The following is a 56528-nucleotide window of genomic DNA, read 5'->3' as shown; positions in this document are numbered from 1 at the left end:
CGACCAGGATGTCACCGGGGACGACCTCGGCGCCGATCCGGATGATGCCGCGCTCGTCGAGGTCAGCGAGCATTTCCTCGCTGACGTTCGGGATGTCGCGGGTGATCTCCTCCGGACCGAGCTTGGTGTCCCGGGCGTCGACCTCGTGCTCCTCGATGTGGATCGAGGTGAGCACGTCCTGCTGCACGAGGCGCTGCGACAGGATGATCGCGTCCTCGTAGTTGTGACCCTCCCAGCACATGAACGCCACCAGCAGGTTGCGTCCGAGTGCCATCTCGCCCTCGTCGGTGCACGGACCGTCGGCGATGACCTGACCGGCCTCGACGCGGTCGCCCTCGAAGACGACCGGCTTCTGGTTGACGCAGGAGCCGGCGTTGGAGCGGCGGAACTTGTGCAGCAGGTACGTCCGGCGGTGGCCGTCATCCTGGTGGATGGTGACGTAGTCGGCGCAGAGATCCTCGATCACACCGCCGACCTCGGCGACCACCACGTCGCCAGCGTCGACCGCGGCCCGGTACTCCATGCCCGTACCCACGAGCGGCGCCTCGGCCTTGACCAGCGGCACCGCCTGGCGCTGCATGTTCGCGCCCATCAGTGCCCGGTTGGCGTCGTCGTGCTCGAGGAACGGGATCATGGCGGTCGCGACCGAGGTCATCTGCCGGGGCGAGACGTCCATGTAGTCGACGGCACCGGGGACGACGTCCTCGGTCTCGCCGCCCTTACGACGGCAGAGCACCCGGTCCTCGGCGAACGTGCCGTCAGCCTTCAGGCGCGCGTTGGCCTGGGCCTTGACGAACCGGTCCTCCTCGTCCGCGGTCAGGTAGTCGATCTGGTCGGTGACCCGACCCTCGACGACCTTCCGGTACGGCGTCTCGATGAAGCCGAACGGATTGACCCGGGCGAAGGTGGACAGCGCGCCGATCAGGCCGATGTTCGGGCCTTCCGGCGTCTCGATCGGGCACATCCGGCCGTAGTGGGACGGGTGCACGTCACGGACCTCGAAGCCGGCCCGCTCCCGGGACAGACCACCCGGGCCGAGCGCGCTCAGCCGACGCCGGTGGGTCAGGCCCGCCAGCGGGTTGGTCTGGTCCATGAACTGGGACAGCTGGGACGTCCCGAAGAACTCCTTGATCGCCGCCACCACCGGGCGGATGTTGATCAGGGTCTGCGGGGTGATCGCCTCGACGTCCTGCGTGGTCATCCGCTCGCGGACGACCCGCTCCATCCGGGACAGGCCGACCCGAACCTGGTTCTGGATCAGCTCGCCCACGGTACGGAGACGCCGGTTGCCGAAGTGGTCGATGTCGTCGGCCTCGTAGCCGTCCTCACCGGCGTGCAGCCGGCACAGGTACTCCACGGTGGCGACGATGTCGTCCTCGGTCAGCGTGCCGGTGGTGATCGGCACGCCGACTTCGAGCTTCTTGTTGAACTTGTAGCGCCCGACCTTGGCGACGTCGTACCTCTTCGGGTTGAAGAAGAGGTTGTCGAGCAGGGTCTGGGCGTTCTCGCGCGTCGGCGGCTCGCCAGGGCGCAGCTTGCGGTAGATGTCGAGCAGAGCCTCGTCGGCGCCGGCGATGTGGTCCTTCTCGAGCGTGGTCATCATCAGCTCGGACCAGCCGAACTTCTCACGGATCCGCTCGGCCGACCATCCGATGGCCTTGAGCAGGACGGTGACGGCCTGCCGACGCTTACGGTCGATGCGTACGCCGACCGTGTCGCGCTTATCGATGTCGAACTCCAGCCAGGCACCCCGACTCGGGATGACCTTGACGCTGGAGAGGTCGCGGTCGGAGGTCTTGTCCGGCTGCTTGTCGAAATACACGCCCGGAGACCGGACGAGCTGGCTGACCACGACACGCTCGGTGCCGTTGATGACGAAGGTGCCCTTGGGCGTCATCATCGGGAAGTCACCCATGAACACCGTCTGGCTCTTGATCTCGCCAGTGGTGTTGTTGGTGAACTCCGCGGTCACGAAGAGCGGAGCGCAGTAGGTCAGGTCCTTCTCCTTGCACTCCTCGATCGAGGCCTTGACCTCGTCGAAGCGCGGCGCTGAGAAGGAGAGCGACATGGTGCCGGAGAAGTCCTCAATGGGACTGATCTCTTCAAGGATCTCCGCGAGACCCGAGCGTGCGTGCGGGTCGTCCGCCGACCGGCCCTGCCAAGCCTCGTTGCCGACGAGCCAGTCGAAGGACTCGTTCTGAATGGCAAGGAGGTTGGGGACCTCGAGGTGTTCGGTGATCCTGCCGAATGAAACTCGGCGGGGAGCGAATGCGCTCGACGTACGACTGGTCTTCGCAGGGCGGGAAGCTGCCAAGATGCGTCCTTCCGAGGACCGGTGCTGCAGAACGGCTGGTACGCGTGCACTCCAATGACCCCACCAGAAATATCCGTAAACGGACATTTCCGAGCAGGGGTCAAGTCGGAAGGCAGCGCAAACTAGCAGTGTAGCCGAGAGGCTAACCGCTGTCCAGCCCACCCCGCAGGTTGTTTGCGGAGCGCGCCTCGGCCCCCGTCAACCGGGGTCTGCCGGGCCGCTCAGAACGCAACTCCCCACTGGGCCGTTCGGGTTACCGCGGCCGATGGTGCCGCCGCTGTCATACCCACGTCGTGGCCGTCGCAAGCGCGGTGTCTTGCTGGTGTCAGCGTGCCTGGCAGCCCCGGGCCGCGTCAAGGGCCGGTGTTCCCCTTGCTGCGTGTTTCCCCCTGGAGAGCGACCCGGCCGCCCTCGAACCGGTCGACGGAGCCGCTGGTCGGAGCCCAGCTCAGGGCCGATCGGGGGCGACACCACCAATACGGCGGGCGGTGATCCGTGTCGGATCACCGCCCGCCGCGACGCGATGGTGTCCCGGCTCACGAGCCGGGTACGCGTAGGTGGAACGTCAGGTCACTTGAGGGTGACCTTGGCGCCTTCACCCTCGAGCTTGGCCTTCGCCTTGTCGGCGGTCTCCTTGTTGACCTTCTCCAGGATGGCCTTCGGCGCGGACTCGACCGCGTCCTTGGCCTCCTTGAGGCCCAGGCCGGTCAGCTCACGCACGACCTTGATGACCTGGATCTTCTTGCCGCCGTCGGCCTCGAGGATGACGTCGAACTCGTCCTTCTCCTCCTCGACCGGAGCAGCGGTGCCGCCGCCGCCACCCGGGCCCGCGATCGCGACCGGAGCCGCGGCGGTGACCTCGAAGGTCTCCTCGAACTGCTTCACGAACTCAGAGAGCTCGATCAGCGTCATCTCCTTGAACGCGTCGAGCAGCTCGTCGGTGCTGAGCTTCGCCATATCTGGCGTCCTTTCCTGATTCTGTTAAGTAAGAACTGGTGCGCCGTGGGGGGCCTCAGGCCGCCTCGGCGCCCTCCTTCTCGCGCTTGTCCTGCAGTGCAGCCGCCAGACGGGCGGTCTTCGACAGCGGGGCCTGGAACAGGGCCGCGGCCTTGCTCAGGTTGCCCTTCATCGCGCCGGCCAGCTTGGCCAGCAGCACCTCGCGGGACTCCAGGTCGGCGAGCTTCGTGACCTCGGCCGCGGAAATGGCCTTGCCCTCGAAGACACCGCCCTTGATGACGAGCTTCGGGTTGGCCTTCGCGAAGTCGCGAAGCCCCTTCGCCGCCTCGACGACGTCGCCCGAAACGAAAGTCAGCGCGGTAGGACCGGTGAACAGCTCGTCGAGGCCGGTGATGCCCGCGTCCGTCGCAGCACGCTTAGCCAGCGTGTTCTTCGCGACCGTGTAGCTGGTCTCGGCGCCGAGCGAGCGCCGAAGCTGGGTGAGCTGGGAAACCGTCAGACCGCGGTACTCGGTCAGCACGGTGGCGCCCGAGCTGCGGAAGCTCTCGGTCAGCTCAGCGACGGCCGTGGCCTTGTCGGCCCGGATCGGCTTGTCCGCCATGTCCCTCCTCTCTCGTTACTCGAGGCTGGTCCCCGTCACGGCCGAAGCCGGAACGGGGGCGGAGGCAGCACGACAACGAAAAAGCCCCGGCGCAGGGCGCACGGGGCGAGGGCCGGCGGATCATCGTGGTCGGCGGACCACGTTCACTGCCGAGTTACGCTTGCCGCCCTACGCGGGTCGCCCGTTGTCGCGGGACCTTCGACCGTGCCGGAGCACGGTGACCAGCGGTCTCTGGGTGGTTCCTCATCCATGAGAACACGGATGACGGTTGAAGAGTACGCGCCCGGGTCACCAGCACCAAATCGCACCCGGTGAGGCTCGTCACCCGTACCGGTGCCGGTCAGCCCTGGGCCCGCCGTCGCCACAGGTAGCCGCCGACGACCGCTGCGCTCCAGGCCAGCGCCCACCCGCTCAGCCCCAGCAGGGTCAGCGCGGCGGCCTCGCCGGCGGTGGTGCGGGCGGCGGCCATGATCGGCGGTGCCAGCCAGGGGGCCACCGAGCCGGTCAGGCCGAACACCACCGCGCCGACCCCGCCGAGGGCCAACACCGCGACGCCGTACCCGGCGCCGCCCACCGAAGCCCGGCTGGCCAACGCCCCAAGAGCAACCGCAGCGGGTACGACCAACAGATGCGCCCACGCTCCCAGCGCGAGCCCGACCGGAATCGACCGGTCCCCCGGGTCGACCGGCCCGGACACCCCGCCGACCAGCCACGGAAAGAGCAGTGCGACGGCCACCGTCACCAGCGCCGCCACCCCGGCGGCGAGCAACCCGGCCAACCGCTCCCGCGCCACCCCGACCGTCACCTGCGCCAGCCGACGCTGCACGTCCGGCTCGACGTCCAACAGGATCTTGGTCTGCCAGGCGAGCACCGGGAAGAGCACCACGGCGGAGACGCCGTACGCCTCAGCCGGCTGGGCGCGGCCACCGCCGTAGAGCGTGCCGAGCGTGATGAGGCCGGCGAGCAACGGTGCCACCGCCCGGCCGGTGCGCAGGAAACCAGCCAGCCGCATCCGGACCAGGGCGCTCACCGGGCCTCCCCCGCTGCCGGCTCGACCGCGGCGCCGGTGGCCTCCGGCTGCTCCGCTGCCAGCTCCCCGCTCGGCCCGAGCAGCGGCCCGGCGGGTCGGGCGGCACCGGCCGAACGGGACGGCTCGGCGGGTCGGGCCTGGGGTGCGGCGGTGGAGGCGTCGGAGCGTACCCGCAGCACCTGGTGGCCCTCGGCGCGCAACCGGGCGACGGTGCTGGCGACCCGCGCGGCCGGCACCGCGACCTCGACCACCGCGATCGTCTCGTCCGTCGACGACGTCTCTTCGTTGAGCGAGCCGTCGGCCACCAACCAGCGGCGCGCGGCCGGCAGCCGGACCGTTTCGCCGCGGTGGTCGCTGACCAGGACGGACCCGTCGGCGGCGAGCACCTCGGCGATCAGCTCGGGCACCAGCTCGCGGGTGGCGGCGTCCAGCCCCTCCCACGGCTCGTCGAGGACCAGCAGGCCCGGCGGGCGCAGCATCGCCTGGGCCAGGCCGACCTTCTGCGCGGTGCCCTTGGACAACTCCGGCAGCCGGACCGAGCGGAAGGCGGACAGCCCGAGCCGGTCGGTCCAGGAGGCCACCGCCTCGTCGGCCGCGGCCCTGCCCAGCCCCGCCACCCGGGCCATCCCGGTCAGATAGCGGGTCACCGTGAACGGTTGGTCGGCGGGGAAACGCTCCGGCACCCAGCCCACCCGCGCCGGCCGGTCGGTGACCCGGCCCCGGCTCGGCCGGAGAACCCCCGCGGCCACCTGGAGCAGCGTCGACTTGCCCACCCCGTTGCGGCCCAGCACGATCGCGGCCTCGCCGGGACCGATCCGCACATCAATGCCCCGCAGCACCCACGGCCCCCGCCGGTGATACCGCAACCAGACGTCCTCCAGCCGCATGACGTCGAGCCTGCCACACCCGGAACGCGCTGGGGCGCCGCCACGGTCGTGGCGGCGCCCCAGCGGAGCGAACTGTCGACTCAGGCGTCGGCCTGGTCCTCCCGAAGGTTCTTCACCAGGTTCGGGTCGACCGGGACGCCCGGGCCCATCGTGGTGGTCAGGATGACCTTGCGGAGGTACTTGCCCTTGGCCGCCGACGGCTTGGCACGCAGCACCTCATCGAGCACCGCGGCGTAGTTGTCCACCAGCTGGGTCTCCGTGAAGGATGCCTTGCCGATGATCAGGTGCAGGTTGGAGTGCTTGTCCACCCGGAAGGTGATCTTGCCGCCCTTGATGTCCTGCACCGCCTTGGTGACGTCCATGGTCACCGTGCCGGTCTTCGGGTTCGGCATGAGACCGCGCGGGCCCAGGATCCGCGCGATCCGGCCGATCTTGGCCATCTGGTCCGGCGTGGCGATCGCCGCGTCGAAGTCGAGCCAACCACCCTGAATGCGGGCGACCAGCTCGTCGGTGCCCACCTCGTCCGCACCCGCGGCGGCGGCCTCTTCGGCCTTCGCGCCGCTGGCGAACACGATCACGCGGGCGGTCTTACCGGTGCCGTGCGGCAGGTTGACCGTGCCGCGGACCATCTGGTCCGCCTTGCGGGGGTCGACGCCGAGGCGCATGGCGACCTCGACCGTGGCGTCGAACTTGACGTTGGTGGTCTCCTTGGCCAGCTTCACGGCCTCGGTGGGGGTGTAGAGCTTCGACCGGTCGATGACATCGGCGGCCTTGCGGTAGCTCTTGCTGCGCTGCATTGCTGATTACTCCTGTGGTCTCTGGCGGGCCGCTCGGCGCGAGCCCTCCCACGGTCGGATCGAAGGCCGGGGCCGACGTCAGTCGTTGACGGTGATGCCCATCGACCGGGCGGTGCCGGCGATGATCTTCTCGGCCTGGGCGATGTCGTTGGCGTTGAGGTCGGCCATCTTCTTCTCGGCGATCTCACGCAGCTGGGCGCGGCTGACCGAGCCGACCTTCTCGGACTGCGGAACACCCGAACCCTTCTGCACACCAGCGGCCTTGATCAGCAGCCGGGCAGCGGGCGGGGTCTTCAGCACGAACGTGAAGGACCGGTCCTCGTACACGCTGATCTCGGCGGGGACGATGTCGCCCCGCTGAGACTCGGTCTGCGCGTTGTAGGACTTGCAGAACTCCATGATGTTCACGCCGTGCTGGCCGAGCGCGGGACCGACCGGCGGCGCCGGCGTGGCCTGGCCCGCCGGCAGCTGAAGCGTGAACGTCTTGACGAGCTTCTTCTTCGGAGGCATGTCACTTCCTGGGGCTTGGAGCTGGGAAAATGCGGCTGTCGCCGCCCTCGGGCGCGCACGGTCAGCGCGGTGCGACAGCGGCGACATTCAAGAGTAGCGCAGGCCGCAGCCCACTCGTCCGCCGAGGTCGAGCGAGAGCGCGTACGCCGACGTCGGCGGCGGGCCCGGCCCGCCGCCGACGACCAATCAGATCTTGGCGACCTGGTTGAAGTTGAGCTCCACCGGAGTCTCACGACCGAAGATCGACACCAGCACCTTGAGCTTCTGCTGGTCGGCGTTGATCTCGCTGATCGTGGCCGGCAGCGACGCGAACGCGCCGTCGGTGACGGTGACGGAGTCGCCCACCTCGAAGTCGAGGACCTTGATCTCCGGCTTCGCCTTCTTCTGCTCGGTCTCGACAGCCGGCGCCAGCCACTTCAGCACCTCGTCGAGCGAGAGCGGAGCGGGCCGGTCGGCCCGGTCGGTCGCGCCGACGAAGCCGGTCACGCCCGGGGTGTTCCGGACACAGGAGTAGGACTCGGCGGTCAACTCCATCCGGACCAGGATGTAGCCCGGGAAGACCTTCGCCTGGATCTGCGAACGCTTACCGTTCTTGACCTCGACCTCTTCCCGGGTCGGCACCTCGACCTGGTAGATGAAGTCCTCCATGTCGAGGCTCGTGATCCGGGTCTCGAGGTTGGTCTTGACCTTGTTCTCGTAGCCGGCGTACGAGTGCACCACGTACCAGTCACCCGGCGCGTAGCGCAGCTTCTGCCTCAGCTCCGCGACGGGGTCGTAGTCCTCGTCCGGTGCGGGCTCGGTCGTTGGGAACTCCGGCTCGCTGGCGGCCTCAACCGACTCGTCACCAGCCGCCGTCGCGACCGTGGACTGCTCGTCCACCGGTCCGGCGGTCTCGTCGTACTCAGGCACGCTCGCTCACTTCCGTCACTATGGCTGGAGGCAGCCGGTCAGTCCGAGTTGCCAAAGACAAACAACACGACCTTGGCGAAGCCGAAGTCCAGCACACCCACGATCGTCAGCATCACCGCGACGAACGCCACCACCACGGCGGTGTAGGTCAGCAACTCCTTGCGGGTCGGCCAGATGACCTTACGCAGTTCGGCTACGACCTCGCGGAAGAACCGGGCGATGCGGCCGAAGACGCCCACCCGACCCGTTTCCGACCGGGTGGTCGGCCGGCTGTCCGCCGACTCCGCCCGGGCACGGGACCGCGTGGCGGTGCCTCCCCGGGAAACCGGCTCGTCCGCGCCGGAGGCGTCGTCGTCGGCCACGTCGTCGACGATCTCGTCGTCCAGACGATCGTCGCCGTCGTCGTCGCGCCGCTTGTTGTCGGCCACTTCGCCCTCCGTCGCGGAATCTGGGGTCGCACGCCGAGCGGCGTACGCGGCGCTGGTCACGCCGGCCGGACCCAACCGTCCCGCGACGGGCCGCGGCCGGTGGATCACCCGGAGGGCCCGATTGCCTCGGACCACCCCGCCGATGCCACCACCACGGGCCGGACGCCGCCAAGCTGGCGGCGCGACCCACGGGAACGGTCAGGCCTGAGGCGCAGGGGTGACAGGACTTGAACCTGCAGCCTGCGGTTTTGGAGACCGCTGCTCTGCCAATTGAGCTACACCCCTATGCGGCAACACTCGCCCCACGCGGCCACAGACGACCGAGCAGGGGTCACTTGCCCCACGGCGGACCAGTGTACGGGTAGCCGCCCGACTTTCCCAACCGGTCTCTCCACCACGCGTGGCGGGCACGTTTCAGCGTGTCGTCCGGATGGTTGCCCGCGCCTGCGACAGCACCTTCTCACCCAGGCAAGTGGCGGTCACCTCGAGTCGGGTGAGACCGTCCTCGGTCACCTCGCGGACCCGCGCGGTGACCTCGATCTCGGTCCCCTGGTCGTCGTCCGGGACCACCACCGGCCGGGTGAAACGCACGCCGTACTCGACCACCGCGTCCGGCGACCCGGCCCACTCGGTGACCGCCCGGCCGACCAGGGCCATGGTGAACATGCCGTGCGCGATCACCCCGGGCAGACCCACCTTGGTGGCGACCCGGTCGCTCCAGTGGATCGGGTTGAAGTCGCCCGAGGCGCCGGCGTAGCGGACCAGGTCCGCGCGGGTCACCCGAAACGTCTGTGCTGGCAACTCCATCTCACGCCTCCCCGCGTACGACATACCTGGCCCAGACGGCGACCACGGGTTCCCCGCCGACGGTGCTCACGTCGGTGCGCGTGGTCAGGAAGCCGTGCCCACCCCGGGTGCTGACGTCCTCGATGGTGTTGGTGCAGACCAGCTCGTCGCCGGCGAACACCGGCCGGGTGTACGCGAACCGCTGGTCGCCGTGCACCAGGCGGCTGTAGTCGACACCCAGGGCCGGATCCTCGATGATCTGGCTGCTCGCGGCCATCGTCACGATTACCGGAAAGGTCGGCGGAGCCACCACGTCGGGATGGCCCAGCGCCCGCGCGGCCTCCGGGTCATGGTGAGCCGGGTCGGTGGCGCCGATGGCGCTGGCGAACTCGCGGATCTTTTCTCGGCCCACCTGATAGGGGGCGGTCGGCGGATAGGTCCGGCCGACAAAGGAAGGGTCCAGAGGCATGCCGCGAACCTACACGGAAAGCCCAATCGCCGACCTGATCGGTAGGCGGCGGCGGAGCCGCGCCAAACCGGTCAGATCGGCGATCGGAAAGCTTCGACAACGGCCGGCACTGAGGCCGGCCAGCGGTCAGCGGGTCTCGCGGTGGACCGTGTGCCGACCGTCGCGCGGGCAGAACTTCTTCAGCTCGATGCGGTCGGGGTCGTTACGGCGGTTCTTGCGCGTGATGTAGTTGCGCTCCTTGCACTCCACACACGCCAAAGTGATCTTCGGCCGGACATCGGTAGCCTTCGCCACGGCGGAGTGCCTTCCTCGCTAACGGAAACAACTACGACGCGCCAGCCTAGACGCTGACAGCGCGGACATGCAAAGTGGGCGCCAGAAGCGCCCATTCTTACGACCACCGGCAACTAGCCCGGAAGACGAGAGTAGCGGTGGCCGGACTTGAACCGGCGACACAGCGATTATGAGCCGCTTGCTCTACCATCTGAGCTACACCGCTGCGATGGGTCCAGCTGAACCCTCGAGCCCCCTTACGGAATCGAACCGTAGACCTTCTCCTTACCATGGAGACGCTCTGCCGACTGAGCTAAGGGGGCCTGCGCGATCTCCCCGTGGGGCGCGCAGGAGTAAGAGTACACGGCCCGGCTCGACAGGTGAAATCGGATCCCCAGTGATCGTCCGCGCCCTGTTCAGGGCACGACACGCAGGCGCGGCAGCTCCCCGTTGGCGACCGTCTCCGGCTCGACCTGGGCACCGAACCAGGCAGCCAACCGCTCGTACGGCAGCGGCCGGCTGAACAGGAAGCCCTGCCCGATCTCGCAGCCGATGTCCTGGAGAAGCTCCAGGGTCAGCTCGCTCTCCACCCCCTCGGCCACCACCGCCAGGCCGAACTGCTGGGAGAGGGTGACCACCGCGTTGACGATCGCCAGGTCCCCCGGATCGGTCGCCATGCCCTGCACGAACGAGCGGTCCACCTTCACCTCGTGCACCGGCAGCCGCCGCAGGTGCGCCAGGGACGAGTCACCGGTGCCGAAGTCGTCCACCGACAGCCGTACGCCGAGATCCCGCAGCCGTTGCAGCGTGGGGATGGGCCGGTCCGTGCCGTCCAGCACCCCCGACTCGGTGATCTCCAGGGTGAGGCGCTGCGCCGGCACCTTGTACTCGGTCAGCAGCTCCTGGACCCGGTCCGGGAAGTGCTGGTCGATGAGCGTACGAGCCGACAGGTTGACCGCGATGGGCAGCGGCTGGTCGGCCAGCGCCCAGTCCCGACTGCGGCGAAGACCCTCACGGAGCACCACCTCGGTGAGCCGGCTCAACTGGCCGGTGTGCTCGGCCACCGCCACGAAGTCCTCCGGTGCGACAGTGCCGTGCGTCGGATGCTCCCAGCGGGCCAGACACTCGACACCGACCAGGCGGCGATCGCGCAACGTCACCTTGGGCTGGAAGTAGACCTCCAACTCGTCCTTGTCCAGTGCCTGGCGCAGGTCGCCGGCGAGACCCAGCCGGCGCAGCGACCGGGATTCCAGGCCGGGATTGAACAGCTGCACGCTGCCCGGCACCGACTTGGCGGCCGTGGTGGCCAGGTCGACCCGCAGCAGCAGGGTCGCCGCGTCGCTGCCGTGATCCGGGTGTACGGCGACCCCGACAGCGGTGTCCACGTCCAGGGTGAGCGCGTCGAAGACCATCTCGTCGCGGATCTGGTCACGCAGCTGACTGGCCAGTTCCAACGCCGCGTCAGCGCTCTCCGCGCGCAACGTCACCAGGAACTCGTCGCCGCTCGCCCGGCCCACGAGAGCCGACGACGGCGCGCTGGCCCGCAACCGGTTGGCGACCTCGGCGAGGACCTTGTCCCCCGCCGCGTGCCCGAGCGACTCGTTGACCTGCCGCAACCCGTCCACGTCGAAGAGCAGCAGCGCCACCACCTCGCCGGGCGCACGGATCTTGACCGACTCGTTCAGCGCGTCGGTGATCCGCCGCCGGTTGGGCAGCTTGGTCAGGGCGTCGTGGTAGGCGTCGTGCCGCAGTTGGTCGACCAGCCGATTGTTCTCCAGAGCCACCGCGGCGTGCGCGGCCACCGTCTCGAAGACGGCGATGTCCGCGGGCGTGAAGTGGTTGCCGTCGCCGAGTCGGTTGGCCACCTCAAGGGTCCCGATGACGACCTGGCCGGACCGCAGCGGCACCACCACGGCGTCCTTGATCCGCCGCTCGGCCAGCTCGGCGCGGAACTCCCCGTCGGTGGTCACCCGTCGACCCACGGCGACAGTTCGGCGGGTGTCGCGCACCCGCTCCCGGATCGTCGACGGAGTGTGCGCCAGGTCGAGCAGACCGGGATCGTCCACCCGAGCGGTCAACAATGTCTCCGGGTGCCGGCCCTGAGCCGGAAGCCAGAGCGTCGCGTACTCCGCCTGCATCAATGCCCGAACCCGGCCGAGCAGGGCATCCGCCAGCGTGCCGTTCTGACCACTCTCGACCACCGCGCCGGTCAGGTCGTACAGATCCTTCAGGGTGCGGTGCTGGCGGAAGAACTGGGCGTACGACCGGTAGACCAGCACGAGGCCGGCGCCGAGCGCGGCGAGCAGGAGCAGGGACCACCACGTGTTTCGCACCAGGATCAACACGATCAGGCCGACCGCCACGTTGATAGCCGCAGTGAGCATCGCCGGCTTCGTGGTCCGCAACGCTCCCCGCCCGGTCTGCCAACCGTGCAGCAGCGTGTGCACCGCCGCCACGCTCGTGATGCTGACCAGGAGCACGATGGCGACGGCAGCGAAGATGCTGATCCAGGTGAGCGGGCCCACCCCCTTGATCGGCGGCAGAGCCTGGAGGACCAACGCGGCCAGCGACGTCCCTGCGGCGGCCCGCGCGACGTTGAACCAGACCTTCGGCGCCGACAGCCGCTGCCGGGTATGGGTGATCAGCGACGTCAGCGTGTAGATGACCGCCACCGTCAGCGGCGGCAGGAAGTAGAGCGCGAGGACCAGCGGTAGCTCGGTGAGCGTGACGCCGATCGTCTGCCGCCGGACGACCAGGCTGAGCAGGGGCAGCCCAGCCACGATCATGAGAACGAGGAAGAGCGCCGCCTCGGGCCAGCGACCGAACGGCTTCTCCGCAACCAAGCCGGTGACGGTGGCGCACGCGACCGCAAGCAGGGCGAGAGGCGCGGTGATGATCCACGCATCCTCGGAGGATCTGCGCCGGGGTTGACCGTTACCGATCATGGCGCTCCTTCGACTCGACACCTCGCCGCCGACGCACCGTCGCGCGACGGCCCGCCATGTGCGCGCAGCAACCCCGGGCATGTTCGGCAACAGCCCGGAGCGCCGAGTTTACTGCCAGATGACGTCCACGGTCTGCGCGTCGCCCTGCGGATTGTTGCTGAGGTCGACACCGCCGAGGCCGCCCCAGAGTGCGGCTAGAACGAGAAGTGAGCCAAACAGCCGGCCCAACCTACGACCAGACATGATTGCTCCTGTCGGAAAGTGTCGTGGGGGTAGTGGAGATTCCACGATCGTGCCACAGTGCGGGCAGCCAGAGAAGTGGGGACAGCCTGACTGACCCCACCGTCTGTGACTTCCCGCCGTTCGGCCCACTGCCCCCATCAGACCGGGCCAGATCACAAGCCTGCGGGGCAGATCACCGCTTCAGACAGCGTCGATTACGACCTTCAACACAATTCGGCTCAGCCGCGATGCAGCCAGCAAATCTGACATGTCGGTCACTCTGAGTGATGCCCCGGGGCGGTGCGTCCACGCTTACACCTGCGCCCAGCCATCGACCACCATACCGGGTCTTGGCCAACACGCCAGCCCTTCGACGGGTTCAAATAGACGGAGGGCGCTCAGTGCGGTCGCGGGCGTGTGAGCAGCGCCAGCGCAACTCGCATCGCGCGCCGAGCCTGCCTCAGGACCCCCGCAGCGGTCGGAACGCGGCCCGCACCTCGGCAGCGAAGAGCTCAGGCTCCTCCCAGGCCGCGAAGTGGCCGCCGCGGTCAGCCTCGTTGAAGTACGAGAGGCCGGGGTAGACCGCCTCGGCCCAGCTGCGCGGAGCGGCCCAGATCTCGCCGGGGAACGTGGTGAAGCCAACCGGAACCGAGACCGGCGGCGGGGTCTGGCCCGCCGCCTGGGCTGCGGCCAGGAACCGCCCGAACTCCCAGTACCACCGGGCCGAAGAGGCGCCGGTGCCGGTCAGCCAGTACAACGTCACGTTGTCGGCAATGGACTCGCGCGTGAGACCACCCGTCGGCGTGCCGTCGACGAACGCCCGGGCGATCTTGTAGTAGCTGTCGGTGTCGTGGTCGAACATCCAGGCAGCCAGCCCGACCGGCGAATCGAGCAGGGAGTACCCGATCGTCTGCGGGCGAGTGGACTGCTCCAGGAAGTAGCCGAAGCCGTCCGTCGTGAACATGTTCAGCGCGTCGTGCGCCGCGCGCTCCTGCGCGGACTTCGCCGGCAGTTGGTCCTTGATGCCGATCGCCCCGGCGAGCAGGTTGACATGGATGCCAACTAGTCCCTCGGGCCCTTGACGGCCCATCGCGTCCGTGACGGCGGCGCCCACGTCGCCCCCCTGGGCGACGTAGCGCGGGTAGCCGAGGCGCTGCATCAGCACCGCCCAGGCACTCGCCATGCGGTTGGAGTCCCAGCCGGGCTCGGTCGGCTCGCCGGAGAAGCCGTAGCCAGGTAGGGACGGCAGCACCAGGTGGAACGCGTCCTCGGCAGAACCACCGTGCGCGGTCGGGTCGGTCAGCGGGCCGACCACCCCGAGCAGCTCGACGACCGAACCCGGCCAGCCGTGCGTCATGATCAGCGGGAGGGCGTCCTCGTGCTGCGACCGCACGTGGATGAAGTGGATGTCCACCCCGTCGATGTTGGTCGTGTACTGCGGCAACGCGTTCAGCTTCGTCTCGAACGCCCGCCAGTCGTAATCAGTCGTCCAGTAGCGGGCCAACTCCTGGATCGTCGCCAACTGCACCCCCTGGGAGCGGTCGGCGACCAACTCGCGAGCGGGCCAACGCGTGGCCGCAACCCGGCGACGCAGGTCGGCAATCGCGTCTTCCGGTGTGTCGAGCCGGAAGGGACGAATTTCGTTGTCGTTCGACATCTTCCCCACCCACCGGGTCCAGTCGCCAACGCCTGAGCACCGACGGTGCTGGCGCTCACCCAGTCTCACAGCGGGCCGGCCCCTCCCGGGCCGAAACGCGAATCGCCGATCACCGCCTATGCCGGCGATCCTGTCCACCGGCGGCGCCACCGGGTGCCGGCCACTGACCAGCACCGGGTGTTGGTCCCGGCGACCGGCTCTCCGGCCGGCGGGGAGACCGCGCAGTCGGGAAGACGAGCAGGACGACACGCACCGAGCTTGCGAACGCCCTCAGCGGCAAGATCGACCTGCCCACCATCTCTCCACAACCAGTCGTCGACGGCTGGACCTTGCCGGACTTGGCCAGACAAACGACAACGGCCCCTGATCAGCATCTCTGCTGGTCAGGGGCCGTGTCCGCACCTGGTGGCGGGTAGAGGATTCGAACCTCTGAAGCTTTCGCGACGGATTTACAGTCGGCCACGGACAGCACCCCTGAGCAGGCCAAATGGCAGGCTAGCTGTCCACTCACGACACGGATGTGACACAGGCGGCTCCCGCCGCTGTAGGTAATTCGAGGTGATCGCCGTGCATGCGTGAGATGCTGTCGGACCCAGAGACGACACCCCGAACAGGCAGGACCATGACTTCCTTTATCGGGCCGCCCCAGAGCGACGAGCCGAGAGCGAACTGCCCCCGATGCGGCACTGTCGCGGCAGCCTTCAAGAGGTCCCAGAAGATCATCGTGGATGACGGCACGTGGGTGCTGGTCGCGACCTGCGAGGTATGCCACGAGGGGACGGTAGTCATCGAGCGTGGCCAACGAAAGCCGATCACCGGCGGGGTGCGCTACACGCTTGAGCAACCGATCTTCTGGTGGCCCACACCTAACGCGGCAGAACGTATCGATCCTGACGCCGGTCTTCCCGAGAAGGCACGCGACGCGTACGCGGAAGGGCTTCGCTGTCTGGCCGTCCAAGCGCCGAACGCAGCGGCCGGCCGCTTTCGGTCTGCCCTAGCTGTCATCGCCGATGACAAGGGCGGCCAAGAAATCAAGTCGGAACGGACCCTCACAGGCAAGCTCAAGCGACTGTACGAGGGCAATCCACTCCTAATCGCGCTCGGCGAGCACACGGATACGATCAAGATAATCGGCGACGCTGGTACCCACCAGGAGGAATGGCCTTCACTGACACTGGAGCAAGCTGAGCTTGCGGGACAGCTTGTCCGGCATTTGATCGAAGCCCTCTACGAGTTTCCTGCCCGCATGGTCCGGTCCCGCCCCGTCCGTCCATCTCGCCTGCCAAGGCAGTAGCGCTGCCGCCCGCTAGCTTCCCGTCCGGCGCGCCACGGCGATGCTGATCGACACGGCAGCGCAGCGAAACAAACTGCCACCTACTCTGCCGACGTAGGCCCTTCGAGGTCTTCCCACCATGCGGGTTGCTCAGCGTTATCTGAGGCGGAAGCGGGAACCATCGGTTCCGTAACAGAGCCGTGCGTGGTTTGGATGTGAGCACCGTACAACCAGTTCAGATTGCCTTCGCGCTCGAGGTCACCGATAACCTCAATCATGAGATCTTCCTCGTGGGCACGGACCGCCAAGTGATAGTCGGCCGCATCAACAAGGTGCGCTCGGACTTTACGCGGTTTCGCAGGCCCCGCCGAGACGACCCCAATCACGCCAGGTTGGCCCGCCTCTTTCTTGGTAAGCAGGTGAACCCTGCCGACCACAGTCGTTCTAGGCTGCGGCTCAGTGAACACGAGTCGAGTAGCCGCCTTCTGAAAGGCTTCCGAATCCTCGCGTGTGTAGTCGAATCGCTCCGACACAGCACGTTCCTGTTCGCCCGACGGGTGCCACTCGATGAAAACCTCAGCTTCGTCTGCATCTTCCGTTAAAGCAGCTAGAGCGCTTGTCAGCTCATAAGAAATGCCGTGTTCTACGCCGGCGTCGAAGCCGGAAAGAGACTGACTGCTACGGAAGTATGCAAGTGCCTCAGAAGCGGCACCCAGCGCGTTCGTAACCGATCTCGCAATCTCGCGGCTTTCGACAAAGTCCACACCGGGTATACCAAGGGTGTCGGCGAAAGTTTGATGCAGCGTGATCGGTTCTTCAGATATAGCGTATGCGGTGACTACGTAACTTCCCGGTGCCGTCTGCCCCATAAGGATGTTGTCAAGGTAGCGGTTAGCAAATTGCCCGTGACGGTTGCCGAAGTGCCGAGCCTTACTGACAGCTGCCTTCGCTCCAGCGGTAAGGGTGGCACGCGCGGCTTGGATCAACCCCTCCCCATCGCGCCATTTTATGAGACCAGAAGGCAAGGACGTTTCCTTGCGGAACCTATACTCGTCAGTCTCGCGCGCGATGAGCCGAGGCAGTAGCCTCACGTTCCATTCTTGCCCGTCGCGGGCGTGAATTTTTCGAATCGCCGCCGACATCAGCTCGGCGAACTCTGGCGCTTCCCTGTCGATTGGAATAACCAGCGAGAAGTCTCGACCGGACGGATCGGTGGGTGGAGCGAGCCGATTGTATGCATTGCGGCGGCCCCCGATAAGGCGCCACCCAGTCTCTTCCAATAAAACCGTCAGCTTCGCCGGGTCAACCGTCCGCAGATCCGCCTCTAGCTCTCGCATAAGCTCTCACCTCGATCGATTTTATCGAGGATGGTCGACAGGGCGGACGCATCGAAGATGTTTGAGGTTGGAATCTGAATGTAGGGCCTGTCGACCGAAGGGACATCCCGGCCCTCTAGGCAAATCCAATAGCAACAGTGACGGAGGCGCAGGAAGTCGTGCGACGAGTCAGTCCAAAGCATCTGCGAACGATTGACGGACATGACTATTAGAATGTACTTATCGAAGCGCCTCTTGACCGCTAGACGCTCCATGTATTCGCGCTTCGTAAATTGGTAACTAAAATGCTCTCGACCAGGATTAGGGCTGATCTGGGTGGTGCTTTTCAGTTGAGCCTTGACCGAGATTTCCTCCCGAGGCGCAGGAAATGATCGGACAATCTCAAGATCTACGCCATATGTATCCCGCTCAACGTTCGTCACACCGCAGCCGGCAGTGGAGGCGACGCTCATCACATACGCCTGCTGCAATTGCTCCATACAGCTCGTGAGCGTTCGCCCATCTACTGCCTCGATACGCGATAGGGAATCTCCGGTTTTAGTCGCAGATGCCATTCGCCCCCCACCTCTGACGCTCAGTCTTCAGATGGTAACGGAAATGGCACCCACATTGCTAGATCGACATCCAGCAACGTGATCTATACGGCACACAGCGCTGCGGTGAAAGAGTTTGTCACAAATCCGACAATGCTGGTGAGCAAACAACGCGATATCCGAAGAATCCCTCAGTCTTCCGGCTGACGTGTTCTCACCGATGGGCAAGGCTGTACACCTTAACCGCCGTGGGAAATGAACAGGTTCGGCCGTGCACTAGCTGATGGTCCATGTGCAGCTCAGCATGAAGTAGCCGGTCTAACCTGCCCTAGCTGATCGGAACGCCCCGCTGGTTGGTCGGTTGGCATAATCGATCACCACCCGGCGGCCATTGCTCCCCGAATCTCGGATGGGGAGTCGGTGATAAGGACGCAGCCAGCCCAGCTCTTCACCCGTGCTCGGTAGACAAACCACCACCGGGCCACGCCTCCCAGGCATCCGCAAGGATCTCGCTCAGCTTGGACCTTGCTGGGGTCCAATCCAGAACAGTCTGGGCGCGGCCGACGTCGGCGATCAGCTCCGGCGGTTCAGGCTTGGTCGGTTGACGATGGACGGTTACTGGACGGCCAGTCACCTGTTCGGCAGTGGCTACCACGGTGGCCATGCTCGTCCCGACGCCTGAGCCAAGGTTGATGGTCTGGCTGGCACCTGGCGCGCAGATGGTCAGGGCAAGCCGGACTGCGATGGCGACGTCGGCCACGTGCACGAAGTCCCGCACCGCCGCCCCGTCGCCATTGAGGGGGACGTGGTCAAGTTCTCCGGTGATCGCGCGGAAGACGTTCGGAATGATCCGCGCGCGGTCGGTGTCGGTAACGCCGTCGACGGCCCCGGCGATGTTGAAGGGCCGGAGGATGACCGCGCCGATTGCTCCGGTCGCCGCATACGCCGCGACCATGTGCTCAGCCGCGACCTTGGACGCCGCGTATGGGCTCTCGGGGTGCGGGGCGAGGTCTTCGGACAGTGCGCCGTGGTGCTGCGACCCGTAGACGATGTTGGTGGAAGCGAAGACCAGAGAAGCCGGCGCGGTGTTCGTCCGTGCGGCGTCTAGGGCCATGAGCAGGTTCAGGGTGCCGGTCGTGTTGACATCGAAGTAGCCCAGCGGGTCAGCGAACGAGTCCCGCCCGCTGGTCAACGCCGCAAGGTGTACGACTCCGTCGTACCCGCCCTCCTGGACGATCTCGGAGACCCGAGCACGGTCACGGATGTCCCCCGTCACCAGCTCGACGCCGGACGGTGCGGTTCGGTCACCGCGACGACCCCGGGTCATGACGGTGACCCGGTGCCCGGCGGCAAGCAGGTCGCGGGCTACGGCGCGGCCGAGAAATCCCAGGCCACCAGTTACCAGTACGTGCACGTCAGCTTCTCCCCAGGATCGTGCGGCGGTGTTCCCACGCGAGTTCAAGGCATCCGGCCGCCGCCGGTGCCAGCCGCCCGCTGGCGGTCAGTTCGTCGATGGTGTGCCGGGTGAACGGCAACGCCGAGGTCGGCCGTACCCGCCCGGTCTTGACCACGGTTCCCTCATCGTTGGAGTCGACCATGTTGGCGAACAGGTGGTCATAGGTGGGGCCGTCGTACACGGCGACGGCCAGAATCTCGCCCCACAGGGTGAGTGCGTCGAGCGCGACTCCGAGGCAGAAGACCCGCACCCCACCGGACGCATATGCCCGGCCGAAGGCCGCCAGCGGTTCCGCGCTGTAGTCCGCCGGTTCGCCGTCGCCGCCGTGCTCGGCGCTGCCGAGGAATTCCTCGCTGTACTCCCGCATCATGTTGCGCCACAGGTCGAAGTCGGCCACTTGAGCGGCAGGCAGGACGCTCGATGGCTGGAACACCCCCGCCGGCATGATGTGCAGCATTCCCCCGGCTACGGCCACGTTGCCGGCTGCGCGGTTGTGCAGCACGAAGGACGCTCCGTCGTCGTCTACCCGCAGGGTGAGCGTGTCGGTTGACGGCGCTGTCGGTCGGCGGCTGGGCGTGAACGGGTCGCCCACGAGCCGCCGGAAGGCCAGGTTTCGCCAGGACGCCGGCAGGATCCCGCTCCCGTCGCCCGCGACGTGGTACATGGCCATTTCGTGCGCGAGCGCCTCCGAGACATCGACACCACCGAAGTACGTACCGGTGGTGAACGTGAGTGCATGGGCGGGCTGGCTCCAGTCGACCCCCGCAAGGTGCCACGCGAGCCGGTTCTCAAAGAGCCGGGGCTGTTCAACATCACGCAAGGCGAGGCTGTAGCGCTGGTGCCGCCGCCCGTCCGACGCCAACGGCCGTACGCCGGCCGCAGCGTCCTCGGCCCCGGTGACGAGGGGCGCGGTTCCCTCCGGGGCGAGCCCGATTCCGAACTGCGCCAACTCGATCGGAGTCGGTGGCAACCATTGCGGCGCTGCAATCAGGCCGCTGTCACCTACGCGGTGCTCCACGTCGTAGAGGCGTGCCGCCTCACGGGCGAGCTGCACCCGATGAATGTTCAGCTTCCGCCGGACCGCGCGCCATTCCTCCTGGCTGTCCTCGGCCTGCGGATGAGACACCGGATCTTGGTAGATCGCGAAACCTCCGTTCTCGGGACTGTCACGCTGCTGGGGCGTCACACGCTGCCTGGTGAGTCCGAGATCCTGCACAGAGACGCCGAAGTGCTCGGCAAGGAGTTGCCGGTAGAGCGCGGACGGATACGTGATCCCCCGCTCCCACCTGCTGACCTGATTGGCGGTTACGGCCAGTCTCTTTCCGCGCGCCACCCCAAGGCGGTTCAAGCCATCCGCCACGTCCTGCTGAGTCTCGCCCGCCGCGTCGCGGAGGTTGTACAGCGCGAGATTCGGGGTGGCATCCCTGGCGTAAGCAGGCACAACGGCCCTCCTTCGCTGGCGTAGGCACCCGCCGATGCGCAACCGCGCCTAGTCGATGCCTAGTGGACGGCGGTTACCCGGCTGGTGAACGGCGTTCGGATGCGCGCTCGGAACTGGTGTCCTTATCGCCATGACCGACATCGACCGCCATCCGCTCTACGGCATCCGCGAGCCGCCGCACCTCGGCGTGCAGCTGGTCCAGCCGCGCGAGTACCAGCGACGAACTGTCCGCCCGCCCCACTCCCCCGCCACTGTCCGGCGGTGTGGCCCCGGTCAGCACGGCACGAAGGTAGTCGTCCGGCCAGCCGAGAGCCTGCGAGATCGCGGCGAGCGTACGCGCCGACCGCTTGCGGGTCGCGGCTGCCTTTTGCAGCTCACGCAGGGTGGCAACCGACACCTTGGACCGCTCGGCCAACTCCTGCTGTGACAGCGGCAAATCGGCCATCCGGCCGTTGATTGCGCTGGCCACAGCCTGCCAATCCTCCACCCGACGCCTCCCTGTCTGACTGCTTGATCCGCTGATCCTAGTCTTCCCACCTCGTTGACATCGCACAACTTCAGCGCTAATTTTAGCGCTGAAATTAGCTACACCGGCCGGATGGCCCCAGGGAAGGCGGCAACCACTGCGCACGCCCATGGACCGCCGGAGCGGGTGTCGATCTTTCTCAAGTGCATAGCGACCTTTGGAAACAAGCGCGGACAGCTGTCCTCGGTAGACCCCTGCCTTGAGTCATCTCCGGATGGCCGACCCCCAGTGCAGAGCTGGGGCGAGCGGGGTGTCGGGAAAGGGCAGCGTTCGCGTGTATCACCGGCTCGGCTGCTGCCGCGTCGTGCATTACCTGGGGGCGCGGCCGCTGTGGCCGCGCCCCCGGCTGTTCGTCCGACTTCATTCGAGCTGGGAAGAGGTGAGCCCTTCATGTCCGTGAGCATCGCCGCCGCCGTGCGGATTACGACCAAGAGCAACGCCGTCTGGCGCAATTGCCGCGTATGCGGCTCCCTCGCCCCGCTGGCCCCTGACCAGGACTGTTGCCGCTCGTGCGGTCAGTCCGCCACCGCCCGCCGCCGTCCGGTGGCGGGTAAGCGTCGTTCCGGAAGGAACTCGAAGTGAGCTACGACCTTCACCCGGACCTGGAGGGTCCGAGCCTCGCCGACTTGGCCGCGATCGAGTCGGAGTGGCCGCTGATCGCGGCCGAGCTGGACGTCTTGGACGCCGAGATCACGATGCTCTACGCCGAGGACCACGGCGGCCCTTCGCCGCTGGACTGGCGGCGGTTGCGCCGGGCCGAGGCCCGCGTTACCCGCGCCGCCACCGACGCCGCTACCCGTACCGACCCGCGCCGCGCGGCCTGATGTCGCGCATCCGCGCCGCCTACTTCGATCCGGACGGGGCGCGGTACGGAATCCCCACCTTCTGGTGGCGGGGTGCCCCAACCGGCTACGCCACCCGCCGCCAACTGACCGCCGCCGGCCTGCGCCCCGGTGGTCAACCCGTCGCCGCTCAGGTGCTCTGGCGCGGCGTGGGCGGCACCCGAACCGCGTACCTCTACCGGGTGGACCTGGCCGCGCCGAAGCGCACCGCGACCCCCGCCCAGCTCCGGGCGGTCCGCGCCGCTTTGTTGGCCCGCCGAACCTGCCCGACCTGCGGCGCGGTCCGGCCCTACTACATCCCGCGCTCACTCGGTGAGTGCTTGACCTGCGCCTATCCCATGGAGGCCGCCGCATGACGTGCACCTACACCGCCCCGTCCGTCCTGGCCGGCATCGCCGCCGGGGCGAGCTGGGCCGACCCGGAGATGGACCCGACCCGCATCGACTGGGCAGCCCGCCGGGCCGCCGCCGCGATCCCGTTCCCCCTCGTGGACGGCCGACCGGTCAACCCGTACGCGCCGACCGGCATCCGCTACGGGCGCAACGAACTCGGCCACTGGGGCGAGGCCCTGGCCGCCGACGCGGTGGTCATGGCCACCATCAACGGCCGACGCCGAATTCTGATGGTGGAGCGCGACGACGACCACGGTTGGGCGCTGCCCGGCGGACACGTCGACCCCGGCGAGGACCCCACCGCCGCCGCGTTCCGGGAGCTGGCCGAGGAAACCGGCCTGATCGCCGACCCCACCGACCCGTGGGTGAAGACACTGCCGGCCCGGTACGTGCCCGACCCGCGCGCCTCGGATGAGGCGTGGATGGTCACCGTCCCCGTCCTGATCGACCTCGGCCCGGTGCCGATCCTGCCCGAGGTTGTCGGCGCGGACGACGCCCGACTGGCCGCCTGGCTGCACGCCGAGTCCTACCAACACCTCATCGAGTACCTGCGCCACTACCTCGACGGCGACGTGTTCCCCGCGCACCGCGACCTGCTCGCCGACATCCTCGACCACTGACCGGGAGGTCACCCGATGTTTCGTCGTACGCCGGAAGACCCAGCGATCCTGGCCGCCCGCGCGGCGGCCCAACGCGAGTCCGCCGCCGCCGAGGTGGAGCGCGCCCGCTTAATGGCGCAGCTCGACCGGGAGCAGCAAGAGGCCGCCGCCGCGCACGCCCGCCGGCAGGCCGCCGCCGATGAGCAGGAGCGCCGCCGCCGCGACGCCGCCCGCCGCGTCGAGCGCACCGAGGCGCGGGAGCGCCGCCGCAAGTCGCGGGCCGAGTTCGCCGCGAAGCTGCGCCCGGTGCTGCCGCTGCTGCTGATCAACGGCGGCGCGGCCTACGCGCAGGCCGCCTACGCCTACTCCGAGATCGCCCCGGCCGCGTGGAACGGCCCGTCCCGGGTGGCGTTCGCGGTGGCGTTCTCCGCCGCACTGGAGTCGATCGCCGTCTACGTCCAGTGGCACGCCCACGACGCACTGATGCTCAAGGCCCACGCCACCGCCGCATCCCTGCGCCGGGCCGCGTGGGGCATCGCCGCCGTGGTCGCCGCCATCAACTACGCCCATTTCGCCAACGGCATCACGCCCACGGCGGCGGCCATCGCGTTCGCGCTGCTGTCGCTGCTCTCCCCGTGGCTGTGGGGACTGCACACCCGCCGCGCCCAGCACGTCCAACTGTTGGCCGAGAACGCGAGCCTCATCGACGACGCCGGGGTCGAGTTCTCCCCGAAGCGCCGCCGCATGTTCCCGATCCGCTCCCTGATGGCCACCCGGTGGTCGATCGAGCACAACGAACGCGACCCCCGCAAAGCATGGGACGGCTACAACGCCGAACGCGCCGCCCGCACCGCCGCCCGCCAGGCCGACAAGACCACCCGCGCGAAGAAGGTCACCGCGCCGCCGCAGACGCCCAACGGTCCGGCTGACCCTGCCGAGCCGGTCACCCCGGCCCCGGCGCTCCCGGTCACGCCGGTTCGTGAGCCGGTTCGCCCGGCGCGGGTCACGCCCCGGTCCCTGACCGCCAGTGAGCGGGTCATCGCCGCACACATCGCTGACCCGACCGCGCCCCACGGTCAGATCGCGCGGGCCGCGAACGTCAGCGTGAGCACCGTCAAGCGCCACCGCCCCCACCCCGAAATCGGGTCACCATTCCGCCCGGACGCTGCGGCAACGCCGGTCAACGGCACCCCCGTGGAGGTGGCCGCATGACCGCCGAGAAGTTCCAGGCGTTCCGCAGGTCGGGTCAGACCGGCAAGACCCGTTCAGTGAGCCAGCCCGGCAGCGCGGAGCAGGCCCGACGCGCGGCCGACGCGAAGCGGCAAAAGCTGCCGCGCGGTTCATCGGACACGTTCGAGGTCCGCAAGCCCCGCAAGAAGTAGCGCCGCCCGGCGGCACGGCCACCGGCTCGCAACCTGAGCCGTGCCGCCGGTCCACCCCCTTGAGCCTCATCGACCCTCGGGAGATACCCCTCATGTTCGCAGATCCGACCGGCGCGCACGCGGCAACGTTCGCCGCCGTGTTCATCGCCCTCTACGTCGCTCACCAGGTGGGCGACCACTGGATCCAGACCCAGCATCAAGCCGACTGCAAGGGTCAGCCCGGGTGGCCCGGCCGCATCGCCTGCGCCGCCCACGTCGCCACCTACACGCTCACGGCCCTGCTCGCGTTGGTGTTCCTGATCGCCGGTACCGGCCTGCGGCTCGACCCGTGGGCGGTCGGCGTAGGGCTGACCGTCTCGGCGGTGTCGCACTACATCGCTGACCGGCGCACCCTGCTCAAGCGCATCGCTGACGCGCTCGGTTCGGCCCGCTTCTACTCGCTCGGCATCCCCCGGCCTGGCCGCGACGACAACCCGAGCTTGGGTACCGGCGCGTACGCGCTGGATCAGTCCTGGCACGTCGCCTTCCTGTTTGTCTCCGCCCTGCTCATCGCGGCCTGACCGATCCCCGTGGCCACCGGCACCCATCGCCGCCGGTGGCACGCGGGGACCGGTCAGACCGACCGGCCACAGCGAAGGAGAAACGACGTGGCGAAGAAGAACTGCTGGTGCGGCAAGCCGGTCGCCTGGGACGGCGCGGCCCTCTGCCCCGAGCACGACCAGATGTTGGTAGGCGGCCTGACCGGCGTCCGGGACCTGATCGAGAAGAAGGCCAAGAAAAAGTGATCTGACCGCCCCCGTCGCCACCGGCTCATCACCCGGTGGCGCGCGGAGGCCGCCAGAACCGATCTGGACGGCACAACCGGAGGGAACCACCGTGGGTAAGAAGTACCTGTTCAGCGAGGACAGCAACGGCCGCTCCCGTGAGGTCAAGGTTGACCCGAAGCACCTCGACCGGCAGATCCGCGACGAGCGGGCCGCCGGGCGCACCCCGACCGTCATGGACGAGGACGAGCGCATCCGCTTCGGCCGACTCTCCCAGCAGTTCAAGGGCCGGCGCTGATGGCGCACCGCTGCGGCCGATGCGGCTGCCTCCACGCCAACTCCGGCGGTATCCCCGGTCGAGGGTGCCTGTCCTGCGGGTGCGCGTGCGCCCCGCTCAACGCCGGTAAGACGTGCCGCTGCTGCGGCGCAACAGACAGGTAGCCCCGCCCGGCGGCACAGCCCCTATGGCCTGGAAACCCGTGCTGTGCCGCCGGTCCAACCCCTCAACCCGCATGGGATCTCGGGAGGACCACCAGTATGTCTGACCGTCAACTCCGCGAGCACCACGACCGCATCGTGGCCCGCAACCGCGAGGCCCGCGAAGCGCAGATGCGCGAGGCACAGCGCCAAGCCGACCAGCGCAACCGCGACCGCGCCGCCCGCCAAGCCGAGCAGGGTCGCAAGCGGTGAGCGCCGACCGATTCACCGCCGCGTACGAGCGGTGGCGCGACACCGACGCCGCCGCGAGGGCCACCGGCAGCAAAGCCGCACGCGCTGCGGCCGAGCGGCAGCGCAAGGCCCTGCACGACAGCCGCGAAGCACAGCAGGCGCGGCGGCAACTCAACGGCCGCGCCGCGCCCCGCGACCGCCGCTGACCTTCCTCCACTGGCACCCCTGACCGCTTCCGCCGCCACCGGCTCATCACCCGGTGGCGTGCGGTGGCCGCCAGACCCGCTGGACGGCACAACCGAAGGGAGCCCACCGTGGGCCGCACCAACCGCGCATCCGGCAACGACCGCGTTGCCATCCAGGTCGGCGAGGTCAAGGGCAGCAAGACCCCCAAGCCCGCCCCGACCAGCAAGGACACGCCCACCCAGACGGAAAACATCCGCTCCGGTAACGCCACGGTCGGCCGGCAGGTCGACGAGATCCGGGGCGACTTCACCATCCGCTGGTAACCCCCTGCCCGGCGGCACGGCCACCTGGCTACCAACCCGCGCCGCGCCGCCGGCCCCCTACCGATCTCCCGACCGTTGGAGGAACCCCCATCATGACTGCCCCTGATGAGAACCGTTTCGACTGGCAGGCCGCAGAGCAGGACCTCACCGACCCCACCGGCGGCCCGGACGCCGAGGTGGTCGATCTGGACGACGCCCGCGCCCGCCGGCAGGCATCCGTCACCCCGACCGGTGACGGAAGCGACCTGGCCGACGACGGCGAGGACGCCGAGAGCGTCGCCGACGACCCGGACCGCGACGGCGGGCCGGTGGACGCGGCCGACGACATCCCGCCGGACGTGCTGGCCCGGCAGCGCAACCGCCGGCCGATCCTGGCCGACTGGGCCAGGTCGTGGCGCGCGCTGCGGGCCGCCGTGCGGCACCAGAGCAAGGACGCCGGCTACGTCACCGCCTACCACGCGGTGCGCCTGCCGAAGTACGCGGCGAAAACGGCCGTCTACGCCCCGGTGGGCCTGTTCCGGGGCACGGGGAAGGCGTTGCACTGGGCCAGCGCCGAGGAAGGTAACTGGCACCTGCGGCAGGCCGCCGCGACCCGGGGCGACGCCGACACATGGATGAAGCTCGACGCCCGCCGGCAGCGCCAAACCGTGTGGCGGTGGTGGGTGCTCGCCGCGTCGGCCGGCGCGATGGTGGCCGCCGCGATCGTGCTGGCGCTCGGCCCGTCGTGGTGGCGGTGGGTCGCCCTGGCGGCGGTGGTGCCGCTGCTGGCGACGCTCGGCCGTCCGGCGGACAAGCCGCTGACCGACCGGGTGACCGAGGGCACCCGCTACCGCAAGCTCACCGCCGAGCTGGTCCGCCGGGCGTTGACCTCGCTGCAACTGCCGGCCATCAACTCGGCGGTTGCCAAGGACGCGAAGGCGATCAGCTTCCCGGTGGACATCCACCGTGACGGCCCCGGCCACCTCGCCGTGGTGGACCTGCCGTACGGGGTGGAGGCGTCCGAGGTGGTGGCCCGGCGGGGCAAACTCGCCTCGGCGATGCGGCTGCCGCTGGATCAGGTGTGGCCCGAGCCGGCACCGGGGCACACGGGCCGCCTGGCGCTGTGGGTCGGCTACGAGCCGGCGTCGCAGATGACGCAACCGCCCTGGCCGCTGCTGTCGGCCGGCGCGAAGGTGGACCTGTTCAAGGCGTTCCCGTTCGCTACCACCCCGCGTCTGGACGTGCTCGACGCCGAGCTGATGTTCCGCAACTGGCTGTTCGGTGGTCAGCCCGGGTCGGGTAAGACGTTCGCGCTGCGCACGTTGCTGCTGGCCGCGTCGCTGGACCCGCGCGCCGAGATCCGGGGTTACGAGTTGAAGGGCGTCGGTGACTTCGCCGTCCTTGAGCAGGTCATGGCCGAGTACGGCAACGGCTTCGATGACGAAACCCTTGCCCGGTGCTTCGCGTTCATCGAGTGGCTGTATGAGGAGTGCCGCCGCCGCTCCAAGCGCATCGAGCACTACGCCCGCCTCGGCAAGGCCCCGGAAAACAAGGTCACGCCGGAACTGGCGTCGCTCAAGGGGTCTGGCCTTCACCCGCTGGTGGCGTGGTTCGATGAGCTGCAAGAGCTGATGACCAGCAAGTACGCCAAGGAAGCCGGCGAGATCCTGGAGAAGGTCATCAAGCTCGGCCGGGCGCTGGGCGTGATCATCCTGATCGGCACGCAGATCCCCGACAAGGACAGCCTGCCGACCGGCATCACCCGCAACGTCAACTCCCGGTTCTGCCTGTCGGTGGCCGACCAGACGGCCAACGACATGATCCTTGGCACCTCGGCCTACAAGCAGGGCTACCGGGCGACGGTGTTCGTGCCGGTCGATGAGGCCGGGTGGGGCATCCTGCGCGGCTTCGGCCCGAAGCCCTCGGCGGTGAAGTCCTACTACGTCAACACCACCAAGGCCGCGCAGATCGTCACCCGCGCCGTAACGCTGCGCCAGGCCGCCGGCACCCTGCCCAAGCCCGACGAGCAGACCCGCGACGTAGCGCCGATCGCGGACGTGCTCGGCGACCTGGCCCGCGTGTGGCCGGGCGACGACAAGAAGGCGTGGAACGAGACGCTGTGCGGCCTGCTGGCCGAGCTGCGGCCCGAGGCGTACCAGGGGTGGGGGTCGGCTCAGCTCACCGCCGCGCTCAAGCCGCACCCGGTCATCAAGGTCGGCGACGTATACGGGCGACTCCCGGATGGCAAGGAGACGACTCGGCGCGGCATCCACCACGACCACCTCCTCAAGGCAATCGCGGAGCGTGACCGGAAGCGGTCGAGCTGACGTGACCGTCCGGCCTGCTAGGCCTAGCACCCCGACCTGCTAGGCCTAGCAGAGCTGCTAGCAACCAATCCGAATCATGAGCTGCGGTCTAGTACCTAGCAGCTCACGGCCCCTCACGCCCAAAAACCCGCTCTGGAGGCCGTTGTGACCCCCCACCTCATCGCTGCTAGCACCCTCTGCGCCGCCGCCCTTGCCGTCACGCTCGGTTACGCCGGGCTGTGCTGGATCAAGCCCTTCACCACCTGCAAAAGGTGCGCCGGAACCGGCCGCACCACCACCCGCGTCCTGCGCCGCCCGCGTGCCTGCCGCCGCTGCGACCGGGGCATGCGGCTCCGCACCGGGCGGCGCGTCTTCAACATCTTCCACCGCCTACGGGCCGAGGCGACCCGGTGAACCGCCGCGCCGCCGGCCACACCGAATGGTGCGGGATGGACCACCGCTGCAACCTCGGCGAGCACCGATCCGAAGAGATCGTGGTCGACGTCGCCGGCCGCTCCCGTGCCGTCCTCGTTCGGGTGCGGACCTCCGCCGGGCGGGAGCACGCCGAGGTCCGCGTCAGGGTCGCGCTCGCCCCGTCCGAACTGGCCGCCCGCCGGCAGCTGGTCGGGCTGCTCGGCGACCTGCGCCAAGCCGTGACCCGGGCCGCGATCACCGCCCGCCCCCGGCCTCGGCCGAGGCGGTGACCGGGTGTCCGCCCGGTGGCTCGGCGCGAGCGCGGTGCTCGGCCGACCGGTGACCGACGCCGAACCGTACCCACACATCTGCGGCCGACTGCTCCCCGCCGACCACGCCCACGGCGGCCGTCCTGTGCTGCTGCAACGCCGCGACTGCGCCGCCTGCGCCCACGGCCGGCACGAACGCCGCCACCCACACCCGACCCCCGACACCCCGCCCGCGCCGATGGAGAGGACCCGCACGATGTCGGACAACCCGCTGTTGACCGCCGCCCTCGGCCACGCCGAACGCGGCTGGCACGTCTTTCCGCTTCGCCCCGACGACAAGCGCCCCGCATTCCCCGACCACAGCGCCGACGACTGCACCGGCCATGACCCGCGCTGCCGGACTGGACACGTCGGGTGGGAGGCTCGCGCCACCACCGACCCCGACCGCATCCGCCGAGCGTGGACCGCCCGCCCATACGGCATCGGCATCGCCTGCGGCCCGTCCCGCCTCGTGGTGATCGACCTCGACGTCCCCAAGAACGACAGCGACACCCCGACCGGTGAATGGGCCGGGGCGTGCGACGGACGCGACGTGTTCGCCATCCTCGCCACCCGCAACGGCACCCCCACGAACTGGATCGCCGGTTTCGGGCCGGACGACACCGCGCCGCCCGGCGTCGACCACACGTACACCGTCCTGACCGGACGGGGCGGCACCCACCTCTACTACCGACACCCCGACCACGGACCGGCGCTGCGCAACACCGCCGGGGAGCGGGGCAACGGCCTCGGTCCGATGGTCGACACCCGCGCCCACGGCGGCTACGTCGTCGCCGCCGGCTCCACGGTCGCCGAACGGCCCTACACCGTCGCCCTGGACGTCAACCCCGCGCCGCTGCCCGAATGGCTGGCCGGGCTGCTCGCCCCGGCTCCGCTGCCGCCGCAGCGGCCGGTGGTGGTGGCGCTGCCCGGTGGGCGGGAACGCGCCTACGTGCGGACGGCCGTCGAGCGGGAGTGCGCAAGCGTGACAAGCGCGCCCGATCACCACAATGACGCCCTGTACCTCGCGTCGGTGGCGCTCGGCCAACTAGTCGCGGGCGGTTCGCTGTCCGCTGACGAGGCGTCCACTGCGCTGGAACACGCGGGTGTTTCCGCCGGCCTGCGGCACCACGCGGTGCTGCGGACCATCGCCTCAGGATTCAGGGCCGGTGCCCGTCGTCCCCGCCAGGTGGCCGCGTGAGACGGCAGTCCGCGCAGCTGCGCATCGTGCCTGTATCGCTGCCGGAGGCGCGGGCGTTCGTTGCGCGGCACCACCGGCACAACCCCGCGCCGGTCGGGCACAAGTTCTCTCTTGCCGTCGTGGACGTTGCCGGTGATCGCCGGGGCGTCGCGGTCGTTGGTCGTCCGGTAGCCCGGATGCTCGATGACGGGCAGACCTTGGAAGTCACGCGGGTGTGCACCGATGGCACCGCCAATGCCTGTTCGGCGCTGCTCGGCGCGGCGTGGCGGGCCGCGAGGGAACTCGGCTTCCGACGCCTGATCACCTACACCCAGGCCAGCGAAACCGGCGCGAGCCTCCGAGGTGCCGGGTGGGTCCAAGTCGCCGAGATCCGGCCGCGCCGTGGCTGGACAAGCCAGGGACGCCCGCGCCAGGACAAGCACCCAACCCGGGTCCGTCGCCTCCGCTGGCAGGTCACCACTGCCGACTTCACCCAGACCGAGTTTCGTCACGCCTCGCCGACCAACCGTGACGAAACTCCGACGACTCCGGCCGGCTGTGCGGTCTGCGCCGCACCGATCGAGCAACCGCCGACCGGCCGCCGGCCCCGCTACTGCTCCCACGCCTGCCGCCAAGCCGCCTACCGCACCCGCACCACCGCGCAGAACGGAGAGGCCGTATGACACCCGCCCGCCTCCACCTCGTCACCACCGACCAGCAGCACGACACCGACGCGCCGCCGGGCAACGGGCCGCTGTGGGATGTTCCAGTGCCCCTGACCGGGCCGAGCACCGCGCCGCCGCCGTTCCCGGTCGACGTGTTCCCCGCATGGTTGGGCGACATGGTGACCGGCGTCGCCCGGTTCACCCAGACCGATCCGGCGATGGCCGGAACCCTCGCCGTGGCCGTGCTCTCCGCGTGCGCGGGTGGCCGGCTGGAGGTGGAGCCGGTCGGTGGGTGGCGCGAGCCAGTGAACGTGTTCGCCGCCGTCATTGCTGGACCCGGCGAGCGGAAGTCACCTGTTCACCGGGCGATGACCGCCCCGCTGTTCGCCGCGCAGTCGACGCTCGGTGAGGCGATGCGACCCCGGATTGCCGAGGCTGCCGCGCTGCGGGATATCGCCGACCGGCAGGCCGAACAGGCCAAGGCACAGGCCGCGAAGGCCAGCGACCCGGGCAAGCGCGGCGAGGCCGCCGCCGAGGCGGTAGCCGCTGCCATCGCGGCCGAGGCGATCACCGTTCCCGGCCTGCCCCGGCTGATCGTGGACGACGCCACCCCGGAAGCCCTCATCGGCCTGATGGCCGCCAACGGCGGACGCATGGCGATCATCTCCGATGAAGGCGGGATCTTCGACACCCTCGCCGGCCGGTACTCCGGTGCCCCGAACCTTGACCCCTACCTGAAAGGCCACGCGGGGCAGCCGATGAGCAACGAACGGCAGACCCGAGAGGGTGCCTCGGTCGACAAACCCGCGCTGACCGTGTGCGTGATGGCGCAACCGACCGTGCTGCGGAAGTTCGGCGGGAACGCCGACCTCGCCGGCCGTGGCCTGCCGGCCCGGTTCCTGTTCGCCCTGCCCCGATCCCTCGCGGGGTATCGGCTGGTGGATACCGAGCCGGTGCCCGAGGCGGTGACCGCCGGTTACCGGCACCGGGTGCACGACCTGGCCGCCACCCTCGCCGAGTGGGAAGACCCCGCCGTGGTCACCCTCACCCCCGAGGCCGGGCGGGTGCGGCTGGCCGCCGCTCAGGAGGTGGAGGCGCAGCTACGCCCCGGCGGAACGCTGCACGACATGCGCGAGTGGGGCAACAAGCTCTCCGGCGCAACACTGCGGCTGGCCGGGTTGCTGCACGTCGCCCACCACCCCGCCGACGCGTGGCGACGCCCCATCGACGCCGACCGGATGACCGACGCGGTGAGGCTGGCGGAGTTCTTCGCCGCGCACTACCGGGCCGCGCTCACCACGATCGGCAGCGACGCCGCGATGGAGAACGCCCGGTACGTGCTCGGTGTGCTCACCAGCAAGGGCATGACCACGTTCACCCGCCGGGAGGCGCACCGCCGGGTAGCCCGCAAGCTGCCGAAGTCCGACGAGGTGACCGCCGTGCTCAACGAGCTGATCGCCCTCGGGTGGGTCCGCAACGGGCCGGACGGCCGCTACGAGCTGCACCCCCGCGCCGCCGGGGAGGACCCCGGAAACGCTGACACGCTGACAATCGCCGCGACCGGCGACGTTTCCGCAGCTCAGAGCGCCCGGGAAGGTGTCAGCGGCCCGTGCTGACAGGTGCTGACAGGCGCTGACAATTCCCGCCGACGCCCGTGAGGTGTCAGCGCTGTCAGCGCCTGTCAGCGCACCCCGCTGACAGCTTCATACCCGCACTTACCTGCGGAAACGTCACCCAGCGAGCCCTGCTGTCAGCGTGTCAGCGCTTTCCCGGCCTCCCGCTGCCGAGTGCCGGTCCAACCTCCCCGGAAGCGGCCCGCTGAGAGCCCCTGAGAGCACCAGGCCCTACGCCTTACACCCGGAATCCCGGGATCTTGCCTCTACGGCGCTCTCAGCGGCCCGCCCTGCGCCCTTCTGCCGCAGCGCCTAGCCGACCCTCCACACGCGACCCGCGCCGACCGGAAGGCCCTCACCGTGCGAATCAGGCTGCACGGCACACCCACTGAAACAGCCGCAGCGCTCGACGCCATAGCCCAAGTGCTGCACATCCAGCAGGTCAGCCGGCCCTACCCCGACCGCCGATCCCCGCTGTTCCAGCGCATCTACCTCCACGCCACCCCGAGGGAGGACACCCGCCCATGACCACCCGCCGCACACCAACCGGGAACCTGCTCACCCTCGCCGAAGTCCTGGACGAACTGCGCGTACCCCGCTCGACCTTCTTCCGCTGGAAGGCCACCGGCCGCGCACCCCGAACCATCAAGTACCCGAACGGCAGCCTGTACGTCCGCCGCCGCGACCTGGACAACTGGCTCAACGACCACGAAGAGGCAGCATGATCAGCACCTACGACGTACGCGTACACGGCATCCTCAAAAACCGACTCACCAGGGGCTACTCATACGTGGTCCGTTGGAAGGTGGCGGGCGAGCCGTTCCGGAAGACGTTCGCGACCCGTGCCCTGGCCGAGAGCTACCGGTCGAAGCTGGTGGTGTCTCAGCGGGAAGGCGTCGCGTTCGACAAGGCCAGCGGACTGCCCGAGCCCATGGCCCGCGCTCTCAACGCCCGTTCGTGGTACGACCACGCAGTGGCCTACGTCGACATGAAGTGGCCCCGCGCGTCGGCGAAGCATCGCAAGGGCATCGCCGAGACGCTGGCCACCGTCACACCGGCACTGCTGGCGACGGACCGGGGCGTGCCCAGCGACAAGGCGGTACGAGCCGCGCTCTACGGGTGGGTGTTCAACAAGGCTCGCCGCGACGCTGGCGACCCGCCCGCTCAACTGGCCGCCGCCGTTCGCTGGCTCAAGGCCAACACCGTCGATCTGACGGCGCTCGCCGACGCTGCCTTGGTGCGGAAGGCGCTCGACACGCTCGCCCTGCGAATGGATGGTGCCTCCGCTTCGGCGAGCACGATTGCCCGTAAGCGGGCAGTCTTCTCCGGCGCTCTCAAGTACGCCGTTGAGCTGCGACTACTCGACACGCACCCGATGACCCTGGTGAGCTGGACCGCCCCGAAGACGGCCGATGAGGTCGACCGGGGAGCGGTGGTCAACCCGGATCAGGCGCGAGCGCTGCTCGCCGAGGTGGGCCGGACCGTGCCCGAGCTGGAAGCGTTCTTCGGATGCATGTACTACGCCGCCCTACGCCCCGAAGAGGTGCTTCACCTGCGCGATGACGAGTACGAGCGGCCCTCCCAGCCTGACGGGTGGGGCGTACTGCACCTGACCGGCTCGACCGTGGCCGTAGGACGCGACTGGGGCGACGGGAGCGACACGGCCGAGGAACGAGGGTTGAAGCACCGAGCGAAGGCCGCCACGCGAGACGTGCCGGTGCCACCGCCGCTCGTGCGGCTGCTCGACCACCACGTCAAGGAGTACCCGCCAGGATCGAACGGGAAGCTATTCGTCACCCGGCGCGGCCCCGGTGGCCGATACGTCCCTACCGCCGGTCAGCCGATCCCGAACAACACCTACGGGAAGGCGTGGCGCGACGCGCGGGCAAAGGTGCTCACCCCGGCTCAGCAGCGATCCCCGCTGGCGCGGCGACCGTACGACCTGCGGCACGCCGCCGTGTCGCTCTGGCTCAATGCGGGGGTGCCGGCTACCCAGGTTGCCGAGTGGGCCGGGCACAGCGTGCATGTCCTCATGCGGGTCTACGCAAAGTGCGTCTACGGCCAGGAGGAAGCGGCCCGCCGCCGCGTGGAGGCGGCGCTCGGCCTGCCGCCGGCCGCTGCCGCACGCCCGGTAGCCGCTGACGAAGCCGCCCCACAACCGGCCGACAAAGCCGCCTGACGGAACCCGCCTGGCGGCTTCCGTCACCGATGATCTCGGCGACACGTATACGACACAGCCAGCGAGATTGAGCGGGCTAGAGCGGGATTGAGTGAGACTCACAAAAGAGGCCCCTGACCGGCGTTCACGCTGGTCAGGGGCCTCTTTTTGCACCTGGTGGCGGGTAGAGGATTCGAACCTCTGAAGCTTTCGCGACGGATTTACAGTCCGCTCCCATTGGCCGCTCGGGCAACCCGCCAGGGCACCCCACCGCGTCGCAACGCGGCGGCGGAAGCAAGAATAGCGGCTCCCCCCGGTACCGACGCAACCGGGTACGGTCAGGGGGTCGTGCCGCTGGTCGGCGGCCGACGGCAAGCCCAGACCGCCGGACAGCAGGAGCACAAATATGGCAGCGAACCCGTCGTTCGACATCGTGAGCAAGGTTGACCGCCAGGAGGTCGACAACGCCCTTCGGCAGGCGGAAAAGGAGCTCGCGACACGGTTCGACTTCCGCGGCACCGGCGCGGAGATCTCCTGGTCCGGCGAAGAGGCGATCGGCCTTCAGGCGGAGACCGAGGAGCGTGTCCGTGCCGCGCTCGACGTGTTCAAGGAAAAGCTCGTGAAGCGGAACATCTCGCTGAAGTCGCTCGATGCTGGCGAGCCACGGCCGTCGGGCAAGATCTTCAAGATCGACTGCAAGGTGATCCAGGGCATCGAGACGGACAAGGCCAAGGCGATCAGCAAGAAGATCCGCGACGAGGGCCCCAAGGGCGTGCAGGCGCAGATTCAGGGCGACCAGCTGCGCGTGACCGGCAAGAAGCGGGACGACCTGCAGGCCGTCATCTCGCTGCTTAAGGGCGAGGACTTCGGCGTCGCTCTTCAGTTCAACAACTACCGCTGAGGGCCGCCGACCCCGACGCGCCAACGACCTGATCCCGGCTTAGATCGACTCGGGTTCCTGAAAGTCGGGGCATCCGGGCAACTGGGACACCGCGACATTCAGAAACCCGAGTCGATCAAGGACAACCCGACCGCCGCGCGGGCCGACCGGCTTACGCGGTCAGACGGTGACGGGTTGTTCGGTGCGTACCGCCGTGGTTTCCGCGCGGGCGATGGGCCCGGCGGGCAGCGCGGCGACCGCGGCTCCGATGGCGACCGCCGCCCCGGCGAAGAGGAACGCCCAGCGGACGCCGCCGGCGTGGTCCACGATCACGCCGGCCACCGAGCCGCCGGCGGCGCTCGCCGCCACCGCGACGGTGACCACCCAGGTGTACGCCTCGTTCAACATGCCGGTGGGGGCGATCCGGCCGACCAGGGTGTTCTCCAGGGTCAGCGCGGGCGCGATGGTGGCACCGCCGGCGACCAGCGCGACACCCAACGCCAGTGGGGTGGGCATCACCGCGAAGACGGCGAAGGTGGCGGCCAGCGCGGCGAGCAGCAGGGCGAACTGGCGGGTCATGTTCGGTGCTGGCTTGCGGACGCCGAACCAGAGCCCACCGATGGCACTGCCGACCCCCCAGACCGCGAGCAGCACGCCGGCGAGGCTCTCCGGGTCGTCGGTGGTGTGGTCGCTGGCGAACGCCGGCACGATCACCCCGGCGGCCCCGAACGCGATGCCTAGGCCGGCCACGCAGATCAGCAGGGCCGGGAAGCCGGGGACCCGCAGCGGGCCGAGCCCGCGGGCGTGGTGCTCCCGGGGGTGCGGACGCCAGCCGCGCATGACCCGCCCGAGGGCCACGGCGGTCGTGCCGACCAGGGTGACCACGGCCGCACCGATCAGCGCGGCCGCCGCGTCGGCGACGAGGACGAAGCCGGCGACGAGCAGCGGGCCGAGCACGAAGACGATTTCGAACAGTGTGGTCTCGGCGGCCAGCGCGGTGTTGCGGAGGTGGTACCGGCCGGAGTTGGGGCCGGTCACGTCGTTCCAGGCGCCTCGGATGGCGGCGGTGAGCGGCGGGTAGGTGGCGCCGGCCACGCCTGCGGCGAGGTAGATGACGGGGAGAGCGTCGTCGCCGGAGCGGCTGGCGAGTAGCAACCCGATGAGCGCCAGCGGGTGGGCCACGGCGGTGAGCAGCAGGACGGGGCTGGGGCCGACCCGGTCGGCGATCCGCCCGGCCACCGGGCTGAGCGCGGCACCGGCGAGGGCGTAGATGCCGCCCGCGATGGCGGCCAGCGAGTAACGCCCGGTCACCTGCTCGACCACCAGGAGCAGCGCCAGCGGGGTCATGCCGATGCCGAGCCGCCCGATGATGCCGGTGATCAGCAGCATGGGCGCGCCGGGGATCCGCCAGACACCCAGGTACTGACGCAGCGCGGTCACCGTGAACCTCCCGAATGTAATGAGCGTGAGCCGTTATGACCCTAACGCCGCCGCCCGACAGGAAGACAGCGGAATAGTTCCTCGACACAGCGATCCGCCCGTACCCGGCGCTGCCGGGTACGGGCGGACGTGGTGGATCAGCGGGTCAGCGCTGGAACTGCACCGGCCCCGAGTTGCGGGCCATCTGCTCCAGCCGGGCCACGCGGTCCTCCATCTTCGGGTGCGTGGAGAAGAGCGCGGCCATGCCGCCGCCCCGGAACGGGTTGGCGATCATGAGGTGGGCGGTGCTGGTGAGCTGGCCCTGGGCCGGCAACGGCCGACGTCGGGCCACCGCATCGATCTTGCGGAGCGCGCTGGCCAGGGCCAGCGGGTCGCGGCTCAACTCGGCGCCCGAGGCGTCCGCCTGGAACTCGCGGCTCCGACTGATCGCCAACTGGATCACCGTGGCCGCGATCGGGCCCAGGATCAGGGTGAGCAGCAGCACAGCAGGGTTGGGTCGGTCCTCGTCGTCCCCGCCGCCCAGCGGGATGAAGAAGGCGAGGTTCGCCAGCAGGGTGATGATGCTGGCCAGGCCGGCCGCCACGCTGGAGATCAGAATGTCCCGGTTGTAGACGTGGGACAGCTCGTGCCCGATCACACCGCGCAGCTCGCGGTAGTCGAGGATCTCGGTGATGCCCTGGGTCACGCAGACGGCCGCGTGCTGCGGGTTGCGACCGGTGGCGAACGCGTTGGGCTGCGCGGTCGGGCTGACGTAGAGCCGCGGCATCGGCTGCCGGGCGTCGGTGGCCAACTCCCGCACCATCCGGTACAGCTCGGGGAACTGCGCCTCGGTGACCGGTTGCGCCCTCATCGAGCGCAGTGCGAGTTTGTCGGAGTAGAAGTAGGTGACGCCGTTCATGACCAGAGACACGAGGACGGCGATGACCAGGCCGCCGCTGCCGCCGAACCAGTAGCCCACCGCCAGGATCAGGGCGCTGAGCAGGCCGAGCAGCGCTGCGGTCTTCAGACGGTTGTGGTGCACGATGTCTCCTTCGGTGCACGGATCGCCGGGATCCGCTGACCGGTGTAACAACCCGGTACCCGCCAACCATCCGTCTCAACGCTGAGAGTTGACTGAGACCGGGGCCCGGGTGGGGTCAGCGGCCGGCCAGGTCGAGCACCAGCTGCGGGGCGACACCGAGCACCACGGCGGCCACCGTCGCCACCGCGAGCACCACTGCCACCACACCCACCACGGGTACGCCCGACGCTCTGCCACCGGCGAGCGCCGCGGCCGGGCCGGGCGTCGTCGGCGGCGCCCAGAGCGCGGCGGTCACCCGCAGGTAGTAGGCGAGGCCGATCACCGCGTTCAGCGCCACCACCAGCGCCAGCCAGCCCGCGCCACCGTCCAGCAGCGCCCGGACCACTGTCACCTTCGCGAACAGGCCGGCCAACCCCGGCGGCAGGCCAGCCAGACCCACCAGCGCGAGACCGAACGCCGCAGCCCGCCACGGGTGCCGGCGGGCTGCCCCGCGCAGGTCGTCCACCATGCCGCCGTCCGCACCCGCCGGCCGCAGGGCGGTCAATCCGGCGAAGGCGGCAAGCTCCAACACCACGAAGAAGACGGCGTACGCCATCGCGGCCGCGTACGCGGCGGACCGTGCCTCGTCCGTGCGCCCGGCGGCCAGCGCCAACGCTCCCAGCGGGGCGAGGATGTACCCGGCCTGCGCGACGGAGGACCAGGCGAGCAGCCGGACGGTCCGTCGCTGACGCAGGGCGACCAGGTTGCCGACGGTCATGGTGAGCACGGCGAGCAGGGCGAGCACCGGACCGGTCTGGTCCGCCGGCAGCGCCCGCTGCACCACGGCGAGCAGAGCGACCAGGCCGCCCAGCTTCGACGCGGTGGACAGGTACGCGGCCACCGGCAGCGGCGCGCCGTCGTAGGTGGCCGGCGCCCACGCGTGGAACGGCACCGCCGCCACCTTGAAGGCCAGGCCGACCAGCAGCACCGCCACCGCGGCGGTGGTCAACGGCAGGTCCCGCAGCGCCGGCTGCTCGGCGAGCAACGCGCCGAGCCGGTCCAGGTGCAGCCCACCGGTCACCGCGTACAGCAGCGCCGCGCCGAGCAGGGTCAGCGTGGTCGCCACCACGCTGACCACGAAGAAGGTCAACGCCGCCTCGGCGCTCGCGAGGCTCCCCCGGCGCAGGCCGACCAGCACGTACAGCGGCAGGGTCAGCGTCTCCAGGGCCACGATCAGCGTGATCAGGTCGCCGGCCGCGCCGAGCACCACGCCGCCGGTCATCGAGCAGGCCAGCAGGAAGGCGTACTCCCCGACCGGCGACCGTCCGGCCCGCAGCGCGGGCACCGACAGCCCGAGCACGCCCAGGGTGAGCAGCGCGACCACCACGCCGACCAGGGCCGCGCGACCACCGAAGACCCACGAGCAGTCGGCGCCCACGCAGAACGTCCGCCGCTCCGCATCGGCCCCGACCAGCGCGGAGCCGACGGCGGTGCCGAGCGCGCCGAGCGCGGCCACCGCGATGGTGGCCCGTGGCCGGGCCAGAAGCAGATCGGTGATGAGTACGAGCACGGCGGTGCCGGCGGCCAGGTAGGCCGGCAGCAACGCGACGCTGTCCACGCTCTGCACGACGTTCATGGTTTGACCACCCCGATCAGGGCGTCGACGGGGGCCTCGGCGACGCCGAGGACCAGCGTCGGCGCCAGCCCGATGGCCAACGCGAGCAGCACCAGCGGCACCCAGGCGGTCAACTCCGCACCGGCCAGGCCGGGGCCGAGCTGCCCGACGGCGGGGCTCGGCCGGTTGTGGGTGACCTGGCGCAGCAACCGCAGGAAGTACGCGGCGGTGAGCGCCCCACCGACCGCCGCCAGCACCCCGAGGGTGGTCCAGAGCGGGCCGCCCACCTGCACGGCGGCGATCACCGCGAACGCCTCGCCCCAGAAGCCGGCCAGCCCGGGCAGGCCCAGCGACGCGATCGCCGCGAACGCGAGCAGACCCGCCAGCCGGGGCGCGGTCTCCCGCAGCCCGGACAGCTCGGCGAGCGTCCCCGTGCCGGTACGGTCCTTCACCGCCCCGGCCAGGAAGAACAGCAGGCCGGTGATCACGCCGTGCGCGACGTTGCCGATCAACGCCGCCTGGATGCCGGTGGCGGTCAGCGTGGCGATGCCCAGCAGCACGAAACCCATGTGCCCCACGCTGGAGTACGCGATCAGCCGCTTCACGTCCGACTGGGCCAGGCAGACCAGCGAACCGATCAGGATCGCGGCGACGGCCAGCACCCCGAGCACCGGCGCCGCCCAACGGGCGCCTTCCGGGGCCACCCCCACCGCGACCCGGATCAGGCCGTACGTGCCCATCTTGAGCAGCACACCGGCCAACACGACACTGCCCACCGTGGGTGCCTGGGTATGCGCGTCAGGCAGCCAGGAGTGCAGCGGCCACAGCGGGCTCTTCACCGCGAAGGCCAACGCGAGCAGGGTGAACGCGGCCAACTGGGTGCCCCTGGACATCCCCGCGCCACCGGTCAGCGTCACCAGGTCGGCGGTGCCGGCGGCGGCGATCACGACGTACACGCCGACCAGCAGCAACACCGAGCCGAACAGTGTGTAGAGGGCGAACTTCCGGGCCGCCCGACGCCGGTCCGCGCCACCCCAGCCGGCGATGATCGCGTACATCGGCAGCAGGACGACCTCGAAGAAGAGGAAGAACAGCACCAGGTCCAGGGCGAGGAAGGTGCCCAGGATGCCCACCTCGACCACCAACAGCAGCGCCACCAGCGCCCGGCCACTGCCGCCGTCCGGCACCCGCCACATCGTGTACGCGCAGCAGAGCAGCGTGAGCAGCGCGGTCAACACCACCAGCGGCCAGGAGATGCCGTCGACGCCGAGGTGGAAGCGCAACTCCAGACCGGGCACCCAGGGCAGGTCCAGTTGGTGCCACGGGCGCACCGCCGGCGCCTCCGCCGACCAGGCGACCCAGCCACGACCGCCGAACACCAGCGGCACCGTGGCCAGCAGGGTCAGCGCCGCCGCGACCGTACCGACCAACCGGGCCACCCGGTCCCGGGGCGTAGCCGCCACCGCGACCGCACCCAGCGCCGGCACCGCCAGCACCGCGACCAGCAACACCTGCCCAAACGTCATTGGACCGCCTCTGTTCGCGACTGCGGGGCTCGCAACCCCGGCTCACTCCTCGCGCTCACTGGTCGACTCCGAGTAGGGCGGCGGCCAGGCCGATCAGCAGCGCGCCGGCCAGTACGCCGGCGGCGGCCCGGGGCAGCGCCGCTCGGTGCAGCGCGGCCAGCCCCGCGCCCAGACCGGACGCGGCTCGCCCGCTGCCCTCGACCGCACCGTCCACCACCACCTCGTCGCCGGTGCGCGCGGCGCGGGCCAGCACGCGGACGGGGCGTACCACAAGGGCATGCTGGACGTCGTCGAGCCGAAACGCGCGGGCGAAGACCGGGCGCAGCGGACCCAGCGCGGCGGCCGGGTCGGCGGCCCGGTCGCGCCGCCAGCCGAGCGTCACCAACCCGGCGCCCAGCAGCAGGAACGCCAACGGCAGCAGCACCCCCGGCCCCAGGTGGACCAGGCCGTCCTCAGAGCCCGCCACCGGGACGGTGGGGAACCGCAGGCGGTCGGCGAACGCCCCGCCGAACCCGGCCAGACCGAGCAGCGCGGCCGGCACGGCCAGCAGCAGCACCGGCCAGCGCAGCACCGCAGGCGGGTCGTGCGGCCGGACCAGCGGCAGGCGCGGCGCGCCGAAGAAGGCGCGCAGCAGCAGCCGGCCGGCGTACCAGGCGGTGACGGCCACGCCGACCAGGCCGGCTATCCAGACGATCCACCCCACCCAGGACGGGGCCGGGCCGGTGCCCTCCAGCGCGGCCGACTGCGCGACCGTCAGTACGCCGTCCTTGCTCCAGAAACCGGCCAACGGCGGCACCCCGGCCAGCGCGCCCAGGCCCACCACCGTGCACCAGAACGTCACCGGCATGCTGCGCCGCAGCCCGCCCATCTCCGACATCAGCGTGGTGCCGACGGCGTGGATCACCGCGCCGGCGGCGAGGAACAGCAGCGCCTTGAAGGCGGCGTGGGTGAGCAGGTGGAACAGTGCGGCCGACGGTGAGCCGACCGCCAGCGCGCCCGTCATGTAGCCCAGCTGGGACACGGTCGACCAGGCCAGCACGCGTTTGATGTCGTCCTGGGCGGTGGCGGCGAGCGCGCCGAGCAGCAGCGTGATCGCGCCGAGCACCCCCAGCACGGTCAGCGTCACCGGCGCGGCCGTGAACAGCGGGTAGAGCCGGGCCACGGCGTACACCCCGGCGGCGACCATCGTCGCCGCGTGGATCAGCGCGGAGATCGGGGTCGGGCCGGCCATCGCGTCCGGCAGCCAGGTGTGCAGCGGGAACTGCGCGCTCTTGCCGGCCACGCCGGCGAGCAGCAGCAGACCCGCGGCGGTCAACGTGGCGCTGGAATGGTCGTGGGCGAGCACGTCGGCGATCCGGAAGCTGCCCGTCGACACGCCGAGCAGCGCGATGCCGAGCAGGAACCCGACGTCACCGACCCGGGTCACCAGGAACGCCTTCATGGCGGCGGCGGGGGCGCCGGCCAGTCGGCGGTCGTGGGCGATGAGCAGGTACGAGCAGAGCCCCATCACCTCCCAGCCGACCAACAGCATGATCAGGTCGCCGGCGACCACCACCAGCAGCATGGCGCCGGTGAAGAGGCTGATCTGGGCGGCGTAGGGCGGGTAGCGGTGGTCGACGTCGACGTCGTCGTGGGGACCGCGCCGCAGGTAGCCGATCGAGTAGACCTGCACGGCCAGGGCGACAGCGGTGACCGCGACCGCGACCAGCGCGGCGGCGCCGTCCAGCCGTACGCCGAGGGTCACCGCCAGCCCGCCGAAGTCGACCCAGGTGGCCGACGTCTCCGTCGGCCCGTCGACCGTGAGCAGCAGCGCGACGGCCAGCGCCAACGCGCCGGCCGCGCCGGTGACGCCGAGCGTCACGGCGGTCGTCCGGGCCCGGTCGCCGCCGGTCGGGCTGTCACGTCGAGGGGCCGGGGGCAGCAGCAGGCCGAGCAGCCCGGCGACCAGCGGTACGGCGGGCAGCAGCGCCCCGAGCAGCCCGGTCACCGGCCCGCCTCCGTGTCCAGGACGGCCGGCTCGCGCGCGTCGACGGGATCCGGCGGCTCGGTCAGCGGCACGTCATCCACGGCGACGGTCGCCCGCAGCCGGTAGAGCTGAAGGACGATCGCCAGCCCCACCCCGATCTCGGCGGCGGCGAGGACGATGACGAACAGCGCGAAGACCTGCCCCGAGTGCGGGAGCACGGCGCGGGCGGTGGTGTCCGCGGTGACCAGGATCAGGTTGACCGCGTTGAGCATCAACTCGACCGACATCAGCACCAGCACCGCGTTGCGGCGGCGCAGTACGCCGTACACGCCGAGGCCGAACAGCAGCGCGGCGGTGACGTACGGGATGACCGGCCTCACCGGCGCCCCCCGGGTTCGCTGTCGACCAGGTCGGCTGCCCGGTCGTCGCCGTGCGGGCCGGCTCGGCCGATGTCCGGCCGGGACAGCACGATCGCGCCCACCAGCGCGGAGAGCAGCAGCACCGAGAGCACCTCGAACGGCAGCACCCAGGATTGGAAGATCTGCTCGCCCAGCCGCTCGGCGGTGCCGGCGTGGGGCAGCTCGACGGTGCTCCAGCGGTACGCGTCGACCAGCAGGGCGGTCAGCCCCAGCCCGGCGCCGCCACCGATCAGCGCGGCCGGCCAACCGGGCCGGTCCAGGTCGTCGGAGACGCCAATCGGAGCCCGGGTCAGCATCACCGCGAACAGCAGCAGGACCACCACCGCGCCCACGTAGATCAACACCTGCACCCAGGCCACCAACTCGGCGCTGAGCACCAGGAAGTCACCAGCCAACGCGCCCAGGCACACCACCAGATAAAGCCCGGCCCGGACCAGGTGTTTGGTGGTCACCACCAGCACGCCCGCGCCGACCGCCACCGCGCCCAGGGCGAGCAGCAGCACGTCCGCCCCGGTCACCGGGCCGTCCTTCCGGCTCGGGCAGTCACGACGCGGGGTCCTGGTCGGCGTCGGGGCGTACCGCCGGCGGGATGGGACGTGCGGCGGCCGCCTTGCGCGCGGCGGACGTCTCCTCCTTGGCCGGCTCGCCGTTCGGGTCGTGCGCGGGCGGCGGCGGAACGGTGGCCATCCACTGACCGAGGTGGTCCTTGTCGTGCAGCAGGTCCTTGATGTCGTACTCGGCGTACTCGAACTCGGGCGACCAGTAGAGCGCGTCGAACGGGCAGACCTCGATGCAGATGCCGCAGTACATGCAGAGCGAGAAGTCGATGTCGAACTTGTCGAGCACGTTGCGCTGGCGGGGGCGGGCGGCGCCGGGCACCGCCACCTCCTCCTTGTGCGAGTCGATGTAGATGCACCAGTCCGGACACTCACGGGCGCAGAGCATGCAGACCGTGCAGTTCTCCTCGGACAGCGCGATCACGCCACGCGAGCGCGGCGGCAGGTCGGGGGCTGTGTCCGGGTACTGCTGGGTGGTCGAACGGCTGGTCATCGTCTTGAGGGTGACCGCCAGCCCTTTCACCAGGCCCGCGCCGGGAAGGCCGCGTTCGCTGGTGTCGCCGCGCTCGCCGGGGTCGCTCATGTCGACCATCCTGCCCTGTGGCCACGGCGCGCGCGACCACCACCCACAGGTCGACGGCGGTACCGTGGTCGCGGGGAGAACGAACGCACCTGGAAGGACCTGCCATGACCGCCGCGCTGCAGAGCGACTACCCGCCCGAGAGCGGATGGACGACTGACGATCTGGATGCGCTGCCCGAGGATGGCCGCCGCCGGGAACTGCTCGATGGAGTGCTGCTGATGTCCCCCTCCCCCACCCGCACCCACCAGACCATCGCGATGCGTCTTGGCGTCGCGCTCGACGAAGACTGCCCCGACGGCTACGACGTCACCCAGGCGGTCGAGGTGCGGATCAACCGCACCCGATCCTTCATCCCCGACGTGCTGATCACCACGGCTGCCGCAGCGGCTCGCGAGCCGTCGAAGTACGAGCCGCACGAGGTGGTCCTTGCCATCGAGATCGTCTCACCGAGCACCCGCTCCATCGACCGGGTGCTGAAGCCGGCGCTGTACGCCCAGGCCGGCATCCCCTTCTACTGGCGGATCGAGACCGAAGGCGCGCTGGAGGTCGTGACCTACCGGATCGACGCGGTGAACGAGGTCTACGCCGAGACCGGGCGGTGGACGAAGTTCGTCGACACTGGCGAGCCCTTTCCGATCAATCTGCCGATCAGCCGGATCACGCCCCGGGTCCGTTGACGACGGTCGGTGGGAGCATCTCGACGCCGAGTTGTTGCAGCAGTTGGAACAGCTCGTTGCAGCTCCACACCTCGACGATCCGGCCCGCCGCGTCGAAGCGCAGGAACGTCGCCCCCGAGTAGCTGACCACCTGCCCGGTCGGTGGCACCGGCCCGAACTGCCCGACGTGGGTGCCGGCGGCCCGCCAGTGCACGGCCACCCGCTCACCGGCCGCGACGACGTCGACGATCTTGTAGCGCAGGTCCGGGAAGGCCGCCCGGCGCTCGCGGTGCCAGGCCAGCGCCGCCTCCGGCCCGGTGCCGCCCAGCCCCGGGCACTCCTCGGCGACCAGCTCGTACGCCGACTCCTCCTGGCGGGCATTCCACACATCGGCGATGAACCGCCGGGCCGCCGCCTCCACATCCGTCATGCCGGCAGGGTATCCGGGACCACGGTGCGCCGTAGATCCGCGAGGATTGGGTAGAGACACTCACCAGACCGGGAGGGCGACGTGGGCGAGGGAAAAGGCGGCAAGTACGTCGAGCCGGGCAGCGAGTTCACCCGCGACCAGCGGTACATCGCCACCCGGATCACCGAGGACGGGCGCGACGGATATCCGGTCGAGCCGGGGCGGTACCGGCTGGCGGTCAGCCGGGCCTGCCCGTGGGCCAACCGACTGATCATCGTGCGGCGGTTGCTCGGTCTGGAGGACGCCATCTCGATGGCGGTGGCCGGTCCGACCCACGACGCCCGGAGCTGGACCTTCGACCTCGACCCGGACGGCCGGGACCCGGTGCTCGGCATCGAGCGCATCCAGGAGGCGTACTTCAAGCGCTTCCCCGGCTACGAGCGCGGCATCACCGTGCCGGCGATCGTGGACGTGCCGACCGGGCAGGTGGTGACCAACGACTACGCGCAGATGAGCCTGGACCTGTCCACGCAGTGGCGGGCGTACCACCGCGAGGGCGCTCCGCAGCTCTACCCCGAGCACCTGCGGGAGCAGATCGACGAGGTCAACGCCGTGGTGTTCCGGGACGTCAACAACGGCGTCTACCGGTGCGGGTTCGCGGGCAGCCAGGAGGCGTACGACAAGGCGTACCACCAGCTCTTCGACCGGCTGGACTGGCTCACCGAGCGGTTGACCGACCAGCGATATCTGGTCGGCGACACCATCACCGAGGCCGACGTGCGGCTGTTCACCACGCTGGTCCGCTTCGATCCGGTCTACCACGGCCACTTCAAGTGCAACCGGCAGAAGCTGAGCGAGATGCCGGTGCTGTGGGCGTACGCCCGGGACCTGTTCCAGACTCCTGGATTCGGCGACACCATCGACTTCGACGACATCAAGCGGCACTACTACGAGGTGCACCGCGACATCAACCCGACCGGGATCGTTCCGCTCGGCCCCGACCTGTCCAACTGGCTCACCCCGCACGGCCGGGAGGTGCTGGGTGGCCGCCCCTTCGGCGACGGCACCCCACCCCCACCCCCAGCCGAGCCCGTCGACCCCGCACACACCCCGCTGCGCTGACCGGGGGCCTACCCGCCCCCTAGCGCGCGTCGATCTTGCACTTTCTGACGCCGGAATGCCCTACGTGGTCGCTTTCGCCGGGCAGGAAGTGCAAGATCGGCGCGGAAGGTTGGGGGCAGGGTCGTAGGGGGTCTACAGGGCGATGCGGACGGCCGCGGTGAGGACCAGTTGGGCCAGGGATGCGGGCACGAGGACCAGCCAGCAGAGGCGTTGCAGTTGGTCCTCGCGCAGCCGCGGGTAGGACACCCGGAGCCAGATGACCACGAAGGACACCGCGAAGATCTTGAGCAGCGTCCAGAGCCAGCCGAGCTGATCGTCGGCGAACGGGCCCTGCCAACCGCCCAGGAACAGCACCGTGGTCAACGCGGCGATCACCACGATGCCGACGTACTCGGCGAGCAGGAAGAACGCGAACCGCAGACCGGTGTATTCGGTCATGTAACCGAAGACCAGCTCCGAGTCGGCCACCGGCATGTCGAACGGTGGCCGACGGATCTCGGCCAGCCCAGCGACGAAGAAAATGATCATCGCGGGTGCCTGCCAGAGCAACCACCACGGCTGCCACGCCTCGACGATGCCCGACAGGCTGAGCGTGCCGGCCGCCATCGCCACCGACGCGGCCGCCAGCACCAGCGGCAGCTCGTAACCGAGCAACTGGGCCGCCCCGCGCAACCCGCCGAGCAGGCTGTACTTGTTGGCCGACGCCCACGCCGACATCAGCACCGCCACCACCCCGACGCCGACCACGGCCAGCACGAAGAAGAGGCCGATGTCCAACGGTTGCCCGACCAGGTCGTTCGGACCGAGCGGAATGACCAGCAGCACCAGCAGGTAGGGCACCAGGGCCACCGCCGGCGCCAGCCGGAACACCGCCCGGTCCGCCTCGCGTGGCGTGATGTCCTCCTTCTGCACGAACTTGACCCCGTCGGCCACCAACTGCGCCCAGCCGTGGAAGCCGCCCGCGTACATCGGGCCGAGCCGGCCCTGCATGTGCGCCATCACCTTGTGCTCGGCCTGGCCGACAAGCAACGGCAGGGTGAGGAACGCGACCACCACGCCGCCGATCCGGAGCACCAACTCCACCCAGAGCGGCATCAGGCCGTACCCCCGTCGTGGTCGCTCCGGCCGGCGCGGCCCGGCGGGTCCGCGACCGGCTCGCCACCCGATGCGGCCGGGCCGGCGCCAGGCTGGTCAGGTGTGGCCGGACCCGCGCCGGGCGCGGGCTGGTCGGCGGGGGCCGGGCCGCCGGCGGTGCCGGCCGGCCGGGGAGTACGCGCCGGACGGGCCCCCGGGGCAGACCGCGCCGGACGCTCACCGGCCGGTCTGGCCGGGGTGCCACCGCGCGGGCCCTCCCCCACCCCACCGGCGCCAGCCGGGGTGGGCGTGGGCCCCCACTCGCCCGGAGCGGGAACGCCCGGCGGGCGGATCGGTCGACGCCCGCCGCCGGCCTCGGACTCGCCCGGCTCCTTCGCACCCGGCCAGGGCTTCGCCACCCGGGAGGCGAGCACGAACTCCTTGCGCAACGGGTGGCCCTCGAACTCCGGGGGGAGCAGCAGCGGCAGCAGTTCCCCGTGGCCGGCGAAGTCGATGCCGAACATCTCGTGCGTCTCCCGCTCGTGCCAGGCGGCACCGGGGTAGACGTCGACCACCGAGGCGACCGTGGGCGCGCCGCGCGGCAACCGGGTACGCAGCAGCAGGCCGTGGCGCAGTCGCGTCGACCAGAGGTGCGCCACCACGTCGAAGCCCTCGGCCAACTCGTCGACGGCGGAGAGCCAGTCGAAGAAGTCGCAGGCCAACTCGGCGTCGTCACGGGCGGCGGAAACCGCGGTCAGCCAACTCGCCGGTGGCACATCGACGGTGGCCCGGGCGAACCGTTGCCCGCCGGAGACCGACGGGGTCGCCTCAACCGGCGCGAGCAGCGCCACCAGTCGAGCGCCGACCTCTTCGGGAGTCATGCCGCTGATCCTAGTGCCGGCCGGGCCCGCAGCTTGCCGCCGCCGATGCCAGCCGATCTGCCGGCTTTGGGCGCGGCGCACGTCTCGGCGGGGAAAGATGAGGGCGTGCGCGCTGTGACGGTGAGACCCGGGGTCGCCAACTCGCTGAACCTCGTCGAGGATCAGCCGGAGCCGGCTGCCGAGGAGGGTTCTGTCCTGGTCGAGGCGCTGGCGGTGGGGATCTGCGGCACCGACCACGAAATCATCGCCGGAGATTACGGCGAAGCGCCGCCAGGTGCGGACCGCCTGGTCATCGGGCACGAGTCACTGGGCCGGGTGATCGAGGACCCGAGCGGCACCCTGCAACCCGGCGACCTGGTGGCCGGGATCGTCCGGCATCCCGATCCGGTGCCCTGCCCGAACTGCGCGGTCGGCGAGTGGGACATGTGCCGCAACGGCCAGTACACCGAACACGGCATCAAGGGACTGGCCGGGTTCGCCCGTGACCGCTGGCGGGTCGAGCCGCAGTTCGCTGTCGCGCTCGACCCGACGCTGGCCCAGGTCGGCGTGCTGCTGGAGCCGACAAGTGTGGTGGCGAAGGCCTGGGACCACATCGAGCGGATCGGGCACCGGGCCGAGTGGCAGCCGCAGACCGTGCTGGTGACCGGGGCCGGGCCGATCGGGCTGCTGGCCGCGTTGCTCGGCACCCAGCGTGGGCTCACCGTCCACGTGCTGGACCGGAACACCGAGGGGCCGAAGCCGGAGTTGGTCGCCGGGCTCGGTGCCACCTACCACACGGTGCCGGTCAACGACCTGCCCTTCGAGCCGGACGTGGTGATCGAGTGCACCGGCGCTCCCACGGTCGTCCTCGACGTCATGTGCAAGGCGGGGCCGACCGGGATCGTCTGCCTGGCCGGGGTGTCCAGCGGTGGCCGCACCATCGACTTCGACGCCGGGGCGCTCAACCGGGCGCTGGTGCTGGAGAACAACGTGGTGTTCGGCTCGGTGAACGCCAACCGGCGGCACTGGAGCATGGCCGCGCAGGCACTGGCCCGCGCCGACCAGGTCTGGCTCGAGTCGCTGATCACCCGGCGGGTGCCGGTGAACCGGTACGCCGACGCGTACACCCCCGGGCCGGACGACATCAAGGTGGTGCTGGAGTTCGCGTCCTGAGCGACGCCACGCCCGATCAGATGCCCGGCAGCCGACCGTTGCGGAACAGGTCGACGAAGAGCTGGTGGTCCTCGCGGGCGCGCACCCCGTACGCGTGCGCGAAGTCCACCAGGTGGGCGACGAAGCCCGGCTCGTCGGCGTCCACCACCGCGACGATCGCCTCCTCGGTGGAGTAGTCCACCAGGTCGTGACTGGATTCGTCGTCGGCGACCGAGTGCATCCGGGCCACCGCCCGGCCAAGGTCGACGAGAACCCCGGTCAGCTCCTCCGGCTCGTTCACGTCCGACCAGTCCAGATCGGCGGCGTACGGGGAGACCTCGGCGACCAGCTGACCAGCCCCGTTCAGCTCGGTGAAGCCCAGCCACGGGTCGGCGTGCGCCTGCAACGCCCGCTGCGACTCGGCGGTCCGGTGCCCCTGGTGCTGGAAGTAGCCGCGGACCGACTCGTCGGTGACGTACCGCGCCACGGCCGGCACCTGCGCCTGCTTCATGTAGATGACGACGTCGTTCTCCAGTGCCTGGGTGTGGCCCTCCAGCAGCAGGTTGTACGACGGCAGCCCGGCCGAGCCGATGCCCACCCCCTTGCGCAGCACCACGTCCTTGATCCGCGCCGCCACCGGGCGCAGCTGCGTCGAGGCGGTGGGCAGGGTGCCCAGGTAGTCCTGGAAGGCGGCGCTGACCAGATCCCGGGTGGCGTCGTCGATCTCGAAGACCCCGTCGCCGATGGAAAACCGTCGCTCGTAGTTGTCGATGGTGGTCTGCGCGGCGAGCAGGTCGACGCGGGTGTTGAGCCGGGCCCGCTGGAGCACCCGGCGCAGCACCCCGTCGGCGTTGTCCAGGGTGATCGAACCGATCGCGTCGTCACCGCCGGCGGCGATGGCCCGCAGCTCGGTCAGGTACGACCGGGCGAACCCGGCCACCAGCTCCCCGATCGCCGTGTCGGAGAGCGCCTTGCCATAGCCGAGCAGCGCCACGCTGGCCGCGAGCCGGCGCAGGTCCCAGGTGAACGGCCCGACGTACGCCTCGTCGAAGTCGTTCACGTTGAACACCAGCTGCCCGGAGGCGTTCATGTAGGTGCCGAAGTTCTCCGCGTGCAGGTCACCGTGGATCCACACCCGGCTGGTCCGCTCGTCGAAGAACCGGTCGTCGGCGAAGTCGCCGCGCTGGTCGGCGTAGAACAGCGCGGCGCTGCCCCGGTAGAAGGCGAACGGAGAGGCCGCCATCTTGCGGAACTTGCGGCGGAAGGCGGCCGGGTCGATCGCCATCGACGCCCCGAACTCCTCGGTGAGCACGTCGACGATGTGGGCGGATCGCTGGTCCGCTGAGCTGCTCATAGTGCGCAGGCTAGTGCGGCGGGTCCACAACAGGGTGGCGAACCAGCGATCCATCGATCATGCTGCGTGGCGTCCCGGTGCCCGGTGGCGGCCCGCCGCCCTCAGCTCGCGGTGGGTGGGCGTACCGGTGGGGCGGTGAGCGAGTCGACCGAGCGTGGCGCGGCGGCCTCGCGGGGCGGGGCGTCCAGCGGCGCGGCCAGCACGTCCCGCTGCGGCACACCCCCGATGCCGGACTGCTCGGCGGCGATCTTCTCCTGCAGGCGCAGGATGCCGTGCAGCAGCGCCTCCGGCCGGGGCGGGCAGCCAGGCACGTAGACGTCGACCGGGATGAGCTGGTCGACACCCTTGGTCACCGAGTACGAGTCCCAGTAGGGGCCGCCGCAGTTGGAGCAGGCGCCGAACGAGATGACGTACTTCGGCTCGGGCATCTGGTCGTAGAGCCGCTTGATCGCCGGGGCCATCTTGTCGGTCACCGTGCCGGAGACCACCATCAGGTCGGCCTGACGGGGGCCGTGGGCGAACGGGATCACGCCGAGTCGGATGAAGTCGTGCCGACCCATGCTGGTGGCGATGAACTCGATGGCACAGCAGGCCAGACCGAAGTTGAACACCCAGAGCGAGTAGCGGCGCCCCCAGTTCAGCACGAACCGGATCGGCTCGCCAAGCACTGCCGGCAGCTGCACGAGCGTCCCCTCTCCTCCTCGACAGTGAATCACAGCCGGCGTCCGTACGGTCCGGCGGTGAGCGGCCTGAGCGCCCCGCCAGGTGTCCCGGAGCCGACAAGAATCGGCGGCGATTGACGCGCAACCTACCGGCGGGCTCGCTGGTGTGACCGGTGCTGGCGAACACACCGCCCGCAGCCGCCACGGGGAGGACGAGTGCTTGTGACACGAGATGTGCGGGTGGGCGGACGCCCGCCGGACCCGCCGGGAACCGCCACCTCCACGCCGGCGGAGCTGGTCTTCGACGACTTCTACCACGCCCACTTCCGCGGGCTGGTGGTGCAGCTGACCGCGTACACGGGTGACCGCGGGCAGGCGCAGGACCTGGTTCAGGAGGCGTTCTGTCGGGCGTACGCCCGCTGGGACCGGCTCGCCGAGTACCAGGACCCCCTCGCCTGGGTCCGTCGGGTCGCCTGGAACCTCGGCCACAACCGGTGGCGGCGGCTGCGGACCGCCCAGCTGTGGCTGCTGCGGCAGCGGGAGACACACGTCGCGGAGCCGAGCCCGGACCGGGTCGCCGTCGACGCCGCCCTGGCGAAGTTGCCGCCGAATCAGCGGCGGGCCGTCGTGCTGCACTACCTCGCCGACCTAACGGTCGCCGAGATCGCCGCTCAGGAACAGGTCGCCGAGGGGACGGTCAAGTCCTGGCTGCACCGGGGCCGGACCGCGCTCGCCACTCACCTGCGCGACACCAAAGAGGAGGTGCGGGATGTCTGAGCAGGAGATTCTTGACCTCGCCGAAGAGTTTGCCCGATACCGCCGTACCGCGCTGGCCGAGGTCGAGGCACCGGGGCCTGCCGCCGTTCGGCGGACGGTACGAGGCCGCGGCCGACGCCGGCTGGCGGCCACCGCCACGACGGCGCTCGCCCTGTTCGGCGGGTCGGCCGTCGGATACGCGGCGATGACCGGCCCGGACCACCAGCCTGGTCCGGTCGAGCCGACGCCGAGCGTGTCGGTGTCGCCGACACCGCCGCCGACTCCCACCCCCAGCCCCGCCGGGACCAGTGCCACCCCGACCACAGCCGTGCCGGACGGCCGGTTCAGCCGGGCCGAGCTGCTGGGGGTGCCGATAACTCTGCCGGCATGGCGGGCCGGACCAGGCTGCCCGACATCGCAAACGCGGCTCACCGCCGATTCCCGGGAGGGCGAGAACTGGCTCTTGGCGCTCGACCACGGCGACATCGACGGGGACGGCGCGGTGGAGACGGTGGCACTCGTGCAGTGCGCGCTCGGCACCCGCGGGCCGATGCAGGTCGTCGCCTTCGACCGCGACAAGGAAGGAAAGGTGACGACGCTCGGCCGGGTGGTCGCGACCACCATCGACAAGCCGCAGTGGCTGTTCGCGCTGGATGTCGTGGGCGACGGCACGGTCCGCGTGCAGGTCGGTGACATCGCTCCCGGCGGCGGTTGGCCCGCCGAGTGGTCACAGCGGCAGTGGCGGGGCTACCGCTGGAAGGGCGAGACCTTCGCGCAGGTCTCCGGGCCGACGAGCTTCGGTCAGAACCCGCACTCGGCGGATATCTCGGTGACCGCCACCGACCTCGTGCTGACCACGGCCGACGACGGCTCCCGGACGGGTACGGCCACCGTGCGGGTTCGTAACCGGGGCACCAAGCCGGTCGCCCACGTGGACCTACGGCTGGGCTTGCCGGCGGAGGTGCGCCCGGACGTCGACGGATGGGGCCCGTGTTCGGGCGAGCCCCAGCACTCCAGAAATCCGCTGACCTGCACCCTGGGGCGGCTGGCAGCGGGGGCGGAGGTGCGCCTGGACCTGAGCTTCCGGTTGGCCGAGGGGATCGCGCTGGGCACCGGGAAGGCTGACGTGGATGTCCGGCCGATGGACAGCGGATTCGACTACCTGATGGACATCAACGACGCCGACAACCAGGTGCGGATGAACTACCGCTGACGGTCCGGTCACCGCCGGCCGCGCCGCACGCCACGGGGGCGTACGGCGCGGCCGGCGTTCCGGTCACCAGGTCGGACGTTGCAGCAGGCCGACGAACTCGACAAGCAGCCGCTCCCGCAGAGCCGGCGGCGCGGCGTCGAGCAGCGTGTTCACCACCGCCATCCGCTCCGGCAGCGGCGCACCGTCCGGCTCGCCGCCCAGACCCAGCCCGGCGGCCAGGCCCGCGACCAGCTCCGGGGTCAGCGCGTCCGGCGTGAGGGCACCGGCCAGCGCGGCCAACTCCGCGGGCAGCCGGACCGGGCCGGCGGCCCTGGCTGCGGTCACCGCCTCGGCCAGGTCCGGCCCGAACTCGGCCACCCGGGGCGCGACCGCGGCGGTCACCGTGAGATGCACACTGGCGGGCAGACCGGCGTACGAGAGCTGGGGTTGGGTGTGCCAGCCCCGCGCGGTCAGCTCGTCGACCAGGACGAACAGGTCGGGGCCGCCCTCGGTGGCGGTGAAGCAGACCACCGTCGACTCCGGCTCGGCCATCAACCGCAGCCCGTCGACGGCCCGGACCGCGTCGGCCAGACCGGCGACCGCGTCCCGGGTGACGGCGGTCAGCCGCAGGTAACCGTCGTCGCCGAGGTGCCGCACGGTGGCGTACGCGGCGGCGATCGGCCCGCCCGAGCGGGTGGACGCGATCACCGGGTTGATCATCGTGTAGCCGGGCCAGTCGGCGTACGCGAAGTATTGCGGGGCGCGCAGGGTGGCGTCACGGTGCAGCAGCACCGACACCCCCTTCGGCGCGTACGCGTACTTGTGCAGGTCGACCGAGATGGAGGTGACCCCCGGCACCGCGAAGTCGAACGCCGGCACCGGCTCCCCGAGACGGCGCAGGTACGGCAGGGTCCAGCCGCCGAAGCAGGCGTCGACGTGGCAGCGCACCCCGGCCTCGGCGGCGGCGGCCGCGATCTCCGCGACCGGGTCCACCACCCCGTGCGCGTACGACGGCGCGGAGCAGGCCACCAGCACCGTCTCCGGGCGGATCGCGGCGGCCATCGCGGCCGGGTCGGGACGCAGCGTCTCCGGGGAGACCGGCACGACGTCCAGCGCCACGCGCAGGTAGTGCGCCGCCTTGGCGAACGCGGCGTGCGCGCTCGACGGCACCACGATCCGGGGGGCGGAAATCTCCGGGTGAGCGTCCCGGGCTGTCTTGACGGCGAGGATCAGCGACTCGGTGCCGCCGCTGGTGACGCTGCCGACGACGTCCGGGGCGGTGGTGCCCGGGCCGGCGCCCAGCACCCGGCCGGCGGCGCCGACGAGCGCGTTCTCCATAGCCAGCAGGGACGGGAACGCGGTCGGGTCCAACCCGTTGACGTGCGCGCTCTCCCGGTGGGCGGCGGCGGCCAACTCGTCCAGCCCCGGCACCGCCGGGTCGTAGACGTACGCGAACAGCCGTCCCCCGTGGGTGGGCCGGTCCGCGCCGCGCAACTGCCGAACCTCGGAGAGCGCAACCTCGGCGGGAACCCCCGCAGCAGAGAGCGCCCCGGCCTCGACCCTGTTCTCGTCGATCATGGAGTTACGGTGCCCTTCTCGTGACGGTCAACGGCTTTCGTCCCCCAGCACAACTGCATGATCCGTCAGGTCGCTGTGGGCGGTGAGGGTGTACTGGCGGAGCAGGAGGATCGGAGGGGCGATCAGCAGGGCCGGGATCAGCGTGAAGCCGAGGAGGACACCCAGTCTCGCCGTGTCGGACTGGGCCGCGGCCGAGCCGGTGTCGGAGGACACGTAGCCGGAGAGCTGGAGCACCAGTCCGTAGATACCCGGGCCGAGCGCCAAGCCGAAGGTCTCCCCGGCGGTCCACAGCCCGGTGAAGACGCCCGCCTGCCGTCGACCGGTGCGCGCCGTCTCGTGCGCGATGCAGTCCGGCAACATGGCCAGCGCGAAGACCTGCTGCCCGGCGTACCCCACGCCGATCAGCGCGACTACGAGATAGACGGCCACCGCCGGCAGCACCGGGGCGGCCACCAGGGCGAACGCACCGACGGCGAGGATCAGCGAGGCGACGACCAGGGCGGTGCGCTTGCCCAGCCGGGCACCGATCCGGCTCCAGATCGGCATCACCAGCAGCGCCGGCCCGACGAAGCAGACGAAGAGCAGGGTCGGCCCGC

60 protein-coding genes, 4 tRNA genes and 1 pseudogene (2 of these 65 cut by a window edge) are annotated in these 56528 nt (G+C 70.1%); 26 read left to right on the top strand and 39 right to left on the bottom strand.

Annotation, left to right across the window (positions count from 1 at the left end; all coding sequences use genetic code 11):
• The 18 genes from rpoB to AC5L30_RS23215 all read right to left on the bottom strand — a co-directional run.
• Window positions 1-2314, bottom strand: the 5' portion of a protein-coding gene (gene rpoB, locus AC5L30_RS23300) for a DNA-directed RNA polymerase subunit beta (RefSeq protein ID WP_091402413.1). It extends 1118 nt beyond the left edge of the window; only the first 2314 of its 3432 coding nucleotides appear in the window; its start codon is at window positions 2312-2314; the stop codon falls past the left edge of the window.
• A gap of 570 nt (window positions 2315-2884) precedes the next feature.
• Window positions 2885-3271, bottom strand: a complete 387-nt coding sequence (gene rplL, locus AC5L30_RS23295) for a 50S ribosomal protein L7/L12 (RefSeq protein WP_238645347.1) — start codon at window positions 3269-3271, stop codon at window positions 2885-2887.
• A gap of 55 nt (window positions 3272-3326) precedes the next feature.
• Window positions 3327-3872, bottom strand: a complete 546-nt coding sequence (gene rplJ, locus AC5L30_RS23290; protein ID WP_238645346.1) for a 50S ribosomal protein L10 — start codon at window positions 3870-3872, stop codon at window positions 3327-3329.
• A 340-nt stretch (window positions 3873-4212) separates the two neighbouring features.
• Window positions 4213-4902, bottom strand: a complete 690-nt coding sequence (locus AC5L30_RS23285) for a hypothetical protein (RefSeq protein ID WP_494869807.1) — start codon at window positions 4900-4902, stop codon at window positions 4213-4215.
• Complete coding sequence (locus AC5L30_RS23280; protein WP_494869806.1) at window positions 4899-5789, bottom strand: ABC transporter ATP-binding protein; 891 nt, start codon at window positions 5787-5789, stop codon at window positions 4899-4901. Before AC5L30_RS23280 ends, AC5L30_RS23285 begins: the two co-directional genes overlap by 4 nt.
• Window positions 5790-5869: 80 nt before the next feature.
• Window positions 5870-6586, bottom strand: coding sequence for a 50S ribosomal protein L1 (gene rplA / locus AC5L30_RS23275; RefSeq protein ID WP_091402424.1), 717 nt, complete (start codon window positions 6584-6586; stop codon window positions 5870-5872).
• Window positions 6587-6664: 78 nt separating this feature from the next.
• Complete coding sequence (gene rplK / locus AC5L30_RS23270) at window positions 6665-7096, bottom strand: 50S ribosomal protein L11 (protein ID WP_124820953.1); 432 nt, start codon at window positions 7094-7096, stop codon at window positions 6665-6667.
• Window positions 7097-7282: 186 nt separating this feature from the next.
• Complete coding sequence (nusG, locus tag AC5L30_RS23265; RefSeq protein WP_112584800.1) at window positions 7283-8005, bottom strand: transcription termination/antitermination protein NusG; 723 nt, start codon at window positions 8003-8005, stop codon at window positions 7283-7285.
• Between the two features lie 38 nt (window positions 8006-8043).
• A complete protein-coding gene (gene secE / locus AC5L30_RS23260) occupies window positions 8044-8433 on the bottom strand; it encodes a preprotein translocase subunit SecE (RefSeq protein ID WP_030329860.1) in 390 nt (129 codons plus the stop codon).
• Window positions 8434-8645: 212 nt separating this feature from the next.
• Window positions 8646-8718 (bottom strand) — tRNA-Trp (locus AC5L30_RS23255).
• Window positions 8719-8847: 129 nt separating this feature from the next.
• Window positions 8848-9240: a MaoC family dehydratase gene (locus tag AC5L30_RS23250; RefSeq protein WP_494869805.1), complete on the bottom strand. Its 393-nt coding sequence runs from the start codon at window positions 9238-9240 to the stop codon at window positions 8848-8850.
• A 1-nt stretch (window position 9241) separates the two neighbouring features.
• The gene (locus tag AC5L30_RS23245; protein WP_494869804.1) at window positions 9242-9688 is read right to left on the bottom strand and encodes an FAS1-like dehydratase domain-containing protein; all 447 of its coding nucleotides are present in this window, start codon (window positions 9686-9688) and stop codon (window positions 9242-9244) included.
• A 126-nt stretch (window positions 9689-9814) separates the two neighbouring features.
• Window positions 9815-9982, bottom strand: a complete 168-nt coding sequence (gene rpmG, locus AC5L30_RS23240) for a 50S ribosomal protein L33 (RefSeq protein WP_007073056.1) — start codon at window positions 9980-9982, stop codon at window positions 9815-9817.
• Between the two features lie 132 nt (window positions 9983-10114).
• A tRNA-Met gene (locus AC5L30_RS23235) sits at window positions 10115-10187 on the bottom strand.
• Between the two features lie 24 nt (window positions 10188-10211).
• Window positions 10212-10284 (bottom strand) — tRNA-Thr (locus AC5L30_RS23230).
• Between the two features lie 93 nt (window positions 10285-10377).
• Complete coding sequence (locus AC5L30_RS23225) at window positions 10378-12906, bottom strand: EAL domain-containing protein (protein ID WP_494869803.1); 2529 nt, start codon at window positions 12904-12906, stop codon at window positions 10378-10380.
• A 108-nt stretch (window positions 12907-13014) separates the two neighbouring features.
• A complete protein-coding gene (locus AC5L30_RS23220) occupies window positions 13015-13149 on the bottom strand; it encodes a hypothetical protein (RefSeq protein ID WP_494869802.1) in 135 nt (44 codons plus the stop codon).
• Window positions 13150-13588: 439 nt separating this feature from the next.
• Window positions 13589-14785, bottom strand: coding sequence for an epoxide hydrolase family protein (locus AC5L30_RS23215; RefSeq protein WP_494869801.1), 1197 nt, complete (start codon window positions 14783-14785; stop codon window positions 13589-13591).
• 724 nt (window positions 14786-15509) lie between these two features.
• Between AC5L30_RS23215 and AC5L30_RS23210 the strand changes: the two genes are divergently transcribed.
• Window positions 15510-16079 carry a DUF4145 domain-containing protein gene (locus AC5L30_RS23210; RefSeq protein ID WP_494869800.1) on the top strand — a complete coding sequence of 190 codons (570 nt, stop codon included), beginning with the start codon at window positions 15510-15512 and terminating at the stop codon, window positions 16077-16079.
• Window positions 16080-16159: 80 nt separating this feature from the next.
• Here AC5L30_RS23210 and AC5L30_RS23205 read toward each other — a convergent pair whose 3' ends face one another.
• The 5 genes from AC5L30_RS23205 to AC5L30_RS23185 form a co-directional block, all read right to left on the bottom strand.
• Window positions 16160-17395 (bottom strand): hypothetical protein, encoded by a 1236-nt coding sequence (locus AC5L30_RS23205; RefSeq protein ID WP_494869799.1) that lies wholly within the window; start codon window positions 17393-17395, stop codon window positions 16160-16162.
• The gene (locus tag AC5L30_RS23200) at window positions 17383-17874 is read right to left on the bottom strand and encodes a DUF4365 domain-containing protein (protein ID WP_494869798.1); all 492 of its coding nucleotides are present in this window, start codon (window positions 17872-17874) and stop codon (window positions 17383-17385) included. Before AC5L30_RS23200 ends, AC5L30_RS23205 begins: the two co-directional genes overlap by 13 nt.
• 502 nt (window positions 17875-18376) lie before the next feature.
• Window positions 18377-19342, bottom strand: coding sequence for an NAD-dependent epimerase/dehydratase family protein (locus AC5L30_RS23195; RefSeq protein WP_494869796.1), 966 nt, complete (start codon window positions 19340-19342; stop codon window positions 18377-18379).
• A 1-nt stretch (window position 19343) separates the two neighbouring features.
• Window positions 19344-20825, bottom strand: coding sequence for a helix-turn-helix transcriptional regulator (locus AC5L30_RS23190; protein WP_494869794.1), 1482 nt, complete (start codon window positions 20823-20825; stop codon window positions 19344-19346).
• Window positions 20826-20898: 73 nt separating this feature from the next.
• Window positions 20899-21312 (bottom strand): hypothetical protein, encoded by a 414-nt coding sequence (locus AC5L30_RS23185; RefSeq protein ID WP_494869792.1) that lies wholly within the window; start codon window positions 21310-21312, stop codon window positions 20899-20901.
• A gap of 617 nt (window positions 21313-21929) precedes the next feature.
• On the opposite strand from AC5L30_RS23185, the gene AC5L30_RS23180 reads away from it, so the two are divergent.
• The 19 genes and pseudogenes from AC5L30_RS23180 (at window position 21930) to AC5L30_RS23090 (ending at window position 35243) form a co-directional block, all read left to right on the top strand.
• Entirely contained in the window at window positions 21930-22175 is a 246-nt protein-coding gene (locus tag AC5L30_RS23180; protein WP_494869791.1) for a DUF6284 family protein, read from the top strand.
• The gene (locus tag AC5L30_RS23175; protein WP_494869790.1) at window positions 22175-22549 is read left to right on the top strand and encodes an RRQRL motif-containing zinc-binding protein; all 375 of its coding nucleotides are present in this window, start codon (window positions 22175-22177) and stop codon (window positions 22547-22549) included. Before AC5L30_RS23180 ends, AC5L30_RS23175 begins: the two co-directional genes overlap by 1 nt.
• Window positions 22546-23205: an NUDIX domain-containing protein gene (locus tag AC5L30_RS23170; protein ID WP_494869788.1), complete on the top strand. Its 660-nt coding sequence runs from the start codon at window positions 22546-22548 to the stop codon at window positions 23203-23205. Before AC5L30_RS23175 ends, AC5L30_RS23170 begins: the two co-directional genes overlap by 4 nt.
• Before the next feature lie 15 nt (window positions 23206-23220).
• Window positions 23221-24396: a hypothetical protein gene (locus AC5L30_RS23165; protein WP_494869787.1), complete on the top strand. Its 1176-nt coding sequence runs from the start codon at window positions 23221-23223 to the stop codon at window positions 24394-24396.
• The gene (locus AC5L30_RS23160) at window positions 24393-24566 is read left to right on the top strand and encodes a hypothetical protein (protein ID WP_494869786.1); all 174 of its coding nucleotides are present in this window, start codon (window positions 24393-24395) and stop codon (window positions 24564-24566) included. The genes AC5L30_RS23165 and AC5L30_RS23160 overlap by 4 nt, the downstream gene beginning before the upstream one ends.
• 92 nt (window positions 24567-24658) lie before the next feature.
• Complete coding sequence (locus AC5L30_RS23155; protein WP_494869785.1) at window positions 24659-25126, top strand: DUF3307 domain-containing protein; 468 nt, start codon at window positions 24659-24661, stop codon at window positions 25124-25126.
• Between the two features lie 87 nt (window positions 25127-25213).
• Entirely contained in the window at window positions 25214-25351 is a 138-nt protein-coding gene (locus AC5L30_RS23150; RefSeq protein ID WP_494869783.1) for a hypothetical protein, read from the top strand.
• 91 nt (window positions 25352-25442) lie between these two features.
• A complete protein-coding gene (locus tag AC5L30_RS23145; RefSeq protein WP_494869782.1) occupies window positions 25443-25628 on the top strand; it encodes a hypothetical protein in 186 nt (61 codons plus the stop codon).
• A gap of 239 nt (window positions 25629-25867) precedes the next feature.
• Window positions 25868-26020 carry a hypothetical protein gene (locus tag AC5L30_RS23140; RefSeq protein WP_494869781.1) on the top strand — a complete coding sequence of 51 codons (153 nt, stop codon included), beginning with the start codon at window positions 25868-25870 and terminating at the stop codon, window positions 26018-26020.
• Window positions 26017-26205 carry a hypothetical protein gene (locus AC5L30_RS23135; RefSeq protein ID WP_494869779.1) on the top strand — a complete coding sequence of 63 codons (189 nt, stop codon included), beginning with the start codon at window positions 26017-26019 and terminating at the stop codon, window positions 26203-26205. Before AC5L30_RS23140 ends, AC5L30_RS23135 begins: the two co-directional genes overlap by 4 nt.
• Before the next feature lie 108 nt (window positions 26206-26313).
• Window positions 26314-26508, top strand: coding sequence for a hypothetical protein (locus AC5L30_RS23130; RefSeq protein ID WP_494869778.1), 195 nt, complete (start codon window positions 26314-26316; stop codon window positions 26506-26508).
• Window positions 26509-26600: 92 nt separating this feature from the next.
• Window positions 26601-28814 carry a P-loop NTPase family protein gene (locus AC5L30_RS23125; protein ID WP_494869777.1) on the top strand — a complete coding sequence of 738 codons (2214 nt, stop codon included), beginning with the start codon at window positions 26601-26603 and terminating at the stop codon, window positions 28812-28814.
• Window positions 28815-28958: 144 nt separating this feature from the next.
• Entirely contained in the window at window positions 28959-29207 is a 249-nt protein-coding gene (locus AC5L30_RS23120; RefSeq protein WP_494869776.1) for a hypothetical protein, read from the top strand.
• Window positions 29204-29497 carry a hypothetical protein gene (locus tag AC5L30_RS23115; RefSeq protein ID WP_494869775.1) on the top strand — a complete coding sequence of 98 codons (294 nt, stop codon included), beginning with the start codon at window positions 29204-29206 and terminating at the stop codon, window positions 29495-29497. Before AC5L30_RS23120 ends, AC5L30_RS23115 begins: the two co-directional genes overlap by 4 nt.
• A 4-nt stretch (window positions 29498-29501) precedes the next feature.
• Complete coding sequence (locus AC5L30_RS23110) at window positions 29502-30716, top strand: bifunctional DNA primase/polymerase (protein WP_494869774.1); 1215 nt, start codon at window positions 29502-29504, stop codon at window positions 30714-30716.
• Entirely contained in the window at window positions 30713-31378 is a 666-nt protein-coding gene (locus AC5L30_RS23105; RefSeq protein ID WP_494869773.1) for an XF1762 family protein, read from the top strand. Before AC5L30_RS23110 ends, AC5L30_RS23105 begins: the two co-directional genes overlap by 4 nt.
• On the top strand, window positions 31375-32976 hold the full coding sequence (locus AC5L30_RS23100) for a YfjI family protein (RefSeq protein WP_494869772.1): 1602 nt from the start codon (window positions 31375-31377) through the stop codon (window positions 32974-32976). Before AC5L30_RS23105 ends, AC5L30_RS23100 begins: the two co-directional genes overlap by 4 nt.
• Window positions 32977-33497: 521 nt before the next feature.
• Window positions 33498-33698, top strand: coding sequence for a helix-turn-helix transcriptional regulator (locus AC5L30_RS23095; protein WP_112622508.1), 201 nt, complete (start codon window positions 33498-33500; stop codon window positions 33696-33698).
• Window positions 33698-35243, top strand: a pseudogene (locus AC5L30_RS23090) (tyrosine-type recombinase/integrase). Before AC5L30_RS23095 ends, AC5L30_RS23090 begins: the two are co-directional and overlap by 1 nt.
• Window positions 35244-35306: 63 nt before the next feature.
• Here the strand turns inward: AC5L30_RS23090 and AC5L30_RS23085 are convergent.
• Window positions 35307-35390, bottom strand: a tRNA-Tyr gene (locus AC5L30_RS23085).
• 147 nt (window positions 35391-35537) lie between these two features.
• Here AC5L30_RS23085 and AC5L30_RS23080 point away from each other — a divergent pair.
• Window positions 35538-36032 carry a YajQ family cyclic di-GMP-binding protein gene (locus AC5L30_RS23080; protein ID WP_124774541.1) on the top strand — a complete coding sequence of 165 codons (495 nt, stop codon included), beginning with the start codon at window positions 35538-35540 and terminating at the stop codon, window positions 36030-36032.
• Between the two features lie 159 nt (window positions 36033-36191).
• Here AC5L30_RS23080 and AC5L30_RS23075 read toward each other — a convergent pair whose 3' ends face one another.
• The 8 genes from AC5L30_RS23075 to AC5L30_RS23040 all read right to left on the bottom strand — a co-directional run bounded on the left by AC5L30_RS23075 (window position 36192) and on the right by AC5L30_RS23040 (window position 45117).
• On the bottom strand, window positions 36192-37451 hold the full coding sequence (locus AC5L30_RS23075) for an MFS transporter (RefSeq protein ID WP_494869770.1): 1260 nt from the start codon (window positions 37449-37451) through the stop codon (window positions 36192-36194).
• A 145-nt stretch (window positions 37452-37596) separates the two neighbouring features.
• Window positions 37597-38472 carry a zinc metalloprotease HtpX gene (gene htpX / locus AC5L30_RS23070; protein WP_494869769.1) on the bottom strand — a complete coding sequence of 292 codons (876 nt, stop codon included), beginning with the start codon at window positions 38470-38472 and terminating at the stop codon, window positions 37597-37599.
• A 115-nt stretch (window positions 38473-38587) separates the two neighbouring features.
• Window positions 38588-40087 carry an NADH-quinone oxidoreductase subunit N gene (locus tag AC5L30_RS23065; protein ID WP_494869768.1) on the bottom strand — a complete coding sequence of 500 codons (1500 nt, stop codon included), beginning with the start codon at window positions 40085-40087 and terminating at the stop codon, window positions 38588-38590.
• Window positions 40084-41592: a complex I subunit 4 family protein gene (locus AC5L30_RS23060; RefSeq protein ID WP_494869766.1), complete on the bottom strand. Its 1509-nt coding sequence runs from the start codon at window positions 41590-41592 to the stop codon at window positions 40084-40086. Before AC5L30_RS23060 ends, AC5L30_RS23065 begins: the two co-directional genes overlap by 4 nt.
• Window positions 41593-41647: 55 nt before the next feature.
• The gene (locus AC5L30_RS23055) at window positions 41648-43579 is read right to left on the bottom strand and encodes an NADH-quinone oxidoreductase subunit 5 family protein (RefSeq protein WP_494869765.1); all 1932 of its coding nucleotides are present in this window, start codon (window positions 43577-43579) and stop codon (window positions 41648-41650) included.
• On the bottom strand, window positions 43576-43938 hold the full coding sequence (gene nuoK, locus AC5L30_RS23050) for an NADH-quinone oxidoreductase subunit NuoK (RefSeq protein WP_494869763.1): 363 nt from the start codon (window positions 43936-43938) through the stop codon (window positions 43576-43578). The genes AC5L30_RS23055 and nuoK overlap by 4 nt, the downstream gene beginning before the upstream one ends.
• The gene (locus AC5L30_RS23045) at window positions 43935-44495 is read right to left on the bottom strand and encodes an NADH-quinone oxidoreductase subunit J family protein (protein ID WP_494869762.1); all 561 of its coding nucleotides are present in this window, start codon (window positions 44493-44495) and stop codon (window positions 43935-43937) included. Before AC5L30_RS23045 ends, nuoK begins: the two co-directional genes overlap by 4 nt.
• A 25-nt stretch (window positions 44496-44520) precedes the next feature.
• Entirely contained in the window at window positions 44521-45117 is a 597-nt protein-coding gene (locus AC5L30_RS23040) for a NuoI/complex I 23 kDa subunit family protein (protein WP_494869760.1), read from the bottom strand.
• Window positions 45118-45221: 104 nt separating this feature from the next.
• Between AC5L30_RS23040 and AC5L30_RS23035 the strand changes: the two genes are divergently transcribed.
• The gene (locus AC5L30_RS23035) at window positions 45222-45794 is read left to right on the top strand and encodes a Uma2 family endonuclease (RefSeq protein WP_494869758.1); all 573 of its coding nucleotides are present in this window, start codon (window positions 45222-45224) and stop codon (window positions 45792-45794) included.
• Here AC5L30_RS23035 and AC5L30_RS23030 read toward each other — a convergent pair.
• The gene (locus AC5L30_RS23030; RefSeq protein WP_494869756.1) at window positions 45775-46203 is read right to left on the bottom strand and encodes an ester cyclase; all 429 of its coding nucleotides are present in this window, start codon (window positions 46201-46203) and stop codon (window positions 45775-45777) included. The genes AC5L30_RS23035 and AC5L30_RS23030 overlap by 20 nt on opposite strands.
• 81 nt (window positions 46204-46284) lie before the next feature.
• Between AC5L30_RS23030 and AC5L30_RS23025 the strand changes: the two genes are divergently transcribed.
• Window positions 46285-47304 (top strand): glutathione S-transferase family protein, encoded by a 1020-nt coding sequence (locus AC5L30_RS23025; RefSeq protein WP_494869754.1) that lies wholly within the window; start codon window positions 46285-46287, stop codon window positions 47302-47304.
• A 132-nt stretch (window positions 47305-47436) separates the two neighbouring features.
• Here the strand turns inward: AC5L30_RS23025 and AC5L30_RS23020 are convergent, their stop codons facing one another.
• Both AC5L30_RS23020 and AC5L30_RS23015 read right to left on the bottom strand, forming a co-directional pair.
• Window positions 47437-48399: a complex I subunit 1/NuoH family protein gene (locus tag AC5L30_RS23020; RefSeq protein ID WP_494869753.1), complete on the bottom strand. Its 963-nt coding sequence runs from the start codon at window positions 48397-48399 to the stop codon at window positions 47437-47439.
• Window positions 48399-49259 carry an NADH-quinone oxidoreductase subunit C gene (locus AC5L30_RS23015; protein ID WP_494869752.1) on the bottom strand — a complete coding sequence of 287 codons (861 nt, stop codon included), beginning with the start codon at window positions 49257-49259 and terminating at the stop codon, window positions 48399-48401. The genes AC5L30_RS23020 and AC5L30_RS23015 overlap by 1 nt, the downstream gene beginning before the upstream one ends.
• Window positions 49260-49364: 105 nt before the next feature.
• On the opposite strand from AC5L30_RS23015, the gene AC5L30_RS23010 reads away from it, so the two are divergent.
• Window positions 49365-50411, top strand: coding sequence for a glucose 1-dehydrogenase (locus AC5L30_RS23010; RefSeq protein ID WP_494869751.1), 1047 nt, complete (start codon window positions 49365-49367; stop codon window positions 50409-50411).
• 16 nt (window positions 50412-50427) lie between these two features.
• Here AC5L30_RS23010 and AC5L30_RS23005 read toward each other — a convergent pair whose 3' ends face one another.
• Entirely contained in the window at window positions 50428-51744 is a 1317-nt protein-coding gene (locus AC5L30_RS23005; protein WP_494869749.1) for a DUF2252 domain-containing protein, read from the bottom strand.
• A 101-nt stretch (window positions 51745-51845) separates the two neighbouring features.
• On the bottom strand, window positions 51846-52427 hold the full coding sequence (locus AC5L30_RS23000) for an NADH-quinone oxidoreductase subunit B (RefSeq protein ID WP_091402527.1): 582 nt from the start codon (window positions 52425-52427) through the stop codon (window positions 51846-51848).
• Between the two features lie 195 nt (window positions 52428-52622).
• Here AC5L30_RS23000 and AC5L30_RS22995 point away from each other — a divergent pair, with 195 nt between their 5' ends.
• Window positions 52623-53183, top strand: coding sequence for an RNA polymerase sigma factor (locus tag AC5L30_RS22995; RefSeq protein WP_494869748.1), 561 nt, complete (start codon window positions 52623-52625; stop codon window positions 53181-53183).
• A complete protein-coding gene (locus AC5L30_RS22990) occupies window positions 53176-54375 on the top strand; it encodes a hypothetical protein (protein WP_494869747.1) in 1200 nt (399 codons plus the stop codon). The genes AC5L30_RS22995 and AC5L30_RS22990 overlap by 8 nt, the downstream gene beginning before the upstream one ends.
• A 63-nt stretch (window positions 54376-54438) precedes the next feature.
• Here the strand turns inward: AC5L30_RS22990 and AC5L30_RS22985 are convergent, their stop codons facing one another.
• Both AC5L30_RS22985 and AC5L30_RS22980 read right to left on the bottom strand, forming a co-directional pair.
• Window positions 54439-55932, bottom strand: coding sequence for a pyridoxal phosphate-dependent decarboxylase family protein (locus tag AC5L30_RS22985; protein ID WP_494869745.1), 1494 nt, complete (start codon window positions 55930-55932; stop codon window positions 54439-54441).
• Window positions 55933-55959: 27 nt separating this feature from the next.
• Window positions 55960-56528, bottom strand: the final stretch of a protein-coding gene (locus AC5L30_RS22980) for an MFS transporter (protein ID WP_494869744.1). The gene runs 817 nt beyond the window's last position; the window shows 569 of its 1386 coding nt (coding positions 818-1386); the start codon falls outside the window, past its right edge; the stop codon is at window positions 55960-55962.

It is taken from the genome of Micromonospora sp. BQ32, from assembly GCF_059358895.1.
This window is presented reverse-complemented; position numbering and strand designations above follow the sequence as displayed.

Coding starts and splice junctions, on each gene's coding strand:
- AC5L30_RS23215 (WP_494869801.1), bottom strand. CDS start 14,785: ATGTCGAACGACAACGAAATTCGTCCCTTCCGGCTCGACACACCGGAA.
- AC5L30_RS23165 (WP_494869787.1), top strand. CDS start 23,221: ATGTTTCGTCGTACGCCGGAAGACCCAGCGATCCTGGCCGCCCGCGCG.
- AC5L30_RS23170 (WP_494869788.1), top strand. CDS start 22,546: ATGACGTGCACCTACACCGCCCCGTCCGTCCTGGCCGGCATCGCCGCC.
- AC5L30_RS23040 (WP_494869760.1), bottom strand. CDS start 45,117: ATGAGCGACCCCGGCGAGCGCGGCGACACCAGCGAACGCGGCCTTCCC.
- AC5L30_RS23200 (WP_494869798.1), bottom strand. CDS start 17,874: ATGGAGCAATTGCAGCAGGCGTATGTGATGAGCGTCGCCTCCACTGCC.
- rplL (WP_238645347.1), bottom strand. CDS start 3,271: ATGGCGAAGCTCAGCACCGACGAGCTGCTCGACGCGTTCAAGGAGATG.
- AC5L30_RS23005 (WP_494869749.1), bottom strand. CDS start 51,744: ATGAGCAGCTCAGCGGACCAGCGATCCGCCCACATCGTCGACGTGCTC.
- AC5L30_RS23250 (WP_494869805.1), bottom strand. CDS start 9,240: ATGGAGTTGCCAGCACAGACGTTTCGGGTGACCCGCGCGGACCTGGTC.
- AC5L30_RS23245 (WP_494869804.1), bottom strand. CDS start 9,688: ATGCCTCTGGACCCTTCCTTTGTCGGCCGGACCTATCCGCCGACCGCC.
- AC5L30_RS23140 (WP_494869781.1), top strand. CDS start 25,868: ATGTCTGACCGTCAACTCCGCGAGCACCACGACCGCATCGTGGCCCGC.
- AC5L30_RS23205 (WP_494869799.1), bottom strand. CDS start 17,395: ATGCGAGAGCTAGAGGCGGATCTGCGGACGGTTGACCCGGCGAAGCTG.
- rplJ (WP_238645346.1), bottom strand. CDS start 3,872: ATGGCGGACAAGCCGATCCGGGCCGACAAGGCCACGGCCGTCGCTGAG.
- AC5L30_RS22985 (WP_494869745.1), bottom strand. CDS start 55,932: ATGATCGACGAGAACAGGGTCGAGGCCGGGGCGCTCTCTGCTGCGGGG.
- AC5L30_RS23160 (WP_494869786.1), top strand. CDS start 24,393: ATGACCGCCGAGAAGTTCCAGGCGTTCCGCAGGTCGGGTCAGACCGGC.
- AC5L30_RS23100 (WP_494869772.1), top strand. CDS start 31,375: ATGACACCCGCCCGCCTCCACCTCGTCACCACCGACCAGCAGCACGAC.
- AC5L30_RS23280 (WP_494869806.1), bottom strand. CDS start 5,789: ATGCGGCTGGAGGACGTCTGGTTGCGGTATCACCGGCGGGGGCCGTGG.
- AC5L30_RS23125 (WP_494869777.1), top strand. CDS start 26,601: ATGACTGCCCCTGATGAGAACCGTTTCGACTGGCAGGCCGCAGAGCAG.
- AC5L30_RS23065 (WP_494869768.1), bottom strand. CDS start 40,087: ATGAACGTCGTGCAGAGCGTGGACAGCGTCGCGTTGCTGCCGGCCTAC.
- AC5L30_RS23095 (WP_112622508.1), top strand. CDS start 33,498: ATGACCACCCGCCGCACACCAACCGGGAACCTGCTCACCCTCGCCGAA.
- AC5L30_RS23060 (WP_494869766.1), bottom strand. CDS start 41,592: ATGACGTTTGGGCAGGTGTTGCTGGTCGCGGTGCTGGCGGTGCCGGCG.
- AC5L30_RS23030 (WP_494869756.1), bottom strand. CDS start 46,203: ATGACGGATGTGGAGGCGGCGGCCCGGCGGTTCATCGCCGATGTGTGG.
- rplK (WP_124820953.1), bottom strand. CDS start 7,096: ATGCCTCCGAAGAAGAAGCTCGTCAAGACGTTCACGCTTCAGCTGCCG.
- AC5L30_RS23220 (WP_494869802.1), bottom strand. CDS start 13,149: ATGTCTGGTCGTAGGTTGGGCCGGCTGTTTGGCTCACTTCTCGTTCTA.
- AC5L30_RS23015 (WP_494869752.1), bottom strand. CDS start 49,259: ATGACTCCCGAAGAGGTCGGCGCTCGACTGGTGGCGCTGCTCGCGCCG.
- AC5L30_RS23080 (WP_124774541.1), top strand. CDS start 35,538: ATGGCAGCGAACCCGTCGTTCGACATCGTGAGCAAGGTTGACCGCCAG.
- AC5L30_RS23155 (WP_494869785.1), top strand. CDS start 24,659: ATGTTCGCAGATCCGACCGGCGCGCACGCGGCAACGTTCGCCGCCGTG.
- AC5L30_RS23225 (WP_494869803.1), bottom strand. CDS start 12,906: ATGATCGGTAACGGTCAACCCCGGCGCAGATCCTCCGAGGATGCGTGG.
- rplA (WP_091402424.1), bottom strand. CDS start 6,586: ATGCAGCGCAGCAAGAGCTACCGCAAGGCCGCCGATGTCATCGACCGG.
- AC5L30_RS23020 (WP_494869753.1), bottom strand. CDS start 48,399: ATGCCGCTCTGGGTGGAGTTGGTGCTCCGGATCGGCGGCGTGGTGGTC.
- AC5L30_RS23175 (WP_494869790.1), top strand. CDS start 22,175: ATGTCGCGCATCCGCGCCGCCTACTTCGATCCGGACGGGGCGCGGTAC.
- AC5L30_RS23035 (WP_494869758.1), top strand. CDS start 45,222: ATGACCGCCGCGCTGCAGAGCGACTACCCGCCCGAGAGCGGATGGACG.
- AC5L30_RS22990 (WP_494869747.1), top strand. CDS start 53,176: ATGTCTGAGCAGGAGATTCTTGACCTCGCCGAAGAGTTTGCCCGATAC.